At 42.2% G+C, this 57671-nt stretch carries 50 protein-coding genes, 4 tRNA genes and 2 pseudogenes (1 of these 56 only partly in view); 18 read left to right on the top strand and 38 right to left on the bottom strand.

From position 1 onward, the window contains the following. Window positions 1-161: 161 nt before the first annotated feature. A complete protein-coding gene (locus MOC09_RS07995) occupies window positions 162-617 on the top strand; it encodes an RDD family protein (protein ID WP_119914537.1) in 456 nt (151 codons plus the stop codon). Window positions 618-644: 27 nt separating this feature from the next. Here the strand turns inward: MOC09_RS07995 and MOC09_RS07990 are convergent, their stop codons facing one another. The 3 genes from MOC09_RS07990 to yxaF form a co-directional block, all read right to left on the bottom strand. Further along, complete coding sequence (locus MOC09_RS07990) at window positions 645-1853, bottom strand: DUF418 domain-containing protein (protein WP_268370138.1); 1209 nt, start codon at window positions 1851-1853, stop codon at window positions 645-647. 107 nt (window positions 1854-1960) lie between these two features. Then, on the bottom strand, window positions 1961-2974 hold the full coding sequence (locus MOC09_RS07985; protein WP_268360350.1) for a quercetin 2,3-dioxygenase: 1014 nt from the start codon (window positions 2972-2974) through the stop codon (window positions 1961-1963). A 92-nt stretch (window positions 2975-3066) separates the two neighbouring features. Continuing rightward, complete coding sequence (yxaF, locus tag MOC09_RS07980; protein ID WP_268367221.1) at window positions 3067-3642, bottom strand: transcriptional regulator YxaF; 576 nt, start codon at window positions 3640-3642, stop codon at window positions 3067-3069. A gap of 129 nt (window positions 3643-3771) precedes the next feature. Here yxaF and MOC09_RS07975 point away from each other — a divergent pair, with 129 nt between their 5' ends. After that, on the top strand, window positions 3772-4842 hold the full coding sequence (locus tag MOC09_RS07975; RefSeq protein ID WP_268370135.1) for an SDR family oxidoreductase: 1071 nt from the start codon (window positions 3772-3774) through the stop codon (window positions 4840-4842). Window positions 4843-4898: 56 nt separating this feature from the next. On the opposite strand, the gene MOC09_RS07970 is transcribed toward MOC09_RS07975, so the two are convergent. Beyond that, window positions 4899-5330, bottom strand: coding sequence for a MarR family winged helix-turn-helix transcriptional regulator (locus tag MOC09_RS07970; RefSeq protein WP_268361956.1), 432 nt, complete (start codon window positions 5328-5330; stop codon window positions 4899-4901). Between the two features lie 227 nt (window positions 5331-5557). Between MOC09_RS07970 and MOC09_RS07965 the strand changes: the two genes are divergently transcribed. Beyond that, window positions 5558-5962, top strand: a complete 405-nt coding sequence (locus MOC09_RS07965; protein ID WP_268361953.1) for a CidA/LrgA family holin-like protein — start codon at window positions 5558-5560, stop codon at window positions 5960-5962. After that, entirely contained in the window at window positions 5932-6624 is a 693-nt protein-coding gene (locus tag MOC09_RS07960; protein ID WP_268361950.1) for an LrgB family protein, read from the top strand. Before MOC09_RS07965 ends, MOC09_RS07960 begins: the two co-directional genes overlap by 31 nt. Before the next feature lie 42 nt (window positions 6625-6666). Here MOC09_RS07960 and MOC09_RS07955 read toward each other — a convergent pair whose 3' ends face one another. Both MOC09_RS07955 and MOC09_RS07950 read right to left on the bottom strand, forming a co-directional pair. After that, window positions 6667-7698 carry a polysaccharide pyruvyl transferase family protein gene (locus tag MOC09_RS07955; RefSeq protein WP_268370133.1) on the bottom strand — a complete coding sequence of 344 codons (1032 nt, stop codon included), beginning with the start codon at window positions 7696-7698 and terminating at the stop codon, window positions 6667-6669. A gap of 92 nt (window positions 7699-7790) precedes the next feature. Continuing rightward, entirely contained in the window at window positions 7791-8939 is a 1149-nt protein-coding gene (locus tag MOC09_RS07950; protein ID WP_268370132.1) for a glycerate kinase, read from the bottom strand. A 196-nt stretch (window positions 8940-9135) separates the two neighbouring features. Between MOC09_RS07950 and gntR the strand changes: the two genes are divergently transcribed. The 6 genes from gntR (at window position 9136) to ahpF (ending at window position 16757) form a co-directional block, all read left to right on the top strand. Next, the gene (gene gntR / locus MOC09_RS07945; protein WP_128738509.1) at window positions 9136-9867 is read left to right on the top strand and encodes a gluconate operon transcriptional repressor GntR; all 732 of its coding nucleotides are present in this window, start codon (window positions 9136-9138) and stop codon (window positions 9865-9867) included. Continuing rightward, window positions 9860-11401, top strand: a complete 1542-nt coding sequence (gntK, locus tag MOC09_RS07940; protein WP_268370130.1) for a gluconokinase — start codon at window positions 9860-9862, stop codon at window positions 11399-11401. The genes gntR and gntK overlap by 8 nt, the downstream gene beginning before the upstream one ends. Window positions 11402-11429: 28 nt before the next feature. Beyond that, window positions 11430-12776 (top strand): gluconate permease GntP, encoded by a 1347-nt coding sequence (gene gntP, locus MOC09_RS07935; protein ID WP_268370128.1) that lies wholly within the window; start codon window positions 11430-11432, stop codon window positions 12774-12776. A 22-nt stretch (window positions 12777-12798) separates the two neighbouring features. Further along, window positions 12799-14205 (top strand): decarboxylating NADP(+)-dependent phosphogluconate dehydrogenase, encoded by a 1407-nt coding sequence (gene gnd, locus MOC09_RS07930; RefSeq protein ID WP_268361938.1) that lies wholly within the window; start codon window positions 12799-12801, stop codon window positions 14203-14205. 445 nt (window positions 14206-14650) lie between these two features. Beyond that, complete coding sequence (gene ahpC / locus MOC09_RS07925) at window positions 14651-15214, top strand: alkyl hydroperoxide reductase subunit C (RefSeq protein WP_003243686.1); 564 nt, start codon at window positions 14651-14653, stop codon at window positions 15212-15214. 13 nt (window positions 15215-15227) lie between these two features. Further along, complete coding sequence (ahpF, locus tag MOC09_RS07920; RefSeq protein ID WP_268370126.1) at window positions 15228-16757, top strand: alkyl hydroperoxide reductase subunit F; 1530 nt, start codon at window positions 15228-15230, stop codon at window positions 16755-16757. A gap of 111 nt (window positions 16758-16868) precedes the next feature. Here ahpF and MOC09_RS07915 read toward each other — a convergent pair whose 3' ends face one another. The 3 genes from MOC09_RS07915 to MOC09_RS07905 form a co-directional block, all read right to left on the bottom strand. Next, the gene (locus MOC09_RS07915) at window positions 16869-18221 is read right to left on the bottom strand and encodes a polysaccharide pyruvyl transferase family protein (RefSeq protein WP_268370124.1); all 1353 of its coding nucleotides are present in this window, start codon (window positions 18219-18221) and stop codon (window positions 16869-16871) included. Window positions 18222-18512: 291 nt separating this feature from the next. Further along, on the bottom strand, window positions 18513-19952 hold the full coding sequence (gene bglA / locus MOC09_RS07910) for a 6-phospho-beta-glucosidase BglA (protein ID WP_268370123.1): 1440 nt from the start codon (window positions 19950-19952) through the stop codon (window positions 18513-18515). A gap of 13 nt (window positions 19953-19965) precedes the next feature. Continuing rightward, complete coding sequence (locus MOC09_RS07905; protein WP_268370121.1) at window positions 19966-21834, bottom strand: beta-glucoside-specific PTS transporter subunit IIABC; 1869 nt, start codon at window positions 21832-21834, stop codon at window positions 19966-19968. Between the two features lie 156 nt (window positions 21835-21990). Between MOC09_RS07905 and MOC09_RS07900 the strand changes: the two genes are divergently transcribed. Both MOC09_RS07900 and MOC09_RS07895 read left to right on the top strand, forming a co-directional pair. Next, entirely contained in the window at window positions 21991-22701 is a 711-nt protein-coding gene (locus tag MOC09_RS07900) for a GntR family transcriptional regulator (RefSeq protein WP_268370119.1), read from the top strand. A gap of 28 nt (window positions 22702-22729) precedes the next feature. After that, entirely contained in the window at window positions 22730-22891 is a 162-nt protein-coding gene (locus MOC09_RS07895) for a hypothetical protein (protein ID WP_101169711.1), read from the top strand. Between the two features lie 127 nt (window positions 22892-23018). On the opposite strand, the gene MOC09_RS07890 is transcribed toward MOC09_RS07895, so the two are convergent. Together MOC09_RS07890 and MOC09_RS07885 are read right to left on the bottom strand one after the other, a co-directional pair. Beyond that, window positions 23019-23741, bottom strand: coding sequence for a peptide ABC transporter permease (locus tag MOC09_RS07890; RefSeq protein ID WP_268370115.1), 723 nt, complete (start codon window positions 23739-23741; stop codon window positions 23019-23021). 20 nt (window positions 23742-23761) lie between these two features. Next, on the bottom strand, window positions 23762-24391 hold the full coding sequence (locus MOC09_RS07885; protein WP_268370114.1) for an ATP-binding cassette domain-containing protein: 630 nt from the start codon (window positions 24389-24391) through the stop codon (window positions 23762-23764). A gap of 480 nt (window positions 24392-24871) precedes the next feature. Here MOC09_RS07885 and fbp point away from each other — a divergent pair, with 480 nt between their 5' ends. After that, entirely contained in the window at window positions 24872-26797 is a 1926-nt protein-coding gene (gene fbp / locus MOC09_RS07880) for a fructose-1,6-bisphosphatase (protein ID WP_268370108.1), read from the top strand. An 851-nt stretch (window positions 26798-27648) separates the two neighbouring features. On the opposite strand, the gene MOC09_RS07875 is transcribed toward fbp, so the two are convergent. The 7 genes from MOC09_RS07875 to MOC09_RS07845 all read right to left on the bottom strand — a co-directional run bounded on the left by MOC09_RS07875 (window position 27649) and on the right by MOC09_RS07845 (window position 38399). Beyond that, window positions 27649-29115, bottom strand: a complete 1467-nt coding sequence (locus MOC09_RS07875) for a DNA cytosine methyltransferase (RefSeq protein ID WP_268370106.1) — start codon at window positions 29113-29115, stop codon at window positions 27649-27651. Between the two features lie 394 nt (window positions 29116-29509). After that, on the bottom strand, window positions 29510-30154 hold the full coding sequence (locus tag MOC09_RS07870) for a phospholipase D-like domain-containing protein (RefSeq protein WP_158304575.1): 645 nt from the start codon (window positions 30152-30154) through the stop codon (window positions 29510-29512). Between the two features lie 23 nt (window positions 30155-30177). Beyond that, on the bottom strand, window positions 30178-31953 hold the full coding sequence (gene drmB / locus MOC09_RS07865) for a DUF1998 domain-containing protein (RefSeq protein WP_003219114.1): 1776 nt from the start codon (window positions 31951-31953) through the stop codon (window positions 30178-30180). Beyond that, entirely contained in the window at window positions 31943-35284 is a 3342-nt protein-coding gene (drmA, locus tag MOC09_RS07860) for a DISARM system helicase DrmA (RefSeq protein ID WP_268370099.1), read from the bottom strand. The genes drmB and drmA overlap by 11 nt, the downstream gene beginning before the upstream one ends. A 15-nt stretch (window positions 35285-35299) precedes the next feature. Continuing rightward, the gene (gene drmE, locus MOC09_RS07855) at window positions 35300-37639 is read right to left on the bottom strand and encodes a DISARM system-associated protein DrmE (RefSeq protein ID WP_003219116.1); all 2340 of its coding nucleotides are present in this window, start codon (window positions 37637-37639) and stop codon (window positions 35300-35302) included. Window positions 37640-37668: 29 nt separating this feature from the next. Then, window positions 37669-38148, bottom strand: a complete 480-nt coding sequence (gene rlmH / locus MOC09_RS07850) for a 23S rRNA (pseudouridine(1915)-N(3))-methyltransferase RlmH (protein ID WP_003226975.1) — start codon at window positions 38146-38148, stop codon at window positions 37669-37671. An 80-nt stretch (window positions 38149-38228) separates the two neighbouring features. After that, window positions 38229-38399, bottom strand: a complete 171-nt coding sequence (locus MOC09_RS07845) for a CxxH/CxxC protein (protein ID WP_003219122.1) — start codon at window positions 38397-38399, stop codon at window positions 38229-38231. Window positions 38400-38583: 184 nt separating this feature from the next. On the opposite strand from MOC09_RS07845, the gene MOC09_RS07840 reads away from it, so the two are divergent. Beyond that, on the top strand, window positions 38584-38997 hold the full coding sequence (locus tag MOC09_RS07840) for a hypothetical protein (RefSeq protein ID WP_268370097.1): 414 nt from the start codon (window positions 38584-38586) through the stop codon (window positions 38995-38997). Between the two features lie 82 nt (window positions 38998-39079). Here the strand turns inward: MOC09_RS07840 and MOC09_RS07835 are convergent, their stop codons facing one another. Beyond that, on the bottom strand, window positions 39080-39250 hold the full coding sequence (locus MOC09_RS07835; RefSeq protein WP_268370095.1) for a hypothetical protein: 171 nt from the start codon (window positions 39248-39250) through the stop codon (window positions 39080-39082). Between the two features lie 147 nt (window positions 39251-39397). Between MOC09_RS07835 and MOC09_RS07830 the strand changes: the two genes are divergently transcribed. After that, a complete protein-coding gene (locus MOC09_RS07830; RefSeq protein WP_003219128.1) occupies window positions 39398-39694 on the top strand; it encodes a hypothetical protein in 297 nt (98 codons plus the stop codon). Window positions 39695-39765: 71 nt separating this feature from the next. Here MOC09_RS07830 and MOC09_RS07825 read toward each other — a convergent pair whose 3' ends face one another. The 3 genes from MOC09_RS07825 to MOC09_RS07815 form a co-directional block, all read right to left on the bottom strand. Beyond that, complete coding sequence (locus tag MOC09_RS07825) at window positions 39766-40929, bottom strand: hypothetical protein (RefSeq protein WP_268370094.1); 1164 nt, start codon at window positions 40927-40929, stop codon at window positions 39766-39768. 10 nt (window positions 40930-40939) lie between these two features. Then, window positions 40940-41677, bottom strand: a complete 738-nt coding sequence (locus tag MOC09_RS07820) for a YiiX/YebB-like N1pC/P60 family cysteine hydrolase (RefSeq protein WP_268370092.1) — start codon at window positions 41675-41677, stop codon at window positions 40940-40942. Between the two features lie 141 nt (window positions 41678-41818). Next, the gene (locus tag MOC09_RS07815; protein WP_268370091.1) at window positions 41819-42289 is read right to left on the bottom strand and encodes a GNAT family N-acetyltransferase; all 471 of its coding nucleotides are present in this window, start codon (window positions 42287-42289) and stop codon (window positions 41819-41821) included. 110 nt (window positions 42290-42399) lie between these two features. Between MOC09_RS07815 and rapG the strand changes: the two genes are divergently transcribed. Both rapG and MOC09_RS07805 read left to right on the top strand, forming a co-directional pair. Further along, entirely contained in the window at window positions 42400-43497 is a 1098-nt protein-coding gene (gene rapG / locus MOC09_RS07810; RefSeq protein ID WP_268370090.1) for a response regulator aspartate phosphatase RapG, read from the top strand. Beyond that, window positions 43498-43614: a Phr family secreted Rap phosphatase inhibitor gene (locus MOC09_RS07805; protein ID WP_003219133.1), complete on the top strand. Its 117-nt coding sequence runs from the start codon at window positions 43498-43500 to the stop codon at window positions 43612-43614. Between the two features lie 35 nt (window positions 43615-43649). Here the strand turns inward: MOC09_RS07805 and rocF are convergent, their stop codons facing one another. From rocF to rocD, 3 genes are all read right to left on the bottom strand, one after another. Next, window positions 43650-44540, bottom strand: a complete 891-nt coding sequence (gene rocF, locus MOC09_RS07800) for an arginase (protein ID WP_268358583.1) — start codon at window positions 44538-44540, stop codon at window positions 43650-43652. A gap of 72 nt (window positions 44541-44612) precedes the next feature. After that, window positions 44613-46016, bottom strand: a complete 1404-nt coding sequence (locus MOC09_RS07795; protein ID WP_268358585.1) for an amino acid permease — start codon at window positions 46014-46016, stop codon at window positions 44613-44615. Between the two features lie 223 nt (window positions 46017-46239). Further along, complete coding sequence (gene rocD, locus MOC09_RS07790) at window positions 46240-47445, bottom strand: ornithine aminotransferase (protein ID WP_268358587.1); 1206 nt, start codon at window positions 47443-47445, stop codon at window positions 46240-46242. Between the two features lie 240 nt (window positions 47446-47685). On the opposite strand from rocD, the gene rocR reads away from it, so the two are divergent. Beyond that, complete coding sequence (gene rocR, locus MOC09_RS07785; protein ID WP_268358589.1) at window positions 47686-49071, top strand: arginine utilization regulatory protein RocR; 1386 nt, start codon at window positions 47686-47688, stop codon at window positions 49069-49071. Here the strand turns inward: rocR and MOC09_RS07780 are convergent. From MOC09_RS07780 to purA, 13 genes and pseudogenes are all read right to left on the bottom strand, one after another. Then, a pseudogene (locus tag MOC09_RS07780) lies at window positions 49053-49204 on the bottom strand (ATP-binding protein); the annotation flags it as partial. The gene rocR and the pseudogene MOC09_RS07780 overlap by 19 nt on opposite strands. 41 nt (window positions 49205-49245) lie before the next feature. After that, window positions 49246-49343: pseudogene (locus tag MOC09_RS07775) on the bottom strand (hypothetical protein); the annotation flags it as partial. 36 nt (window positions 49344-49379) lie between these two features. Continuing rightward, complete coding sequence (htrC, locus tag MOC09_RS07770; protein ID WP_268358591.1) at window positions 49380-50582, bottom strand: serine protease HtrC; 1203 nt, start codon at window positions 50580-50582, stop codon at window positions 49380-49382. A gap of 81 nt (window positions 50583-50663) precedes the next feature. Continuing rightward, window positions 50664-51458, bottom strand: coding sequence for an MBL fold metallo-hydrolase (locus MOC09_RS07765; RefSeq protein ID WP_268358594.1), 795 nt, complete (start codon window positions 51456-51458; stop codon window positions 50664-50666). 21 nt (window positions 51459-51479) lie between these two features. Continuing rightward, the gene (gene walI, locus MOC09_RS07760) at window positions 51480-52322 is read right to left on the bottom strand and encodes a WalRK two-component regulatory system regulator WalI (protein WP_268358596.1); all 843 of its coding nucleotides are present in this window, start codon (window positions 52320-52322) and stop codon (window positions 51480-51482) included. After that, the gene (walH, locus tag MOC09_RS07755; protein WP_268358597.1) at window positions 52309-53676 is read right to left on the bottom strand and encodes a WalRK two-component regulatory system regulator WalH; all 1368 of its coding nucleotides are present in this window, start codon (window positions 53674-53676) and stop codon (window positions 52309-52311) included. Before walH ends, walI begins: the two co-directional genes overlap by 14 nt. Beyond that, complete coding sequence (walK, locus tag MOC09_RS07750; protein ID WP_064815423.1) at window positions 53666-55501, bottom strand: cell wall metabolism sensor histidine kinase WalK; 1836 nt, start codon at window positions 55499-55501, stop codon at window positions 53666-53668. Before walK ends, walH begins: the two co-directional genes overlap by 11 nt. 7 nt (window positions 55502-55508) lie before the next feature. Continuing rightward, window positions 55509-56216, bottom strand: coding sequence for a cell wall metabolism DNA-binding response regulator WalR (walR, locus tag MOC09_RS07745; protein WP_032731843.1), 708 nt, complete (start codon window positions 56214-56216; stop codon window positions 55509-55511). Window positions 56217-56600: 384 nt separating this feature from the next. After that, window positions 56601-56673, bottom strand: a tRNA-Phe gene (locus MOC09_RS07740). A gap of 35 nt (window positions 56674-56708) precedes the next feature. Then, window positions 56709-56785, bottom strand: a tRNA-Asp gene (locus MOC09_RS07735). A gap of 80 nt (window positions 56786-56865) precedes the next feature. Next, a tRNA-Glu gene (locus MOC09_RS07730) sits at window positions 56866-56937 on the bottom strand. A 9-nt stretch (window positions 56938-56946) separates the two neighbouring features. Continuing rightward, a tRNA-Lys gene (locus MOC09_RS07725) sits at window positions 56947-57022 on the bottom strand. Window positions 57023-57245: 223 nt separating this feature from the next. Continuing rightward, window positions 57246-57671: the 3' portion of an adenylosuccinate synthase gene (gene purA, locus MOC09_RS07720; RefSeq protein ID WP_268358598.1), read on the bottom strand. It continues 867 nt past the right edge of the window; the window shows 426 of its 1293 coding nt (coding positions 868-1293); its start codon lies beyond the right edge, outside the window; its stop codon occupies window positions 57246-57248.

Genomic DNA, 57671 nt, shown 5'->3' with positions numbered 1-57671 from the left:
GCAAATGCTATGATACTTCCTAGTATATTTATATAGTAAAAAACAAAGGATAAAAGACTCATTTTTCAGGCATATCAGGATTTTATCACCATATCATATTGCATGTGCTTTTTTTTCAAAGTATACTATTCCAGATTAATTCAAAGGAGAGAGAAAAATACATGGAAAAACCGGCAGGATTTTGGATTCGTTTTTTAGCTTATTTGATCGATGGCATTATTGTATCTGTTCCTAGTTATATTATTCTATTTATTATTAATACTGTGTTTGTAGCTGGGGCTGTGGCAGCAAACCCTTACATGACCCAAGAGGAGTATATGGTGACATACATGACGATTGCATTTTTGCCTACTATGCTGATCATGATCGTCATCAGTGTGTTATATTACGGACTGCTCACAGCTTCTAAAATGCAAGGCACACTCGGCAAAAAAATTCTGGGCTTAAAAGTGGTCAATGAACAAGGCGGACGGGTTTCTGTCGGACAGGCAATTGGCCGTTACTTTGCCTATATCTTATCTGGCATCATCTTTTATATCGGGTTTATCATGATCGCCTTTGGAGAGAAAAAAGGCCTGCATGACATCATTTGCAAAACACGTGTCGTGTATAAATAATAGAAAAAGTCTAGAGCCAATAGGCATCTAGACTTTTGTTTTCTTTACAATAGGCTGCCATACCATATACGTAGCGCTTCTCCACAGCCACTCAAACGGCCCCATCCGAAAGACACGAAGCCAAAGGTGGCTGAAGACCATTTGAATGGCACAAACGGCAATCGTAATAAGCACGCCGGCGGCAGGGTACACTTTCCCATACAGTCCCAAGCCGTAATGATAGAAAATCCACGTACACACGATAGACTGCATTAGATAATTGGTAAATGCCATCCGCCCAACAGCGGAGAAGGATTCCAGCACTGTTCTCACTCTTGTTTTATGATAAAGATAGACAACCGTTGTGACATAGAAAAACATCAGGAAAGGCGCGCCAATCAGCAAGAATATTTGCTTATCTGTTACAGTGTACAGCACCTGGGCGGAGATGCCGATGATAAGCCCGGCCATACACACTCGTTTCAATCCTTTGCGATGCTTTTCCGGTTCATGCAAGTACCGAGATTTCGCCGCAGCAGCTCCCAGCAAAAACATGCTGAAATAAGGAATGGATGCAAAGAAGAAGTTGAGCGGGTTATACGTAAGCATGCCATTCGAGGACATGTAAACAAGACGATCATGGATCCGCTGTTCCGCAATATCCTTCAAGCTGCCGCTTCCGTACACATGGAGCGCTTGCTTTGCTTGTTGTGTTACCGCTTGTGCCCATTCCTGCCCGTTTGATTGATCAAAGCTTGTCAACATGAACGGAATGGAAAACAGAAGATACAAAGAGACCGCCCATATCAGCAGTGTTTTCGGCTTTGCTTTTTGAAACAAGAGCAGGGCGAATCCGAGCAGGGCATATTCCGTTAAAATATCCCCGTCCCAAATCAAAAAAGCATGAACCGTTCCAAACAAGAGAAGCGCCGCTAACCTTCTCGCATACAGCGGGACAAACCGCTTCCCTTTGCTTACGGCTCTCTCCATCATGACAACCATGCCGAATCCAAATAAAAAGGAAAATAATAATATACATTTTGTTTGGATGAAGAATGTCAGAATGTTTGCTGCTGCAAAGTCTGCTTTAGACCACTTTTCTGTAAAAAAGTTCTCTTTTCCAAGCATAGACAAATACATATCCGGATAACTGAAATGTGCCAGATTGACAAATAAGATGCCGAAAATCGCCATTCCCCTGAGCACATCAAGCACACCGATCCGCTCATTTGCCAAAGTTGGCTGTAATGAAGCCATAGCCATCACGCTCCTTTCTTCTGTACCTTCAGGGTATGAAAAAAAGGAGCGAAGAAACATCGATTTAGGTGTCAGGCAGGCATGGAAACCTTACAATCTTGTCATCTTTATGGCTTCATCACTTTTAAATCTAATGCATCAATATTCTGGAGGACGCGGTCAAAGCGCAGAGCCTGAGGCTCACTTGGGAAGATGTGGCCTTCATACGGATCACCTAACGTCCGGAAAAACGGTTCAAATAAGCCTGGAACCAAGACGCCTACCATCTTTGTATAATGAGAATCCAGACGATAAGAGTGAACGGTATTGGCAGGGACATGCAGGAAATCTCCCGGGTTCAGCTGGATTTCCTGCCCATCTGCCCACATCGTCATTTGCCCTTCCAGGCAATAAAATGTTTCTGTATGGTGTTCATGATAGTGATCAACGATCCGATCGCCTTTAGGGCCGTCCGATACTACGACGATAAACTGGCCGTCTGTATTTTTTTGTGCTGCCACAATGCGGTGAAGCTGATCTCCCGTCAATAGGCGGTCTCCTTCTCCAGATTCAAGCACGTATGGAACGGCTCCATCCGGAAGCTCTGCAAGCTCCGCTAATGCTGCCGCACCGGCAGGCTTTTCTTCATCCAAAAATGCGACGTCTGCCACAGCGGCAGCTTCTGCAAATCGCTCGTTTGACAACTCTTCACACGCGTACGGCGGATGTTCTGCGTAATCATACGGATTCCCAATAACGGAGTACATATGCGCCACATTTCCCTTCATCGTATAAGACACCAATCGTGTTCTGTGGCTCTGCATTCGGTAGCTGTGCGGTGTTCCGGCCGGAATGTTCGCATAATCCCCTGATACTAATAAATAGCGTTCTCCATCAAGCGTCAGCTCAAGCTTGCCGTCCAGCACGAGAATCCCTTCATGTGTGTTCTTGTGGACGTGAAGCGGAAAGGCATCTCCTTTTCCCCCGGTAAGCAGCACGATCTCAAACAGATCGCCCGTACTCTTGCCGTTCGCCATCACCGTGGCAACCTGTCTGCCGAACAAATAGTGCTCACCTTCTCCGCTGCGAAGCAAATAAGGCATTTTTTCTTTAGGCAATGAATGTGTACATAATGTTTTCATATCGTTTCCTCCAATTTAGACCAGTCTATATAGTGTGTTTCGAAACTGACTAGACCGTTCTATATAATTGTAGGAGAAAGGATAACAAAATGCTACCCTTTTTTTCTCACCAGCACTGGAATTTGTTCGGCAATAAGAAGAAGGGGCGTTTTGTCTTTATTCGTTAACGAAAGCATGATCCCGCCCTCAATCATCGAATTGATCAGCATACCAAGCTGATTTGCTTCTTCTTCCGCAAATCCGTTTTCCATTAATTTTCTGGCAAACACCGCTTCCCAGCTTTTAAATACCTTCATGCAAACGGTTCGCAGCGGCTCACTGATTAATGCTGTCTCACTCGCCAGCAAACCGACTGGAATGCCTTTTATGCTTTCTGTATTGTCAAACTGGCTGGCTGTTTTTTTAATAAAGCCCTGAATCGCTTCAACAGGATTAGAGGATTCATCCATGCTTTTCTGTATCACATGTTCAACGATCTTACCTGTATATGTAACCGCTTCAATTGCTAGTTCTTCTTTGCCCTTCGGAAAAAAGTGATATAGCGATCCTTTTGGAGCACCGCTTTCTTTTACAATCTGGTTCAAACCTGTCGCGTGATATCCTTGCAGCTGGAACAGACGTGACGCCGTGTGAAGGATTTTTTCACGTGAATCTCCTCTGCTAGTCATTAAAACATTCCCTCCTAGGTATGGTAGAGCGACTTATATAATATAAAAAAGAACCCTGTGAATGTCAAAAGGGGTAAGACCCTCCCGGATGGGGTAAATGTACAAAAACAGCGTCTAGGAGGGATCTCAATGACAATCGATCATTCAGTCACGAATACAGAGCAGCTTGAACAGCAAAACTCCTGCATGAAAACGAAGCTTACACTGAAGAAGCTCGAGGATCAAGTGATCGTCATTACCGGCGCTTCAAGCGGGATTGGGCTGGTCACTGCACGAATGGCAGCCGAAAAAGGCGCAAAGGTGGTAGCAGCAGCACGAAATGAAGACGCGCTGAAGGAGCTCGTTGATGAACTAAAGGAAAAAGGGCACGACGCCATATGGGTGAAAGCGGATGTTGGAAAAGAAGAGGATGTCAACCGCATCGCCGAAACCGCGATCAGCACATTCGGCCGCTTTGACACATGGGTCAACAATGCCGCCGTCTCGATTTTCGGACACGCCATGGACGTCACTGTCGAAGACATGAAGCGCATGTTTGACACAAATTTCTGGGGACCGGTCTACGGAACGAGAGCAGCCGTCAAACACTACACCAATAGAGGCGTGCCGGGCGCTCTCATTAATGTAGGAAGCCTGTTCGGCGACAGAGGGACAGTCATTCAATCCACATATGCATCAGCCAAATTCGCGCTTCACGGATGGACGGAAAGCATCCGAATGGAGCTTGAAAAAGAACAGGCGCCTGTCTCGGTTACGCTCATCCACCCGGGCAGAATTGACACGCCTTACAACGAGCATGCGCGCAGCTACCTCGACAAACAGCCGGCTCATTACCGCTCGATGATCTACCCGCCGGAAGCGGCCGCCGAAGCCATCCTGTTTGCGGCCGAACACCCGAAGCGCGACATGTACATCGGCTCACAGGCCAAAGCCATCGCCATGCTGGGCGCGCTTTTCCCTCGTCTGACCGACAGACTGATGGAAAAAATCATGTACCACAGCCAGCATGCTGATAGACCGTCCAAGCCGCGAGAAGAAAGCGCGCTTTATGAAGCGGGCTATGGCATGCATGACAGGGGCACCAATAAAGGATGGCTGCGGTCAAGAAGCTACTACACGAAAGCCACGAAGCGCCCGATTGTATCAGCGGCTGTTATTGCCGGGCTAGTGGCTTGGGCTGCCGCCAAACGATGCAGATAATCTCTGACCATGAGAAAAACCCATGCTGTTCCAGCGAACCATGGGTTTTTCAGCTGTTAATCGATAAAAGCCTTGTTCATACGCTGCAGCAGCTCGCCGAACATCTCTTTTTCCTGTGTTGACCACTCTTTCAGCATCTGTTCATATCGTTCAAGCCGCTTTTGCTGATCGGCTTTTAATGTTTGTTTTCCAAGCTTTGTAATGGTAAACAGGCTGACTCTGCCATCGGAGGGGTCTGAGAAACGATAGATAAGCTCTTTGGCCTCTAATGCAGCCGCTTGTCTTGAAAGAGTAGAGATATCGAGCTTGAACGATTCTGCCAATTCCTTTACCCGAGCAGGCCCAAACTCATCCAATTGCCTCAGCAATAAGTACGAAGCTCTCTCCAAACTCCCTGTTCTTTTCTCTGATTGATCCAGATAAACAGCTCTTCTGATAAAAGTCGTCAGCTCATATTCTATTAATTCAACTGGATTTTGTTTTTGCAATCGCTCTCGCTCCCCATTCCAATCTCCGGCATTGACAACACCATATATACTTGTATAATACAAATGTATATTAACTGAATGAATACAAGTCGTTATATGACTAAATCAATTATTATACTTGTATAGTACAATCATATAAAAAGAAAGTAAAGCGATTCCTCAGAACCATCCCAGAAAGCAAGTCACCGAAAGGAGGAAGCTGTTCTAATTGGAGAGCAGCATTTGATGTGAAAGTCATACGAATTATTCTGCAAGTGTTGATTTTATATGTATTTTTTATGATCGGGGAAGCCATTCAGCATCTGTTTCAATTACCGGTGTCAGGAAGTATTGTCGGATTGGTACTACTGCTGATCTGCTTAGGCCTCCGAATTGTTCCCGTCTCCATCATTGAAGACGGAGCGAGTTTTTTATTGTCCTTTCTTCCATTGTTGTTCATCCCGGCAATGACAGGAGTGATGAAATATCCGTCTCTCATTTCATTAAATGGTTTGATGCTGCTGATTACAGTCGTTCTGAGCACCATCGTCACGATCATTGCGGCCGGATTCGCCAGCCAGCTATTAGAGAAAAAAGCAAAAAAACGTGAGGAGAAAGAGAAATGCAGCAAGCATGTATCGCAATCATTATAATTCTTTTAACAGTTGCCGCTTATTTAGTGATGGTCAAACTCTATAAGCGGTTTCCGCTTCCATTTCTAATCCCCGTCCTGACAACGACCATTTTGATTGTAGCGGTTTTGATAATGTTTCATGTTTCCTATGAAGGCTATATGATCGGGGGGAAATGGATCAATTCTTTGCTTGGGCCGGCTGTCGTGGCACTGGCCTATCCGCTTTATAAACAATGGCACATCATTGTCAAACATTGTGTTCCCATTATCGGCGGCGTGCTGGTCGGATTATGCATGGGAATGATCAGCGGGCTGATCTTCGCAGAAGCATTCGGGATTGATCATGATCTCTTATTATCCATTCTGCCAAAGTCGATCACAACCCCTGTCGCTATTCAGATTGCCGCGGGACTTGGCGGTGTCCCTTCCATGACTGTCGTATTTGTCATGATTGCGGGCTTTTCAGGCGTCATCCTCGGGCCACTGGTCCTAAAATGGCTTCGCATACGCAGTTCATTGGGCCAAGGCATCGCATTAGGCAGCGCCTCCCATGCACTGGGCACCTCAAAAGCCTTTGAATACGGGGAGCTGGCCGTCTCCATGAGTTCCGTTTCCATGACACTTTGTGCGGTGCTTGGCTCATTCTTTGGCCCGCTCGTCGTCTGGCTGTTTCATATTTAACAAAGAAAGACTGCCCCGGGGGAGGGCAGTCTTTCTCTCTTTTTACGATGCGAAAAAATCAACCAACGGCTGAAAATCCTTAGACAAATCAACGTCATTCGGCTCTGCTTGAAGCAGGCGGTCGATCATGCGCTCCAGCTCCTCAACATCATTCTTATCTGTATATTCAATGAAGTTTAAGCTTTCGAGCCAATCCCGGTACGAATGTTTCGCCTTGCCGTAGCTGTTTCCAAAGACGAGACAAGGTGTTTTGGTGATAATCGAGAAGATCATCGCGTGAAGGCGGTCGGTAATCACCAACTTACTGGAGCCGATGCGGTCAAGCATCTCCATAAAATGCTTCTCACGATCGGCGTAATCAATGGTGTCGACCGTATCCAGCACCGTATCCGTACGCTCCGCATAGGTTGTTTTTTCTGCCCATTTCATCATCTGTGAAATAAAATCTTCGTCGGTCACTTTCTCCTTATCCGCTCTTAAAATAAAGAGAACGCCGTCCCGCTCGATTTCTTTTGGCACAATATCCAAGGAGAGCACCATATCCGGTGTAAAGATCACATTGGAATCGAAGGTCTCTTTTACAATATCCAACGTCTGCGTCTCACGCGCCGCAATCGTTAAGTTGGGATTTTGATGGTACGCATCCTGTGTTTTTTTCTTTTCTTTATTTCCTTCCTCTGTATCTTCAAAATACACAGATTGCGGAAGTGAAATCGATTTGTAGTCCTTAAACGCCGAGAAGACCTTTCGTCTGTCTTCCTCAATATCGAGATAAAGGTTTCCTAAGTTCCCTCCGCCCGTAAAGCAGACAATATCGTCTTCACGGATAATCTCCTTCACTAATTCAATGCCCTCATCCGTCGCATAATCCATAATCTCAATGTATTCATAATATGGAAAACGATTTTTGATAAATTTCTCTTCCGCATATGCAATCGCTTGGTCGCCAATGTTTGTGTAACTCGGGGATCCAAACAAAAATACTTTTCGTTTATCATTTAACAGGGCTTCTGGTTCAACATTCGGCGCAATGCCTTTTACTAGTTTTTTGCCTTTGATTTCTTGTACAGTCATGTCTGCGTCCTCCTTCTGGGATGAATGCTTCTTTGTGTGGTTAACTGTCTTTACCCCAAAGGGAGGACGGCTATGCATTGGCGTGTGCGCGGCTATATCAGAAACATCGTTTTCGCCAATTTGATGGATGCAGCAACGTCCCGAGCCGTTCTTTCCATATATTCCGCAGCATGCTCAAACGCGTCTTCAAGAGGAACAGCTCCAGGAACGATGCTGAAAAGCGCGTCGATTCCGTGTTTGTAGACAACATCACTATCTCGTGACACTGAACCTGCAATTCCAATAACGGGTACATCGTATGATTTAGCTGCTTTGGCTACGCCGATCGGCGTTTTTCCGTAAATCGTCTGGCTGTCAATTCGCCCCTCACCGGTAATCACAAGGTCTGCATCCTGAACTTCATTTTCAAAATCAACCGCTTCAAGGACAATATCAATACCTCTTTTCAGATCAGCATGAAGAAAAGCCATCAGACTCCACCCGAGACCGCCCGCTGCTCCGGCGCCCTCTGTTTCTCTGCAGGCTGTTCCGAGCGATTCTTCTGCCACATCCGCAAAATGGGCCAGGTGCTGATCCAGTGCCCTCACCATGTCGTCTGTCGCGCCTTTTTGCGGCCCGAAAACAGCTGAAGCTCCTCTTGGCCCTGTTAACGGATTGTCCACGTCGCAGGCGACTTCGATTTTTATAGTCCGCAACCTGGAATCAAGCCCGCTTATATCTATTGATGCGAGCTGAGATAACGAGCCGCCCCCGGGCCCGATCTCACGGCCCGAGCCATCAAGAAGCCTTCCGCCTAATGCTTGAATCATCCCGGCTCCCCCGTCATTCGTGGCGCTTCCGCCGATCCCAATGATCAAACGCTCTGCGCCCGCATCAATTGCCGCTGCGATTAATTCTCCTGTTCCCCTTGTTGTAGTGACGAGCGGATTGCGTTTTTCAACAGGCACGAGGTGAAGCCCTGAGGCGGCAGCCATTTCAATCACAGCTGTTGTCCCATCTCCCATCATGCCAAAAAACGCTTTTACAGGATCCCCCAGCGGCCCCGTGACAACCTGCTCTTTGATCCATCCCTTTGTGGCATCCACCAGAGACTGAACGGTGCCCTCACCGCCATCTGCCATCGGAAGCTTTCTGTAATCGGCGCCAGGAAATACCGATTTGAACCCTCTTTCTATCGCGTCAGCGGCCTCCAGAGCTGACAAGCTTTCCTTAAAAGAATCAGGTGCAATGATGATTTTCAACCAAATCGCCTCTTTCAAAACGTGATTCACTTACGCTAGTTATCTCCAATGTACCATATTCCATTTAGAAATAAATACCATGATGACTGGGAAAAATTTTATTAAAAATTAGAAATGAAAGTGTTTGCATAAATGAAATATTCACGTTATCATACTTGTATACAAGTATACTCCTTTAGTGAGGAAGGTGAGTTGTATGCTAGACTCCAAGGACCTGTTGTATCCCGCAAAATGGCTCTCAAAAGCGTCAACCGGGGTTCGTGTCGCATGCGAGCTGAGAATGCGGATCATTTCAGGCATGATTGAAAGCGGTACCATTTTATCAGAAAATACCATTGCTGCTGAGTTTTCAGTAAGCCGTTCGCCGGTTCGCGAAGCGTTAAAAATACTCGCATCCGAAAAAATCATCCGCTTAGAACGAATGGGAGCGGTCGTGATTGGGTTAACTGAAAAGGAAATCGCGGAAATTTATGATGTGCGATTATTATTAGAAACATTTGTCTTTGAACGGCTTGTCAAAATAGACATTGAGCCTTTAGTTAAAGATCTCAGCAAAATCCTTGAAATGATGAAAGTCTCTATCAAATATGAGGACGCAGATGAATTTTCATTTCAAGACGTACTGTTCCATGAAACGATTATCAGAGCTATCGACCATTCATACCTTCAGATGATCTGGAACAATCTAAAACCTGTCATGGAAAGCTTTATTCTGTTGTCCATGCGGGTACGGTTAAAGGAAAAATATGATGACTTCACAAGGATTTTAGATAACCATGAGCTTTATATTCAGGCCATCAAAACAAAGGACAGGGCGCTGATGATTCAGTCTCTTCACCAAAACTTTGATGATGTGCAAGAAAAGGTAGAAGACCTGTGGCTCTCACAACAAATGCTGGCAAAAGGAGCTGAATGCAGCAATGACTAGTTATATGTTAGGAATTGATATCGGCACGACAAGCACAAAAGCTGTGCTGTTCAGTGAAAAAGGAGACGTGGTACAGAAAGAAAGCATCGGCTACCCGCTCTATACACCGGACATCTCAACAGCTGAACAAAATCCGGAAGAGATTTTTCAGGCAGTCATCCAAACAACAGCGAGAATTACAAAACAGCATCCGGACAAACAGATCTCATTCATTTCATTCAGCAGCGCCATGCACAGTGTCATCGCAATCGATGAAGCTGACCGGCCGCTGACGCCATGCATCACATGGGCCGACAACCGGAGCGAAGGCTGGGCGCATAAGATCAAAGAGGAATTGAACGGGCATGAGGTGTACAAACGGACAGGAACACCGATCCATCCGATGGCTCCGCTAAGCAAAATTGCATGGATCACAAATGAACGAAAAGAAATCGCTTCCAAAGCCAAAAAATATATCGGTATCAAGGAGTACATCTTTAAACAGCTGTTCAATGAGTATGTCATCGATTACTCCTTGGCCTCAGCGACAGGCATGATGAACCTGAAAAGCTTGGATTGGGACGAAGAGGCACTGCGCATCGCAGGCATCACGCCTGATCACTTATCAAAACTAGTGCCGACGACTCAAATCTTTCAGCACTGCAGCCCGGAATTAGCGATCCAGATGGGCATCGATCCGGAAACGCCTTTTGTCATCGGCGCCAGCGACGGCGTGCTGTCCAATCTCGGTGTCAACGCCATTAAAAAGGGCGAAATTGCCGTCACCATCGGAACAAGCGGTGCCATCCGGACGATTATTGACAAGCCGCAAACCGATGAAAAAGGGAGAATTTTCTGCTACGCCTTAACGGACAAGCATTGGGTCATTGGCGGGCCGGTGAACAATGGAGGCATCGTCCTTCGCTGGATCAGAGACGAGTTTGCCTCTTCTGAAATCGAGACAGCGACACGATTGGGCATTGACCCATATGACGTGCTGACGAAGATCGCCGAACGTGTCAGACCTGGTTCCGATGGTCTGCTGTTCCACCCATATCTCGCCGGAGAGCGCGCCCCGTTGTGGAATCCGGATGTCCGCGGCTCCTTTTTCGGCCTGACCATGTCGCATAAGAAAGAGCATATGATACGCGCGGCATTAGAGGGCGTCATTTACAACCTGTATACGGTGTTCCTGGCGTTAACCGAATGCATGGACGGCCCTGTAACCCGCATTCAGGCGACAGGAGGCTTTGCAAGGTCGGAGGTTTGGCGCCAAATGATGTCGGATATCTTCGAATCAGAGGTTGTCGTTCCGGAAAGCTACGAAAGCTCATGTCTCGGCGCCTGCATTTTAGGCCTGTATGCAACAGGAAAAATCGATTCTTTCGACGCCGTGTCCGACATGATCGGCAGCACATACAGACATACGCCGATCGAAGACTCAGCCAAAGAATACAGAAAACTAATGCCGATTTTCATCAATCTATCAAGATCATTAGAAAATCAATATACACAAATTGCAGATTATCAGAGGGGCTTAATCACACACAAATAGTACATGACATGAAGGGGAGGGCATTACCATGCCGTTAATCATCGTTGCACTTGGGATCTTAGCATTACTATTTTTGATTATGGGCTTAAAATTAAACACATTTATTTCCCTGCTGGTCGTATCGTTCGGCGTGGCATTGGCACTCGGGATGCCGTTCGATAAGGTTGTCAGCTCCATTGAAGAAGGAATAGGGGGAACTCTTGGCCACATCGCACTCATCTTCGGACTCGGTGCGATGCTGGGCAGGCTGATCGCCGATTCAGGAGGCGCACAGCGCATTGCGATGACGCTCGTCAACAAATTCGGCGAGAAAAACATTCAATGGGCCGTTGTCATTGCCTCATTCATTATCGGGATTGCGTTATTTTTTGAAGTAGGATTGGTTCTATTAATTCCAATTGTCTTTGCGATTTCAAGAGAATTGAAGATTTCTATTTTATATCTCGGAATTCCGATGGTCGCAGCGCTGTCTGTCACGCACGGTTTCCTGCCGCCTCACCCGGGGCCTACGGCAATTGCCGGTGAGTACGGCGCCAACATTGGAGAAGTGCTGCTGTACGGCTTTATTGTTGCAGTTCCGACAGTGCTCATCGCAGGGCCTTTATTTACAAAGTTCGCGAAAAAAATCGTTCCCGCATCCTTTGCGAAAAACGGCAATATTGCATCACTCGGCACGCAAAAAACGTTCAAGCTTGAGGAAACACCCGGCTTTGGAATCAGCGTCTTTACGGCAATGCTTCCGATTATCATCATGTCGGTCGCAACCATTATCGACCTGCTTCAAGAAACAATCGGGTTTGCAGATAACGGAGTTTTAGCTTTTATCAGATTGATTGGAAACGCATCGACTGCTATGATTATTTCGTTATTGGTCGCAGTCTATACAATGGGCATCAAACGCAACATTCCAATCAAAACCGTGATGGACTCTTGTTCAACAGCCATTTCACAAATCGGCATGATGCTTCTGATCATCGGGGGTGGCGGCGCCTTCAAACAAGTGCTGATCAATGGCGGTGTCGGTGATTACGTGGCAGACTTATTCAAAGGAACGGCATTATCGCCAATCATCCTGGCATGGCTCATCGCGGCGATCCTGCGCATTTCTCTAGGATCAGCAACTGTTGCCGCACTAAGCACAACAGGTCTGGTCATTCCGTTATTGGGCCATTCTGATGTGAACTTGGCGTTAGTCGTGCTCGCAACAGGCGCCGGAAGTGTCATCGCTTCACACGTCAATGACGCCGGCTTCTGGATGTTCAAGGAATACTTCGGATTAAGCATGAAAGAAACATTTGCCACATGGACCTTGCTGGAAACCATTATTTCCGTTGCTGGACTGGGATTCATTTTATTGTTAAGTTTAGTTGTATGAAATTAAGAAGGAGCTGTAACACATGTTCAATACGATTGGTGTCATAGGCTTAGGCGTAATGGGAAGCAACATCGCCTTAAACATGGCAAACAAAGGTGAAAACGTCGCTGTCTATAATTACACCAGAGATTTAACGGACCAGCTTGTCCAAAAGCTGGATGGACAATCTCTCAGCCCGTACTACGAGCTTCAGGATTTTGTTCAATCGTTAGAGAAACCAAGAAAAATCTTTCTGATGGTCACAGCGGGAAAACCCGTAGATTCCGTCATCCAATCATTAATGCCTTTGCTTGAAGAAGGCGACGTCATCATGGACGGAGGTAACTCCCACTATGAAGACACAGAAAGAAGATATGACGAGCTGAAGGAAAAAGGCATCGGCTATCTGGGAGTCGGCATTTCTGGCGGCGAAGTCGGCGCATTAACAGGGCCTTCCATCATGCCGGGCGGAGATCGCGACGTCTATGAGAAAGCTGCTCCTATCCTGACGAAAATCGCAGCTCAAGTTGGGGATGACCCTTGCTGTGTCTATATCGGGCCAAAAGGGGCAGGGCACTTTACCAAAATGGTGCACAACGGCATTGAGTATGCCGACATGCAGCTGATTGCAGAAGCCTATACGTTTCTGAGAGAAACGCTGCGTCTGCCGCTTGATGAAATTGCATCTATTTTTGAAACATGGAATCAAGGTGAGCTGAAAAGCTATTTAATAGAGATTACAGCTGAGATTTTACGTAAAAAAGACGAAAAAACAGGACAGCCTCTGATCGATGTCATCCTTGATAAAACCGGACAAAAAGGCACCGGAAAATGGACGAGCATGCAGGCGATTGATAACGGCATCCCGTCCACGATCATCACAGAGTCCTTGTTCGCCCGCTACTTGTCATCCTTAAAAGAAGAACGGATGGCAGCTCAAGACGTGTTAGCAGGCCCAGAAGCCGAAGAAAAACACTTTGATAAAGACACCTGGATTGAATACGTCAGACAGGCTCTTTACATGGGGAAAGTATGCGCCTATGCACAAGGCTTTGCCCAATATAAAATGTCATCTGAGCTTTACGGATGGAACCTGCCGCTCAAAGACATCGCGTTGATTTTCCGAGGCGGCTGCATCATCCGCGCTGATTTCCTAAATGTGATCAGCGAAGCATTCAGCGAGCAGCCAAATCTGGCAAACCTGCTGATCGCGCCTTATTTCACAGATAAGCTCCAAGCCTATCAAACAGGCCTGCGAAAAGTGGTTTGCGAGGGCATCAGCACAGGAATCTCATTCCCATGCTTGACCACAGCGCTCTCTTATTACGACGGCTACCGCACAGGCCGTTCCAATGCGAACCTTTTGCAGGCGCAGCGCGATTACTTTGGCGCCCATACGTACGAGCGGACAGATATGGACGGCGTTTTCCATACGAATTGGTCTGAATAATAACCATAAAAAAACACGGTCAGTTTTAACTGAACCGTGTTTTTTTCATCTATTCTAAAACATAAGGAATGTTTTAAATCTCATAAACAGTGATACAATAATAGCTAGAAACAAATCCAAAGAATCTGTCTTAAGTTAACTTCACCCGCCTCTGCCTATGGTGTCATAAAATGTTCAAATGCTTCAACAAGACTGACACTCTGATTCACAAAAGGCTCGAAAAACCTTGTCTAATTGAGAATCAACCCATTTTCATTTTCTCATTTGCTAGAAAAGAAATGCCTAAATCTTTCCTGTCACACCCTAAACAAAACGAAAAAAAGAATGATATTCATGGGGTTATGGCTTGACAAAAAATATATATTAATTAATAATTCATATATAATTAGAATTATTATTGAAAGCACATATGCTTTCTAATACATTTTTAGGAGGAATATACATTATGTCTTTAATCGGTAAAGAAGTACTTCCATTCGAAGCAAAAGCATTCAAAAACGGTGAATTCATCGATGTAACAAACGAAGATTTGAAAGGCCAATGGAGCGTATTCTGCTTCTACCCAGCAGATTTCTCTTTCGTATGCCCAACTGAGCTTGAAGATCTTCAAGAACAATACGCTGCACTTAAAGAATTAGGCGTTGAAGTATACTCTGTTTCTACAGATACTCACTTCGTACACAAAGGCTGGCATGACAGCTCTGAAAAAATCAGCAAAATCACTTACGCAATGATCGGTGACCCATCTCAAACAATTTCTCGCAACTTCGATGTTCTTGACGAAGAAACTGGTCTTGCTGACCGCGGAACATTCATCATCGATCCAGACGGCGTCATCCAAACTGTTGAAATCAATGCAGGCGGTATCGGCCGTGACGCAAGCAACCTTGTAAACAAAGTAAAAGCAGCTCAATACGTTCGTCAAAACCCAGGTGAAGTTTGCCCAGCGAAATGGGAAGAAGGCGGCGAAACTCTTACACCTAGCCTTGATCTAGTAGGTAAAATCTAAGGAGTGCATTCAATTGGTACTTGATGCAAATATCAAAGCACAATTAAATCAATATATGCAGCTAATTGAGAATGACATTGTTCTCAAAGTTAGCGCAGGCGAAGATGACATTTCAAAGGACATGCTGGCTCTCGTTGATGAGCTGGCTTCCATGTCATCTAAAATTTCAGTTGAAAAAGCTGAATTAAACAGAACGCCAAGCTTCAGTGTCAATCGTGTCGGAGAAGACACTGGCGTTACATTCGCTGGTATCCCTCTGGGCCACGAATTCACATCATTAGTGTTGGCGCTGCTCCAAGTGAGCGGCAGACCGCCTAAGGTGGACCAAAAAGTCATTGATCAGGTGAAGAAGATCAGCGGTGAATATCACTTTGAATCTTATATCAGCCTGACATGCCACAACTGTCCTGACGTTGTACAAGCCTTAAACATGATGAGCGTGCTGAACCCGAACATTACGCACACGATGATCGACGGTGCAGCATACAAATCAGAAGTTGAAAGCAAAAACATCATGGCAGTGCCGACCGTTTACCTGAATGGCGAGTCCTTCGGAAGCGGCCGTATGACGCTTGAAGAAATTCTTGCGAAAATGGGCAGCGGCGCAGATGCATCTGAGTTCGCTGACAAAGAGCCGTTTGATGTTCTTGTTGTCGGAGGCGGACCTGCCGGTGCAAGTGCAGCGATCTACACTGCACGTAAAGGCATCCGCACTGGTGTTGTTGCTGAGCGCTTCGGCGGACAGGTTCTTGACACTATGAGCATCGAAAACTTCATCAGCGTCAAAGCGACTGAAGGGCCGAAGCTTGCGGCAAGTCTTGAAGAGCACGTGAAGGAATATGATATTGATGTCATGAACCTTCAGCGTGCGAAACGCCTTGAGAAGAAAGATCTGTTCGAACTTGAACTCGAAAACGGCGCTGTCCTGAAAAGTAAAACAGTGATCCTTTCAACAGGTGCCCGCTGGCGCAATGTCAACGTACCTGGTGAACAAGAGTTCAAAAACAAAGGTGTCGCATACTGCCCGCACTGTGATGGGCCATTGTTTGAAGGCAAAGACGTAGCAGTGATCGGCGGCGGAAACTCTGGTATCGAAGCAGCGATTGACCTTGCAGGTATTGTCAATCATGTTACTGTGCTAGAGTTCGCACCGGAACTGAAAGCAGACGAAGTCCTGCAAAAACGTCTCTACAGCCTGCCTAACGTTACTGTTGTAAAAAACGCACAAACAAAAGAAATCACAGGCGATCAGAGCGTTAACGGCATCACATACGTAGACCGCGAAACAGGCGAAGAAAAACACGTTGAACTTCAAGGTGTATTCGTCCAAATCGGTCTCGTGCCAAACACTGAATGGTTAGAAGGAACGGTTGAACGCAACCGCATGAGCGAAATCATCGTCGACAAACACGGCGCAACAAGCGTGCCAGGCTTATTCGCTGCCGGCGACTGCACAGACAGTGCATACAATCAAATCATTATTTCGATGGGATCAGGTGCAACGGCCGCTCTCGGCGCGTTTGATTACCTTATCCGAAACTAGTATAAGAAAGCCGCAATATTGCCAGATTGGCAGCATTGCGGCTTTCTTTTTTATTCCAAAAATATTGCATGTTTTATACAATTGTAATATAGTTGTAATGTTAGTGAAGGGTCACTTCACACTCAGCATATTTGCTGTTTTTAAAGCGATACGCACTGATTTTCTATTTAACGTGCCCTGATACTTTTTGACCTTGTTTTTCAGATCTTTAATGGTTTTTTCCTTTTTGGCATTTTCTAATGCCATAAGCGCTTCCCAGCGTTTCGCTGTTTCTGTGGAACTGCAGCCGCTAACTGTAGTCACAGGCGGAAGAAGCTTCGTATTAGATAGCTTCTCGTCAAAAGGAACGGTATCAGGAATCGCTTTCTCTTTATAAATATGATCCAATTCATTTTGATTCAGGAAGCTGATGAAATGGTCAAAGTTTTGCGCTTGCCGTTTCTCAGGCTGATGAAAATCAAGTGTTTCAATTAATTCTGACAGTTTTGTCTGATCGGTTATCTCATTTGCCATGACATGCGTTAACTGATGGTACTCTGCTAATTCACGCATTCTGGCATCTTTCGGAAGCAACAGGCTCGGTGTACCGGCAATCGTCGCCGCGATATTTCCATGCAGCCTTGCGCCAAAGCTCAAATCAGCTTGTCTCAGGAAATCCAGCCATGTCGGCACATTTAAAAAGAACCGGACTCTATCATTCTGATAAGCTGGGTCTTCCATGCTGACCGGATAATTATCGGCAGGCTTTGCTATTGCAGGCGCACCCGCATACGTCAGAATCATTTCTTTTCGCCATTGCGGGATAAAGTAATGGTTCGGGAACTCTTTCATGCTTCTCGTGATGAAGTCCAGCACATGCTTAGGAGACAGTCTTGATGAGTTAACCGTCACCATTGATTCTGGTGTGATATTGGTTTCTCTTATCTTCAATTCTCTGCCAAACGCATACATAGAAGGACAGCCAATCACCGTATGGTCAATGCCTTCACGGAATCCTAATCTTGTAAGGTATTTCGCTGTAATTTCACCGCGGACACCGATCATATTTGATCTCTCCAGCACGGCACTCACAAACGCCTTTACATCCTCATCAAAAGGAAAACCTTCATTTAATTTGGGTTCAAACGGAGCCCGCAAACCAACACCAATCACAACAACCGGAATGGTTAGTTTCTTAATTAATTGGGTATATTTCCGTAAAGAAGGCACGAAATCCTCGCGGAAAGCATCTGCCAGCGGAATAATATACATATCATATGTTTTATTAATTTTTTCAGCGTCTGCCGGATGAATCCGATAATAATCAGGAGTAATCGTCGTTTCTTCAGTCATCAGCGTACGAAACACACTGTAGGCATATACTAAGTTTCCTACGTTGCCGCCAATGGAGTTGCGAACAATCATTTCAGCTGCAGGAAATGTATCAAATGGTGATATGCCAGCTCTTATTAAAATGTTTTTCAATGTGATGTTGCCCCTTCCTCGCCAAATTTTTGTCAGGAGATTTGCTTAGGGAAACTCTATCATGTCTTGAAATTTTCTGCCAAACACCAGCTTTCATCCCTTTTTACTCACAAACTCTCTCCCTTTCTTCCGTTCTAATATTAAATTATACAAAAAAGAATCTTACAGGTGAAATCATAACCTAGCAATCAACGCTGGTAATCTATTCCCATTACTGGATATAGGGTCGGATCACACCCAAAAAACCCGAACCAGGCACTCCGGTAAAAGTGCTCGATTCGGGCCAGCTGCTTATAGTTCCTCGCCATTCGTTTGAATGACGTTTTTGTACCATTCAAATGAATCTTTCTTATATCGCTTCATGGATCCGTTTCCTTCATTGTCACGATCAACATAGATCATGCCATAGCGTTTCTTCATTTCGCCTGTAGTGAAGGAGACGATATCAATAATGCCCCACGGCGTGTAGCCGATTAAATCCACACCGTCGTACGTGACCGCTTTTTCCAACGCTTCAATATGTGATCTCAAATATTGAATGCGCTCCGGATCATGAATCTTGCCGTCCTCCTCCAGCGTATCCACCGCGCCAAAGCCGTTTTCCACGATGAATAATGGGATTTGGTACCGGTCATAAAAACGGTTTAACGTATATCTCAGCCCGGTTGGATCAATCGCCCATCCCCAGTCACTGGAGGTGATATACGGATTTTCGACACCATTCGGCAATCCGCCGTTGACGATATCGCCCGTATTATCATGTTCCACATCACTTTTCACGGTTGTTGACATGTAATAGCTGAAGCCTAAGTAATCGACGGTACCCTTTCTTAAAATCTCATCATCGCCGTCTTCGAATGTAATGTTGTAGCCTTCTCGTTCAAATTCCTTCAACGCGTAGCTTGGATAGTACCCGCGAACCTGCACATCCGGGAAGAAATAACGCTGTCTCATCTCTTCTTCAGCCAGCATCACATCTTCAGGGTTGGAGGAGAAAGGATAAATCGGCACGTGTGACACCATGGCCCCAATCTGGAAGTCTGGATTGATGTCTTTTCCTTTCGCCACTGCTAAAGCGCTCGCCACCAATTCATGGTGTGCCGTTTGGTACATCACTTCCTTGGCGTTTTCGTTTTCGCCAACCGTAACACCTGAATTCGTCCATAGGAACAGCGGATTGTTCACATCCATTTGGTTGTTGATCTCGTTAAATGTCATCCAGTACTTCACTTTATCTTTGTAACGGGTAAAGCAAGCCTCTGCAAAGTTGATGAAGAAGTCCACAACTTTCCGGTTTCTGAAGCCGCCATATTCTCTAGCCAAATGCAGCGGCATTTCAAAGTGAGAAAGCGTAATGACCGGTTCGATCCCATGCTTCAGCAACTCATCAAACACATCATCATAGAACTGCAAACCCGCTTCGTTCGGTTCAGTCTCATCGCCTTTCGGAAAAATCCGGCTCCAGCCGATGGACGTCCGCAGGCATTTTAATCCCATTTCCGCAAACAAAGCGATATCTTCCTTGTATCGGTGATAGAAATCAATGGCTTCATGGTTCGGATAAAATTCGTTTTCTTCAATCGTATCCGTGATTTTTCTCGGCACACCGTGCGCACCCGCTGTCATTACATCGACGACACTTGGCCCTTTACCGCCTTCATTCCATCCGCCTTCAAATTGGTGGGCAGCTAAAGCGCCGCCCCATAAAAAATCCTTCGGCATGTTTCCCATGTGTTATTCCTCCTCAGCTTACAACTGTAAATAATTTTTGATCCAGCGTACTTTCTTCAAGTTCCTCGATGAGAATTTCCTGATATGCATGTGAATTCGTGATGATGACGGGGGTAATCGTTGTTAACCCTTTCTCTTCAATGAAAGCTTTATCAAACTCAGCAAGCACCTCGCCTTTTTTGACGGTATCGCCCTCTTTGACCTTCAAGGCAAAAGGAGTGCCGGCTAATGTCACCGTATCCAGCCCAATGTGCACAAGCAATTCGACGCCAGACGCTGAACGCAGGCCAATCGCATGCTTTGTAGGCGCGACCATGACAACGGTTCCGTCAAACGGAGCATAGAGCTTATTATCGGAAGGCTCAATCGCCAATCCTTGTCCCATTGCGCCTGAGCTGAATACTTCGTCAGGCACGTTAGAAAGCGGTATCACCTTGCCGTTAAACGGAGCATATACGGTTTCTTCATTCGCCTGTGCCGTCTGAGGCTGTTCCTTTTCCGGCTGTGCAGCTTTATCTTCTCCGTAGCCAAAGATCTGAATCAGCACAACTGGAAGAATGACCGCAATCGCAGCACCGATTAAAATGCCCCAAATGGATGCCGGGAATCGCTCATTGATGCCATTCACGATCGTAAGCGGTCCCGGAAGACCGGCATACGCAAAGTAATACGGATGAAAGAAGCTTGCCACGACTGCGCCAACCGCGCCAGAAATACAGCCAAAGATAAATGGCTTCTTAAATCGTAAGGTCACACCGTAGATTGCCGGCTCTGTGATGCCGAACAGTCCTGTGATACCAGCCGAAACGCTGACTTTTCTCGTTTCCTTGTTTCGCGCTTTCAGGATGATGCCAAGCACAGCCCCCACCTGCGCAATGACCGCAATCGTTTGATACGCCTGGAATGAATCCCGACCATATAAATCAAAGTTTGCCAATACCATCGGCGTGATGCCCCAATGTACACCGAAGATGACGATGACCTGCCAGAATGCCCCGATGATTGCTCCTGCCAAAGCCGGCACGTTTTCCGCCAAGAAGTTGTAACCGTTTGCAATTCCGTTTGCGCCTAATGTTGTCACAGGGCCTATGAGGACAATCGTTAACGGCACCATGAAGACCATGCATAGAAACGGAACAAATAACGGTCTGACTACTTCGTTCATTCTCTTATTCAAGAATCGTTCAAGATAAGACAGCATCCACACTAAAAATAATGGCGGCAGCACGGAAGACGTGTATGTCGTTTGCGATAAAGCAATCCCTAAGAAAGTAATGCTTTTCCCATCTGCGATCTGAGCTGCCATCTCCGCCCACGTCGGGCTGACCAATGCAGCACAGCACGCCACGGCGATATACGTGTTGGTTTTAAAATGCTTTGATGCCGTAATCGCGATGAAAATAGGCAAAAACGTAAACGGTGCCCAAGAGATGAAACTGAAAACCTCATAAGTCCCTGTTTTCTCAAAGCTATCAAACAATAAGTTAATGATAATTAATGCCCCTTGCAAAATACCAGCAGCGGCCAGAATGTAGATAAACGGCGCAAACACCGCTGACATCGTCGCGATGATCCGGTTCAGCATCGTCCCTTTATTCTCACTCTGTTCCCCAGACTGGTCAATATGGACCAGCTTAGAAAACTCCTCGTACACTTCCCCTACGTGCTGTCCAATGACAACCTGGAATTGACCGCTGTTCTCTACAACTGTAATGACCCCGGGCATCGACTTCACGATATCCTTCGCTTTAGGGTTAGACCGCTTCAGCACCAACCGAAGCCTGGTAGCACAGCGAGAAGCTCCAATTACATTCTCTTCCCCGCCAACGGCCTCCAAAATGTCTTTCGCTAGTCTGCTATCATCTCTCACTTTCCCCGACATTTTCACCCACCCCTTTGTTTTGGTTGCGCTTTCATTATAATTGTACCGGTATAATTTATCAATACCCAAATAAAATATTTTGACATGAACTATCATTGTAAGCGGTTTATGCTATAATTTTGGCAGTGAAACTAAACGAATAAATGAGGAATGCGTATGTTAAAGTACCAGCAAATCGCAGAAGAAATCGAAAAGTATATAGAAGAAAATGAGCTTCAGCAGGGTGACAAACTGCCAGTGCTAGAAACCCTCATGGCCCAGTTTGAAGTCAGCAAAAGCACCATCACAAAGTCCCTGGATCTTCTAGAGCAAAAAGGCGCGATCTTTCAGCTCAGAGGAAGCGGCATTTTCGTCAGAAAGCATAAACGAAAAGGCTACCTCAGCCTCCTGTCGAATCAAGGCTTTAAAAAAGACCTTGAGGATTTCAATGTCACCTCAAAGGTCATCGAACTGGACGTGAAAAAGCCCACACCGGAAGCGGCAGAAAATCTGAACATCGAAATGGACGAGGACATCTACTATGTCAAAAGGGTCCGCTACATCAACGGCCAGACCCTTTGCTACGAAGAATCCTACTACAATAAATCCATCGTGACGTATTTAAACAACGAAATCGTCTCCCACTCCATCTTCCATTACATCCGGGAAGGATTGGGACTGAAGATTGGTTTTTCTGATTTGTTTCTGCACGTGGGACAGCTTAATGAGGAGGAAGCGGTATATTTGGGATTAGAGGCTGGACTGCCGAAGCTGTATATAGAAAGTATTTTTCACCTGACAAATGGGCAGCCGTTTGATTACTCGAAGATTTCCTATAATTATCAGCAGTCGCAGTTTGTGGTACAGGCTAATAGTTTTTTATTATAGGGATGCTTCACTATGGAAGGTGGTCGACATGTACAAAATCATCATTCCTGCAATACTAGCCATCTTTGCGCTCTGGATACTCTTACAAATTTCACTAGAGATGAGTATCGTTAAAAATCCAATGAACTACTTTATCGTATTTATTATCTTTTTCCTTTTTATAAAGATGGTGAAAGAAAAACAACAATAGTTTGGGCGATGCAAACAGAAAAACATCCTTCCCTTAACAAACTCAGCCAGTCACATGCATTAATCTTGATGTTAATGATATATAGGTGCACATAAAAAGCTACTTCATTGTGAAGTAGCTTCCTTTATTAAATGCCCATTTTGATCCATCTAGTTTTAGAAAAGCGAAGGATAATCGTATTTATGATAATAATTGAAACTAAATACAAAATAATAAATAAAACATCATTACTCCCAAGTGTCATGTTATCAGATTGCAGCACTCTTTCTATTCGGGGATACATAGTGTTACCTGCCTCAAAAGGAGCAATGAAACCAAACGTTTTATTGCTTATAGCTACTAAGATAACAGAAGTCAACCAATAAACGATACTGACACCTATACTAATTAATATATTAGGACATAACATGCTTATAGTTCCGATAATTAGAATATACTGCAGTATAACTGCAGAAAATAAAAAAAGTAATAATGCAAAATGCGAAAAATCATGGTACATCAACGATATGATTAGCAGGCCTAGCGTTATAAATGCAAAACATTCTAAAAATAAAACAGCTATCTTTTTATAAAAGAAAGTATAGATATTCTCTCCAATTAACTTGTAAAAGAGAATATTTTTGTTTGAATACTCTCTATTAATAAAGAAAGCTATAACAAATGAAAATAACATCAAACCAAACTGGGTCGCAACAGTATAGGAGCTAAAGAAAAACATTTCAGGTGTAACATGGCTGACTTTATCAATTCCAACAAGTAAAAAATAACCCAGCAAAAATAAAAATACAAACATTGCTCCTAAAATAATGATAACTTTGTTGCTAATACTCTTTTTAAACTCTAATTTCATCTCAAGCCCCCACTGTTTTATTACTCATTTATATACACTTCAATTAATTTATCCACTGAATGATATTGTTGAATTTCTTGGTGATTAAATATATAATAATCCCCTTCTATCGCCTTTAAATCAGACAAATCATGTGTAATGTTGATGATAATCTTCTCGGGGTTCTCCTGAATATACTTGTTTAAGAAGCCATGAATCTCTATAACCGTTTTTTTGTCTAATGAATTCGTTATTTCATCTAAAACAATAATATTTTTATCCTCTAATAAGAAACTGAGCAATTTTAATTTTTGCTTTTGTCCATCACTCAAATTTTTGATCAGAACTTTTCCATCAATATTATCCAGATTAAGTAAATGTGTGATTTTATCTATCATTTCTGCATCAAATTTTTTCCTCAAAAAGTGTAATAAAAAGTCCTTAGAAACATCATTAGGTATATTCGAAGAGCTGGATATTAAAGAAACATTTTGACGAATATCTCTGCCGATTCTTTTGCTATTATTCAACAAAAAGTCTTTAGCAAGCTGTGATTTACCGACTCCATTTTTTCCGACAACGTGATTAATTTTCCCGCTCGAAAAATGCAAGTCGGTGTCCTGAAGTAACGTTTTGCCTTTCACTTTTAAAGTGTAATTCGCTATATTCATATACATACTCCTAGGAAATATTTGTATTCTCGAGGTACCTCTTTCGTTTCCGGTTTGGAAATGTAAGAAATGTTTTTCGATGATTAATCTGGATATCTTTTACTCTAGTTTACAATATATAACACTCAATGTACAACAACGGCAGTTTCCTCAAGGCAATTCCTTACAAGATAACTGACAACAAGCTAAATAAATGGATCGTCAATACCATATCAATGCATATTGATAACAACAATAAGGAGGATACTGAACCTTTTAGCCTAAGCCCTTGACTAAATAACCTCCTCCGTAGATTCTGCTGAAAGGTTTTTCAGCTCTAGCTGCCTTAATCTTTCACTCGTTTCAATTGTCTATAAAAGCAGTTATGCGGTACTATCATATAAAGGTCCAATGATGAAAAACAATGTCATACTTTTAAATTCACCTTATCATGCACATGCTCATAAATAGGGGTTTATTCTAAAAAGGGGATGGACGATTTTGGAAAGCAAGTACTTAGATCTACTCGCACAAAAATACGATTGTGAAGAAAAAGTGGTAACGGAAATCATTAATTTGAAAGCGATACTGAACCTGCCAAAAGGCACCGAGCATTTTGTCAGTGATTTGCACGGGGAGTATCAGGCCTTCCAGCACGTGCTGCGTAATGGTTCAGGACGAGTCAAAGAGAAGATACGCGACATTTTCAGCGGTGTCATTTACGATAGAGAAATTGATGAATTAGCAGCGTTGGTGTATTACCCGGAAGACAAGCTGAAGTTAATCAAACATGAATTTGATGCGAAAGATGCGTTAAACGAGTGGTATAAAGAAACGATTAACCGAATGATTAGGCTTGTTTCTTATTGCTCCTCGAAGTATACCCGCTCCAAACTGCGTAAAGCACTGCCTGCCCAGTTTGCTTATATTACGGAGGAGCTGCTATACAAAACAGAACAAGCTGGCAACAAGGAGCAATATTACTCCGAAATCATAGACCAGATCATTGAACTTGGCCAAGCCGATAAGCTGATCACCGGCCTTGCTTACAGCGTTCAGCGATTGGTGGTCGACCATCTGCATGTGGTCGGCGATATTTACGACCGCGGACCGCAGCCGGATCGGATTATGGAGGAGCTAATCAATTATCATTCTGTCGATATTCAGTGGGGAAATCACGATGTCCTTTGGATCGGTGCCTACTCCGGTTCCAAAGTGTGCCTGGCCAATATTATCCGCATCTGTGCCCGCTATGACAACCTGGACATTATTGAAGACGTGTACGGCATCAATTTAAGACCGCTGATGAACTTGGCCGAAAAATACTATGACGATAATCCAGCGTTCCGTCCAAAAGCAGACGACAACAGGCCAGAGGATGAGATTAAGCAAATCACAAAAATCCATCAAGCGATTGCCATGATCCAATTCAAGCTTGAGAGCCCGATTATCAAGAGACGGCCGAACTTTAATATGGAAGAACGCTTGTTACTAGAGAAAATTGATTACGATAAAAATGAAATCACGCTGCACGGAAAAACATATCAGCTGGAAAACACCTGCTTTGCGACAATTAATCCCGAACAGCCAGATCAGCTATTAGAAGAAGAAGCAGAAGTCATAGACAAGCTGCTATTCTCTGTCCAGCATTCCGAAAAGCTGGGCCGTCATATGAATTTTATGATGAAAAAAGGCAGCCTTTATTTAAAATATAACGGCAACCTGTTAATCCATGGCTGTATTCCTGTCGATGAAAACGGCAATATGGAAACGATGATGATTGAGGATAAACCGTATGCGGGCCGTGAGCTGCTCGATGTATTTGAGCGGTTCTTACGGGAAGCGTTTGCCCACCCGGAAGAAACCGATGACCTGGCGACAGATATGGCTTGGTATTTATGGACAGGCGAGTACTCCTCCCTCTTCGGAAAACGCGCCATGACGACATTTGAGCGGTATTTCATCAAAGAAAAGGAAACGCATAAAGAAAAGAAAAACCCGTATTACTATTTACGTGAGGACGAGGCAACCTGCCGAAACATCCTGGCAGAATTCGGCCTCAATCCAGATCATGGCCATATCATCAACGGCCATACACCAGTAAAAGAAATCGAAGGAGAAGACCCAATCAAAGCAAACGGAAAAATGATCGTCATCGACGGCGGCTTCTCCAAAGCCTACCAATCCACAACAGGCATCGCCGGCTACACGCTGTTATACAACTCCTACGGCATGCAGCTCGTCGCCCATAAACACTTTAACTCAAAGGCAGAAGTCCTAAGCACTGGAACCGACGTCTTAACGGTGAAACGATTAGTGGACAAAGAGCTTGAGCGGAAGAAAGTGAAGGAAACGAATGTGGGTGAGGAATTGTTGCAGGAAGTTGCGATTTTGGAGAGTTTGCGGGAGTATCGGTATATGAAGTGAGGGATGAAGATATGCTCATCTAAAGGTAGACAGAGATGAAATAAAAAATCTGTATGCCCTAGAGGAGTTTTTTCATGTTTGGAAAATAGTACTCAAGATAAAAACTATGCATACTTTCAGGATGTGATTAGGGAAATGCTTAAGCTAATGGGGTTGCAGATAAAGTTGAAAAAGATCAATAGTAGGCGGTTCTCAGTCAGATTCGGTCCGAAGATTGATATCTTGCAATTTCAGAACTAAATCAAGAGGAAAGCTTCTCTGTCCAGATTTTATATGAAATTGACAAGTTCTCACGTCAAGGGTATTACTAATGGAAGAAGCAAATGCCTTCCGCGAGAAAAACGTAATGAACAAATTATAGCCGAGATGACATTTCCTCATGAACTTTAGTATCTGGTTTTTGTTTTTGTCTTTGCTTTTGTCACTATATAATTATCTTTGAATTAAACCGACGATTGAATCCGGAGAAAACCAAACGAGGGTGAATTTTGTCAAAATCGGCCTGCCACATTAACTGCCGAACCTGTGCTATGAAGACCCCTATTCCAACAAAGTAATCGTTACTTATTTGAACAAAGATATTGTTTCTAATCTTCCATTCATCCGGAAGTGAGATGCTAAAACGTAAGCAATAAATTGTTTATTTACGCCATGACATTGTATCAGATGTAAAATAGGAGTTACGATTAATGAGTTTTGGGGGCTTCGGCAATGAAATGGATTCTAACTAAAACGACCAAGATACTTACTCTTGGTCGTCTATTTTAATTGTAGATTATTTATTTATGTTTCTTCTTAGATCTGTAAGTAAGTATGAATACTATAATCTATAATGGTGTTGAGGCAAAAAGTTATTTTAAGTTATTATACAACTCACCTGAATTCAATGTAACAATACTTGTAGTAATTTTACTCTTATCATATGAACAAAGTATTGATTCACCGATGACTTTTGCAAGTTTTGGTGGTACGGCGTTACCTATTTGGCGATATTGGTCATTTCTTCTCCCACAGAAAGTGTAATCTGATGGAAATGATTGCAATAATTGAGCCTCATAGGGAGTTAAAGTTCTTGGCTGCTCAGGATGAATGAATTTAAGTCCATCCTTCTCCATATGTGCCAAAATTGTATTTGATGGCTTATTCCAACTCTGCTTTACATATGTGTCTCTATGTTTACTCCGATTATAAGGATATAGAGTATCCAAAAATTCATTATAGTCTTCAGAATCTCTGTTCATAAAACGTGATGAGTTACTTCCCTGCTTAGTTCCGACGAAAATAACAATATCACGAAAATTATGTTCCCTCGATTGATGATTTGCCAAAAATTTATTGTCTCCAAAAGTGTTGATTCCGCACTCATTAACGAGATCATTATATTTTTCTAAAAAGCTTAAGAGGTTATTGAATTTGTGCGTTTTTTTATCTTTTATTAATTTGTACTCTTTATTTAATTTATGATAGAGCTTCTTTAGTCCTTGCCGACTACCAAAGTGATTATCCATATCTGCCAATTCTTTGATATTCTTTATAAACAAACTTAAACTCTTTTTATAATTATCAGTAATAACATCGATATTCTTAAGTTTCTCTGATATCGAAATTTTAGGCAACCTGACTGGAAGATGCTGAATTTCTCCAACTGTCTTATAAGGAAACCCTTCAGGTCCATGAGTAGGCTTCAACCTAGGCGAGTCAATTCCGAGTCTATTTGCAATGATAAAAATTCTTCTTCTGTGTTGCGGAACCCCAAAATCAGCTGCATTTAATACCTGAAACCGTTCAGATAAACTATTTTCGACTTTTGTAGAATAGCCTTTTGATTCTAGCTCATCACAAATTAATTCAATTACTTGTACTTGTTTATTTTCTACACCTTCGTGATCTACTTTTTTTGATAACATTCCTTCTACATTCTCAAACACTACAAAAATAGGTTTAAGATAATTTACTATTTCAATGAAATGTTTATATAAAGTATTTCTCGGATCATTCTTTAATTTTTCTCTCATTTCTTTTGTACCGGATCTAGCAGGACCAGCAAGTGAAAACGTTTGACAAGGAGGACCACCAATCACCACATCGATGTCTCCACACGACTGAAAAATTTCTTTTTTTACATCAGAATTTGTGATGTCTCCTTGAATAACTTTTTCCGATCCCAAATGACCACGTAAAGTATCAGAGGCAGCTTGGTTTATTTCAACCGCTCTAATAATTTCAAATTTTAGATTTGGATGATTAGCCTGTAAAAAACCAGTTGAAAATCCTCCTCCTCCAGCAAATAGATCAAGCACTCTCAATGTTTTTTTCATTCTTTTCTTCCTTTTAAAAAACTAAAAATACGTCCTTAACAATGCAGTAATCTAGATTGCATTATGTGAACCAATATTTACGAACATTCTTTATGAATCAGTTTAGCACAATTGTCAACTGATCGTTAATTTTAATAAATGATGGTCATACTTATATCATAAAGTATGACCATCATAAAGATATCCGAAGCTGATTACACCTAAAACTTTTTGTTTTATAATAACATAGAACGCTCAACAGAAAACCGACCAAAATAACGACCTTAAACGTTGCTTGATTGAAGGCTAGATCTTTGTCAGTTAGTAATAGTTCAGAATCAATTTTATATTTTTATTAATAACGCAAAAGCCGTTTATTGAAATATCTAATAATCTATAACTAATGTTCCTATTATCAATTAAGTTTTTTGAAAAATTTCCTTTCTAGCATTACCTCAAATAATGTCTCTAATTCTCTAACCCCCTCACCATGCAAAATACTACCAATTTCTATATTGTTTATTATTCCATTATAAGATAAATTTGATGATGAAATTAAGGCATGTTTATTATCAAACACAGCAATTTTAGCATGCAAATTTGAATAAACTTTAGAGTTGACTAATTTGTAGATTTTAAAGTTTTTATTTATTTCAACAATAGATTTAATAAAATTTTCATCTACATGCTTATCTAAAAAAAACTTAATTATTACGCCTTCAGAAGCTTTTTTGTTCAAAAGTTGAATCAAATCTTTTACAAATTCTGAAATAGTGTACCCCGTAATTAATATAGTGTGTTTTGAAGCATGAATATACTCTCTCAATACACCTATTGTTCTTCTTGTTTTCTTGCTGTGTATTAAAGCTGGAACTGTAGCTACTAATTCAGCTGAGATTACTTCTTTCGCAAACGTTTTATTTTGCAGCTTAATTAACGCGATAATGTTGTTTAAATCGTTTATGTCTAAATTAGGAAAAGTTTTTTTTAATTCTTTAATAATAGCATCTTCCCCATAGATATCTTCATTTCGAATAAAGCTATTTAATTCCTCAGCCAACACGTATAGTCTTGTCTGCACTTTTAAATCAGCCCTTCAAAAAATGGGGTAATATTACTCTCCATTGTATTAATAAGTAGTGACCGGTCTAATAGCATATTCCCTGTTTCACAAGCAGTCTCTGGTAGCATTGTACAAGCAAAACATGAAGCTCCGTTAATATAATTACCTTGCTCTGGCTCTTGCATTGAACACTTAGGATCATTAGAACAGAATTTTGCTTCCTCTAAAGAGGTTAATAACAATTTTCTAAAATTATTTATTTCCCCCATTTCAACAAGTCCTCCTAGTGACCCTTCTTGATCTGAGCTGCCTGTATAGATAAGAATTCCTGACATTTTCTCATTATAATAAATTCGCTCTTTTAGAGCAGATGAAGAGTACCCACATTGTAAAGACATTTCTTTCATCAATAAATGAGACAGCGTATGCATTAATACAAAAATAACATCTTTCTCACTTTGGTGTTTCCAACCCTTCTCATCTAAATAGGCTTTATACATCTTTTTATAATTTTCGGAACGTGAAAAAACTTCCTTATTCGATTCAGCCCAGTTAATTAATGATACACGATTAAATTCAACAAAAATTCCTTCGCCGAAAATCTCAACTGCTGGAAGCCAATTTGTCTTTGTATCCCCTAACCAAACAATACTGCTCGGATTTTTCACATCTGGTTCTGGAACCTCATTTCTAGTAAATCCGAGTAATACCAATATTTCCTTCAACCGTTGAGCTTTTACAATCTTTTTTATATATTTTGTTAAATCTGAAGGAATACTTTCTTCTTCAGCCTTAAAATCTTTTCCTTTTTGAATAGAACCAGTGAATCCAGTCAGTGCCTCATATTCAATTTCTTTAATCTGCTCATATTTATTTATCTCTTCTGCATCTTTGGCTCTTCTTGATATCTCAATATTGAACTTATTCCAGTTCTCTAGAAAATTTTCAAAAGTATCAAATAAACTGTGAGCTTCCTCTTTCATAGAATATGCCCTTTTTAATCCTCTTTCCCCAAACAACTCTTCGGCATATTTGAAATCTTTTGATTCCCGCATAAAAAATTCATAGTATTTATTAACATTTTCTACTGAGATAGGAATGGATATTGCACTTCTTAGGACTGGGAAATAAACATTAGAAGCCCCTCGCTGTAATGGAATAATCTTGCCACAAGATTGTTTAGGTTCTTTAGAGTTCATCCTATGTGGGTGATTTCCTTCACATTGTAAATTACTAAAATATTTTTTTTGTGTGGCTAGTCGCATGTTATTACTATCTCCACAACTTAAGCATTTTACTATTAATGATGATAAACCAGAATCCTTGCCAGAGCTTGTTAATTGTAGTTCACCTCTACAACTTGTGTGTGATCTTTTATGAGCCCACCAGTGCCATGGAAAATCATCTAAATGGTTTTCATTTTCACAAGAAACAATAAATCTCGAAGGATAAGCTTTCTTATTACATCTAGGGCATATTGGACCCTTTTCAAGATAAGAATTCATATCAAATCTATCCCTTATGTCAAATAATCTCCTACACTTTAAATTTGAACATACATGGTAATTTGGAAATGGAATAGCAGGCAAATCTTTTTTTCCCTTAGTAGGTATTTTTTTGAACAAATCTTTTTTCAAAAACCCAGATAAACGATTATCATAAATTTCTTCTAAATTATCCCCCCAATAATTAATATCTAAAATTACTAATGAATCGTTGATTGAATCCATTATTGCACCAGGGCCATATGTTGTTATTAACTGACCAGGCCTTACTTCACCAACTTCATTTTTCACTTTTATACCACCCATCTTGAATATATATCTTAGAAGTTGCCTCGATTTGTCTCATTGAATCTAAAGTATCTCTTTCCTCTAATATTTTAGGCACACGATCATTAAATCTTGATAGCAATCTAACTTCACTCTTGTTAAGATTCTCTGAAGACGGGAAGAAATAATACTGTAAAGTAGATTCTCTTCGGCTTAAGTTCTGCCAATTATCTAAAAAATGGTCTAGATCATTTAATGTATCTTTTAGGTTTTTGTTATGTGAAATGGACACTCGTTGTCGAAAAATTCCTTTTAATTCTGATAAATTTATAGAACTAATATTAACAGCATCCTTGTTATTGATTAAATTACTGTTTTTTAGTCTTAACATAGCTACTAATGAAGCATGTAATGCTCTATCTCTTGCACGTGCAGCGAAGGGAGTTGCCGTTGTTCCTTCCACATGGTTATATAATCTACTATGGTATCCTTTAAAGTTTTCATAATGTGATAAATCTCGGGGACGATAAGGGTTATACACTGTAACTACAAGACCAGGTTTACTACGTCCTACACGACTCGATGCTTGAATGTACTCTGAAGTTTGTTTTGGTTGTCCGTTTACGACCATAAGACCAAGGCGATCAACATCCATTCCCACTGATATCATATTGGTTGCCAGTGCTACATCAAGTTCTTTATTCCCTGTTGATTTATCTAGTAATTCAAGAATCTGTGGAATTCTATAAGATGGAACTCGAGATGTTAATTCTTCTACGTTGTCAATGTATCTCTCTTTAGGGAACCCATAAATTGTCCTCAATCTTTGGATTCGTTTGCGTACGTCATCATCTAGTAGTCTAACAGCTCCACCTAATTCTCTTATACTATTAAAGTATCCAATTAGTGTTCGATATGGATCAATGTAATCTACATACTCTGCATATTTAGGATCTTGGATAATCGTTTCAGATACTTGTAGTAAAACTGAAAAAACGCGCAAAATTACAGTCTTCATTGATGAACCATTAACACAAACTCCCGTATATAAACGGAATGGAAAATCTTCCAAATTCCTCTCTCTACCAAAAAATGAATCCTCTATATTTAATCCTGGTGGAGGAAATTGACTCGAAGATAAGCGTCCAAAAACTTTTTTTACTTGTTCCTCCGCATTTTTTATTGTAGCTGTAGCTGCAATGTATTTCGGAGGATATATTTTTTCTTCTATTTTAGCAGTACATAAATTTTCTACAGCTGTTTCATAAAGTCCATAAATTGTTCCTAATGGTCCGGTGATTAAATGCAGTTCATCTTGAATAATTAATTCCGGTGGATAGAATTCTTTCACTTGATAAACTTTGGCCGGTGGATTGTAATGTCGAGTTTTATGATTTTCACCATTGGCAATATATCCGCATTTTTGACAATAACGGTCTACCCTTCCAAAAATATTAGCCGTTTTTTCATCCCAAGGCAATCTGGCGAATTTATCAACTGTAGATATTATTATAGATGGTGCTTTGCGATAAATTTCTTCGTCTACTAAATAAACTGGTATATGATTCTGGTGGTAATAGCATTCAGTATTTTTACAAAAAATCTTAATTCCAACTTTTTGAGTGCTAGTATCTCTATTCGGTAAGTATTTGAAATTAGGATTTTTTGATCCACAACACGGACATTCTATAACTTGTTTTTCAATTTTTTCATACTCTTTTCTAACTTGCCATTCTTTTTTATATTTTTCTTGTAAGTCCTCTAATTTATTTGCAGTAACTTGTCCACCGACCCAAAAACCTATCGAAAACTCACTATTACCGAATGATTGGCGGTCTTGAACACGTAGATATTCTGCTGCTGAAATTAATCTTGTAAGACGATCTCTTTGTTGTGTAGTTAAAAGCCTTAGTGTATAGCGTAAAATGACAGTTACTCCACCATCTTTATTGTAGGAACTTACCTCATCTCTAGTAAGACGACGGTACCCAAGCAAGAATGCAATAATTCCTAAATATGCTTCAGTCTTTCCCCCACCTGTTGGAAACCACAATAAATCTACTAACTCCCTATCTTTTGTAGATGGATCAATTATTCCTCTAATGTTTTGAAGGATAAATGCTAACTGGAAAGGTCTCCAGTTAAAATTCTCCTTTGAAAGTTCATTCTCTAACGTTGTTATCTGATTATTTTTTGAATAATTCTTCATACTTATTTGAGTATGCATAACTTCATTCATAAAAATAAAAGCTCTATAGGCTTTAGAATTATTGCGAAGTATATCAATACCCTCTCTAATACGTTTGAGGGAATCTTCACACTTATCCATAGCCATCCTCGCAGATTTTTGATCGTCTACTGAATCAAATGTTAAGTCATTAATCCAGTTGTTATATCGATCTGCTAAATTATTTAATTTATCTAGTAAAGAAAATGGATTTTGATCTATTGCCATCTTTCTAATTGAAAAATAATCGTTTGGCAGATCTCCGTATTTCGAATCATAAGGAAGTTCCGTACTCATTCCTTCAACTTCATGGGTAGGTATAAAAGATGTTTTTATAACACTGGCGTTTTTAGAGTTGAAATTAAACCATTCTACAGCACATCCGAAACCTTTTGCAAAAATTGGTTTGTTTCTATATAAATATTCTTGAAAATCAGATTTATCTTTCCTCGCAAGGTTTTCTGGTATAAAGATAGCTGTATTCTCAACATCAGATATTTCCATACTTACTTGATAAATTGATTTTTTTTTCGTTTTATCAATGTTTTTATTCACCAAAAAAATTGATAAAAGATTATTGGTAGTGCCTTTAATACTCACTTTTTTTAACATTAACTGGATATTTTCTAACATACCCTTCTTGGGAAGATTTATTTTATAAGATTCTTCATCTAGAGGAATTATAATAGTATGATTAATTACTTTTCTAACCCATATTGAAATTTCTTTATTAGACTTTTCATCAAACCTTTTATCTTTTTTGTATTCACCCCATCGAATTATCGCTTTTAATTTTTTCAATTCTTTATCGGTATACATTTTTAAACCTAGTGAATTTTGTCTCTTCTTCGTTTTATCTTTTCCAATTTTTTCGTTTTTCGTTTCTTCTTCATCAGTTTCTGTATTCTCATTTTCAATAGTAGGTCTTACTAATGGTTCTAAATAAGGCTCATCTAATTCTTCTGTTTCTTCGACTTCTGAATCCACAGGACATAACATTCCTGTTAAATAAGCTTGTGAAGGATCTTCTGTTAAAATATCTTCATCATTATATTCTGGTCCAATTAAATCTCTCTTTAATTCTTTAACGAAGATATCACGCACTTCTGAATACTTATGTCTATCCATTTCTCCACCTCATTTTTAGAAAATGCAACCTACCTCGGAAGGCTTGACTTTATAAGTTTCATCTGATATTGAAGCCATTTTTTTAATTTTAATAGCCTCTTGAATTTCTTCTAAAGACAAATTATATTTTTCAAGAAAAACACTATCGCTTGTATCAATACTTCTTTTTGATAAATAAATGATTTTATTAAGCAACCTTGCTGCGGTTCTTCTCTCAATCCTTATATGTTCCATTGACTTATAATAGTGTTCAGCATTAACAATAAAAACATTTATATCTAACGCTTTACCTAAAATCTTAATATCTTCTAAATCTCTTGGGCCGTAAGAATACCCTGATCTCCAGTTTTTTAATACATTTTTTGTAGATTTATCCCAACCCAACGCAATCATTTTCTCATAAAGTTTATTATCATCTAATTTAAGAAAAAAGAATTTATCTTCATATAAATTTCTCCATTCCCGAACATTTTTATAGTGGAGTTTTGACAAATTTTTTTCAGTTACATTATCAATAAAGATTGTATATAAATCTTCTTTAATATCATTATTAATAATTAATATTTCTTCATTACCCTTTAAATTTTTTAAATGATCCTTCCTAATATCTTTTTTACTTTTGATAAGATACCTTACTGCATTTCCAGGTCGTATAAACATTTTAGAGTCATCAGTGAAAGTTACTAATTTGGCTTTGACAGCATTTTCGAATACATATGGCTTACTTAAGCGATTGGATAAATCTAATTTAATTCTGTTGATTGAATCTAAAACATCCTCGATTTTAATATTTAACTCTTTATGTCTATCAGTATCTATACGTTTAATTTTTTTATAGAGTATTTGATATATTGTTTCATTATTTCTTTTGAAATCTGAAAGCGGGAATTCGTTATCAATGTCAGACAACATATTAAATTTAGATTTTAATTCTCTTATTTCGAGCTGATATAGTAATACAATCATTTTTTTACCAAAGGTCCTCAAAATAGGATCCAAATCACTCACTCTGATAGCTGATGTTAAGATTACAGTATCAAAATTTCCACTCTGAATATCTTTTACATCTTGATAGCTTTTTATATATACACCTTTACTTTCGAGATCAGAAATATCTACTTTTAAATTTAAAGAAATTTTCTCTTTTAATCCCAAGCTGTCAATTTTTCCTGATGATACAATTAAAATGATTTCTTTATTCTTTATTGCTTTATTTATTATCAACTCTAAAGTTTCATATTTAGGTGAAACCGTATCCAATTGATATTTATTAAAAATATCCTCTATCAATCTAATAATTCTTTCAAAGTCTAAATTCTCATATCTAAAATCACTATCTTTTAATTCTTTAATCAAATTTTTAATACTATTATATTTGGGATCAAAGGTAGCAATAAAATCATATTCTACACCTTCAATTGTCATTCTAATTGAATTATATAGTAAACTTCTTATAATCTTTAGGTCACTACTATTAAAATTATCTCTTTGTAACTTCTGTAATAGTTCGAACGCTTCCTCTAAAGCGTCTTCAAATGGGGATTCAATATACTTAAAACTAATTTCGTTTATATCAGAGCTAGGTAGTTCCATATTTTCGCCACCATCTATAAATTGTTTTAACTCGAAGTTATCGATTATATAGTTTTTATTCTCTTTTTTAAGTAAATATGGTGCTCTTATATCCAAAGGGTTATCTAAATAAATAAAGTATGGTGTATTTCTCTTTTCTAAAACATTTATATTACCTTTAATACTTTTTCCATCTACAAATATATAATCAAATTCTTGTAAGTCATTTGTTTCTAATGTCTTTATAGTATCTGAAAATGTAAATGTTGGCGGTTGAATATTATCCACTCTTCCCAATGTATTACGTTCTCCTCGGGAGATGGGTTTGAAGTTTTTTCGTCCACTCGCTACTGGCATAACATAATATAATGGTATTAATTCTGGAATTTCATTATTAAAATATCTAGATAAATAAGTCCGCCAATAAACCATTGAATAAGTTTTATCATTCATATCACAAAAAAAACCATTTGCATTTAAAACTTTGTGGTACCTATTACAATGAACAAAAACATCTGAAGTTTTTATATTTACTTCTTTAATTTTTTCTATTAGTTTACGATTTCTAGATATAATTAAAATACTCGATCTTTTGATAAGATTTTTTTTACACTCAAAATTTTTTTCTAAATTATATACACAGCTTATTATCAACTCTAAAACTATTTCATTATTAGGATATATAAAAACTGAATTCTCCTTATTGACCCACTCTTTTTCAAAAGAATGAATAATATAATTATTCAGTTCATTAACAAGTATTGTATTATTAAGTACTTTCAAGATTTAACCTCCTTTCAAGTTATATTTTTTTATTTATGATAAGGCTCCCCACGATTAATCCGAAAAGCCCGATAAATCTGCTCCACCAGAATAAGCCGCATCAACTGATGAGGGAACGTCATTTTCGAGAACGACAGCTTTTCATCCGCTCGCTTCATCACTGCGTCGCTCAATCCGAGTGATCCGCCGATGACGAAGGTGACTTTGCTTTTTCCATATGTAGCCAGCTTATCTATTGTATCGGCTAGCTCTTCGGATGTTTTCATTTTTCCTTCGATGGCGAGGGCGATGACGTGGGCGTCGGGGCTGATTTTGGATAGGATGCGGTCGCCTTCTTTGTCTTTTATGATTTTCATGTCCTGGTCGCTTAGGTTTTCCGGCGCTTTTTCGTCCGGGAGTTCGATGATGTCGATTTTTGCGTAGGCCGAAAGTCGTTTGGTGTATTCTTCAATGCCTTGCTTGAGGTATTTTTCTTTTAGTTTTCCGATTGTCACAATATTGATATTCACAGGTCATCCCCACTTTAAAAACAAGTTATTCATATATGTTGTCCACAATTGTGGATATCTTTTCTGTATTTTGTGTAAGATCATTCGTTCCCCACTATATATACTGCGGGGTCTCCACATAATTCACAGGCTGTGGATAAACTGTTAGTATGTTCGATTTTTCTGATTTCGGGCGGCAGCTCGTGGTCGTCTATGTACATATCCAGCACCGTTTCGATGTGTTCTTCACAGGAATAATACGCTTGTTTCATGTTCATATCCTCCGATGTTTTCTTCCATTTTTACAAATGTTCTCTTCTCAATATAACCTATTTATTCACATGTTAGTAGTGCTTCGGGCTGAGTTTTATCCACAATTCGACAAACAAGCTGTTGATGACTCTATTTCGCTCGTGTGTTAGTTTGGATGTAGCCGATGTGTGGGGAGGTCTGCATTTGTGCTTTAGATGGGTTTGGCTCTTTGTGATTATGTTGCTGCTTGCTGGGTGTCAGCCGTCTTATTGGGTGTTAGAGAAGGATCGAATCGGTGAAGGCAGTCCAGACTTAGAAATATACGCTAATTACCTTCAAATGCATGATGACGTGAAAGGATATCAAGTCTTCACCATATCAGAAGGCAAAAAAATGGTCGTGGTGTCTCTCGGAAGCAACGCGAATGATAAGCAGCTTGAAGTGTCAGACGTCAAATACTCGCCTAAAGAAACAATTGTGACTGTGAAAAGAAAACCTGCTCCTGAGGCAAATGAGAAAAACCCTTATATTTTGATTGGACTGGACAAAATCGAAGGAGAATTCATCGTACAGGATGAAAAGGGAAATCGCTTTGAAGAAACGGATTATCAGCAATAAAGCCGGCGTTCCGAGAACGTCCGGCTTTTCTTTTTAGCCTTCCATTCGGGTCGATGATGAATGTTTTAGCATCCTTCTTTTTTTACGAGTGTTTTTTCTGTATTCTTAGAACAACAAATATGCCAAGAAAGCAGCCGATAATGGTTCCGATGAGGTCAAACCAATCCGCTTTTCCTCCATTCAGCATGAACACAACAGCCGCCGAGATTATGCCGATGACCACTGCCAGAAGAATGACCCGTTTGGTGCGCATGTAATTCCTCCTTTACCCATTCTCCAGTTGATACATTAATTTTACAATAATTCGCATATTTAACACAGAATTAATTTTAAATCGAAAGGAATCTCATGAAATCCGTTGAATTTTTTATTTGATTTCAAAAAAATGGGAGGGAATAAAATGTTTAAAAAAGTTGTGATTGGAACTTTAGCTTTAGGAATTTCACTAGGTATTGGTGGCACTCTCGCTAGTCCGGCTTCTGCGGCTGAATTCTCTACTAAGGAAGTCAAAGCACAGGCTACCAAGTATATCTCCGATTATAAAGTAACTTACTGGGGCTATTCTGACGTTGATGATATTCCTGACTATTACAGCTACTCAAAAGACGGATACACAGGAACATTAAAACTCTCTCATGTTGAACCGCGTTATGATGGAGGCTGGACAGCGTTCTATTATGGATATGTATCAAATTAAGCACCAGAAAAAGAGACTTCCTGCAAGTCTCTTTTTCGTATTTCCTGAGAAATAATGTGACAATACTTGCCTTAAAACCTCTTCATCACCTCAACATCATACAGCTTCAAATGACTCTTCGGCGTCACGACATCCTTTACCTTCCTAATCTCTTTTTCTTTCATTTTCTTTCCGGTTTTCAGACTGTACTGTTCAATGTAGGCAGGCTTGTTATACGTGTATGTGAAGAAATAGAGGCTGCTGCCTTTTTGGGTGATTTCTTTGAAATCGGCTTTCATTTTGTCCTGGGAAAAGGTGAAGACGATGCTTGTTTTTCCTGTCTTGGCATCGATTTTGTGTACCTTTCCGAAGCCGTCAATGAAATACAGGTTCCCGTCATAAGGGAAAAAGCTGTTTTTAAAGCTGAAGGGCATGGAGCTGTATATCGTTTGCTCGTCGTTTTTGTATTCGGCGATGTCGTGCAGCTCGACTTTGCCGCTTTTCTTGTTGATCTTGACCATTTGATAGAGATTGTGGGCTTTTAGGCCGCGAACCATAACATAAACAGCTTGGTCGTCCACAGCAAGCTGGGATTCGACTGAGGCTCCTTCCCGGTACTGCCATTCCGTTATCTTGTGATAAATGAGCTTCCTTTGATCTGCTTGAATCTGGAGGAGCTGATAGCCTTTTTCGTCAGCTGTCGGGACGAGTGCATAAATGGCGCCGTCATGAAAACCGGAGGCTCGGATGTAGTAGGGGATGACGTCTTTTTTCCACTCTCCGTCTATTTGGCGGTACAGCTCTGAGCGGTATCCGTCTCCCTTTTTGTCGTAGCCGGAGTTGTATAAGGTATAAAAGCCGTCCGTGTTTTGCAGAAAGCCCGCGCTGTCTCCTGTGTGCTGATAGGCTCTTTTATGAGAACTCAGGCCGTTTTTAATCGTATAAATCGTGTTTTTGTCCTCGAGCATCACACTGTCGCCGTGAACCTTGGCTGAGCCCAGCTCAAGGCCCTTCATCTGAAATGAAGACAGCGTCCCGTCCTGGCTGATAAACAGGGCGTAGCTTTTCCCGCCGCCAAATGCATCTTGATCCGCAGAGGATGAGAAATACAGCAGGACTTCTTTGTCATCCAGGAAATCGGGGTTTCTGAGATCCTGCTGACTAACGGTTTTATGGTTTTTGAGAGGAGAAAGGAAGACAAATAGTGCAATTCCTGCGAAAATCAGGATGGCGATGGTGATCATCCACTTTTTCATATCCTTCTCCTTAGTAAATGGTCATGATGGTTGTCGTATACGAAGAACTTGTGATGTCGCGCGGATACACGCCTAAGCCTCCGTTGCTGTCTATATCAATGCCTGCTTTCAGCAAAAAGGCAGACCATAGGAGCTTTGAACAGTTTTTGGCGCCGTCATGGCCGGTATTTCTGTTATTGACGAAGTTAAATGAGTATGGGTCACCGACTTTTGATACCGCCCAGTCGGCAGCAGCTGTTTTTTGAGATGAGGATACGCTGACGGTTTGCACAATGGAGTTGTCTTCCACGTCTCTGGCATTATACGCGATCTGCCTGACGCCGTCGCTCGGGACAGATTCAACAATTTTGTCAGCAGCGGAGTACATGCCGACGTGGCCGTGATTGTAGTAGGCTGTGTAGGAGTTCGTGTAATAGATATTGCCTTTCGCGCTTGTCGGGAGTTTTTTCGTGCCGGACGACCCGCCCATGATAGACATGCCGCTTTCCTTGGCGAGCCGGTCTCCCTCTGTTTTATCAGCCGTGATTTCCTTATAGAACTGTTTTAGGATAATGTCCTGCTTTACGTGCTGCTGTTTGGCAATCTGGCTGGCAGATTTCATGATTTCTTCCGGTGTCGTGCCTGGCTGCAGTGCGGCGATTTCTTCAGCATAGTTTGTGGCCTTTACGGCTTTCGCGGGAGAAACAAACAGGCTGCCGCATACTGTAAGCGCTACCAAAAACATTGACACCCGATTCCTCAACTTCATTACATCTCCTCTTTTCTTGTGAGTGTAGGAAAGGTAATTTCCTCACCCACATTATATTAGGAAAATAAGGAAAGTAACTAGGTTATTTACAGAATTTTTAGAAATCATTTACAGAAATAGGCCTTTATCAGGCCCTTTTCGTTAAATCTTCTTGCTCATCACTACGTCTGTTTCTTGAAATCCGGTTTGCTCATATAGCTTTCGCGCCGTCTGATTATGGGCAAAGACATGAAGGGACAGCTTGCGGATTCCCATACTGCGTGCCGTTTGATCTAATGCCGCCAATGCTTGCTTTGCGTAGCCCTTTCCCCGATACGGTTCATATAACCCGAAATCATAAATAAACGCTTCCTGCTGCGGATGTTCCGGTTCAGCATGTATCCAGAGCCAGCCAACAATTTCCTTTTCATTCAGCTTGAGGCTCCACAAATGGTGATGGGGTGTTTCCAGCCCTCTCGGAAGCAGAGCAGAAAAAGCCTGCTTTGACAAAAGCTGTGCATCTTCAGGCAGCCATGTTCCCGCTATTACCTTCTCTTCCGCGTAATGCTTTGTTGTGTACGTGAGATAAGACCGAAATTCTTCTGTCTGCATAGGGGTCAGCATGATTGTCATATCATCTCTCCTTCATATATTGACTAGAGGATTTTACATAAAATAGAAAGAGGTGTTACTATCAGAATAAGCAACTGAGATTGATAAGTCACTAGAGAAAGGAGTTTCACATGAATAAGATCGCACCCGCAGAAATCGCTAGCATGCTCAACGATTGGTACCTTGCCATCAAGAAACATGAAGTTGAAGAATCCTCCCGTTTATTTGAAGAAGTGAAGCCTTTATTGGATGACATGGAAGAGGATCAGGAGGTGCTTGCCTACTTCTCCTTATTGGAACTGCGCCACAAGGTTTTGCTTCACGAGGCGAGAGGACAGGGATTTCAGCATGAGGAGCCTTCTCATATGAATGCTACGTCTGACATGCTGAAATATTACTTTTTTCTGTTTGAAGGCATGTATGAGGCCTATAAAAATAATTATGACATTGCCATTGGGCTGTATAAAGATGCCGAACAGTATCTCGACAACATTCCCGACCCAATTGAAAAAGCCGAATTTCACCTGAAGGTCGGAAAGCTCTATTATAAACTGGGACAAAATATTGTGTCTCTCAATCATACACGGCAAGCGGTCAAAACCTTCAGAGAGGAGGCCGATTATAAAAAGAAACTGGCCTCAGCGCTGATCACCATGTCAGGCAATTTTACCGAATTGAGCCAATTTGAAGAAGCCGAAACGTATTTGGACGAAGCAATCCAAATCACGAGAGAACTAGAGGATCATTTTTTTGAAGCCCAGCTTTTGCATAACTTTGGCCTTCTTCACGCGCAGAGCGGCAAATCAGAAGAAGCGGTCTCCAAATTAGAACAGGCCCTGCAGAATGAAGAGTATGCCCGCTCCTCCTATTATTATCATTCTGTCTACCTAGTGATACGAGAGCTGTTTAAGATCAACAAGAAAGATCAGGCCTTATGTTATTACCAAGAAGTGAAGGAAAAATTGGCTGCTGAGCCGAATAGAGTATGTGAGGCAAAAATAGAGATTTTAAATGCCATTTATGCAGAAGGAGGTCATGCGGAAACGTTTCACTTATGCAAACAACATATGGATGATTTGGTGTCCGAGAAAGAGTATGACAGTGTAAGAGAACTTTCCATTTTGGCTGGCGAACGGTATAGGGAACTTGAGCTTTACAAAGAAGCTGCCCACTTTTTTTATGAAGCATTACAAATTGAAGAACTGATTAAACGAACGGAGGTTATATAAATGAAAAAGTTTCTGATTGGTGCAGGTGTCGCAGCGGTGATTTTATCAGGATGGTTTATTGCGGATCATCAAACCCATTCACAGGAAATGAAAGTCGCTGAGAAAATGATTGGCTAAAGGAAAGACCCCCGCGGAATGCGGGGGTTTTCTTATTACAGCAATTTCTTCCCTAGCAGGGATTCCACGAGCTCCACTGCTGTTTGGCCAGTTTTGTTTTCGTGATCAAGAATCGGGTTGACCTCAACGAATTCAGCTGAGGTGATGATGCCTGCGTCATACAGCATTTCCATAGCCAGATGGCTTTCCCGGTAGCTGATGCCGCCGACGACAGGGGTTCCGACACCCGGTGCGTCGTTCGGATCAAGTCCGTCCAGATCAAGACTGAGATGGACGCCGTCACATGCTGATAAATAATCAAGGGTTTCTTCAATCACCTTTGTCATGCCGAGACGGTCGATTTCGTGCATCGTGTACACCTTCATGCCGCTTTCCTTAATATACTTGCGCTCTCCTTCATCAAGTGACCGGGCGCCGATAATGACGACATTTTCCGGTTTGATTTTAGGCGCGTAGCCTTCAAGGTTAACCAATGACTCGTGGCCGATGCCAAGGCTGACGGCAAGCGGCATGCCGTGAATATTTCCGGATGGTGATGTTTCCAGTGTATTCAGGTCGCCATGCGCGTCATACCAGATGACGCCGAGATTATCGTAATGCTTCGCTGTGCCTGCCAGCGTGCCGATCGCAATACTGTGGTCGCCGCCCAGGACAAGCGGGAATTTTTTCTCTTCGATGACTTGGTTGACCTTCTGAGCGAGTTTTTCATTTCCCGCTAAAACGGAATTCAGGTTTTTCAGTTCCTCGTCATTTTTGATCTTTTCGCGGTTGATCGGAATGTCCCCGAGATCTTCAACCGTATACCCCATGTCTGACAGCCTCTCGATCAGATGGGCGTACCGGATGGCACTCGGGCCCATGTCCACTCCGCGTCGTGCTTGTCCTAAATCCATTGGCATTCCAATAACCGAAATCGTTTTCTCCATCTGTGATTCCACCTCAACATTTAAGATAATGTCCTATGCGGGTTACAACAAAGATGACTTGCGGACAACGTTTTAAAGCTCTAGCTGACGATTTGCCTGCTGGCGTTTTTTAATGACAACATGATAAATGATGTAGCAAATGACCATAAACGGTATGCCGCAATACAGCGCGATACGCTGCTCCGGATCAAATGCAAGGCTGATGAGAACGACCGTATTTAACGTCAGGCCGATCAGCGGAAGCACCGGATACAGCGGTGTTTTGAATTTCAGATCTTCTATCTTGCCTCCTTCGCGGATATATTTGCGTCTGAACTTGATTTGGGAAAGCGAAATCGCGATCCATCCGACCTGCGCACTCATGCCCGCCAATGATAACAGCACCATATATACAGTTTCAGCCGCCGCAACCTTTGACAGAAGCGACAGGCAGGCCACAGCCATCGTTACAATTAACGCATTCAGCGGCACACCTCTTTTATTTGTTTTGCCCAGCGCTTTGAAGGCCTGTCCTTCATTTGCCATCGCGTACAGGATACGTGTTGATGCGTATAAACCTGAATTCGCAACGGATAGCAGCGCGATTAAAATCACAAAGTTCATAATATCAGCGGCATATGGAATTCCGATTTGCTCAAATACGGCAACAAATGGACTTTCCACGACACCCGCCTGTTTCCACGGAATCATGCCGGCAATGACAATGATGGAAAGCACAAAGAAGACAAGCGTTCTCCATACTGTCTGTTTGATGGACCGCGGAATCGTTTTTTCAGGGTTTTCACTTTCTCCGGCTGCAACCCCGATCAGCTCAGTTCCCTGGAAGGCGAAGTTCACGGTAATCATCGTTATCAATATGGCCTTTATGCCGTTCGGAAATAACCCGTCTTCGTAAAAATGTGTCAAAAACGGCGCCTGCTCTCCGCCCTTCAGATCAATCAGGCCAAACATGGCAGCTCCGCCGAGAATAATAAATAAAAGGATAATCAAAATTTTAATGCCTGAGAACCAGAATTCAGATTCCGCAAAGGCTTTTGTGGTGATCGCATTTAAAATAAACATCAGTGCCGCAAAGACCAGACACCAGATCCACACGTCTATATGCGGAAACCAGCGCTGCATCAGCTGCCCCGCTGATAAGAATTCAATGGCGCATGTAACTGCCCAGCCGAGCCAGTACAGCCAGCCGAACGCAAACCCGAAGGCTGGGCTGATAAATTTCGTGGCATAGGTCTGGAAGGACCCCGACACAGGAAAGGCGACTGCCAGCTCTCCTAAGCAGAGCATGGTCAAAAACATGATAAAGCCGCCCACTAAATAGGACAGAACCGCGCCGAGCGGTCCCGCTTGGTTAATGGTAAACCCGGTTCCAAGGAAGAAACCGGTTCCGATCACTCCGCCCAATGAAATCATGAACAAATGGCGTGATTTCATTGTCCGCTGGAGCTGATTTCCGTTATCTTGGTTTGTATTCACTTTCTGCACCCCTTCAGCAACTTGTATTGGATCTAAGCTGGAACATCTACATGGTGCGTATCCCAGTTTGCTGTCCAAAGAGTCTCTATCTATTTAATATAAAATTCACTTCTTCTCATAAAGATACATTATACTAAAATACTGTAGCTGAGCAAATAGGGAGTGCTGATTTTTCTGTTGTAAATTTATACAAACGAAGTGAATATCCCGCTATGGTGCAGATTTATGCGTTTTGCAGCACGTGCTTAATTTTCTCTATTGCCCAATCCAAATCCTTTTTGGAAATGATTAATGGCGGTGCAAAACGAATAACTGTATCATGCGTTTCCTTGCATAAAAGCCCTTCTTCCTTCAAACGCTCACAATACGGACGTGCCGCTTCCGTCAATTCTACACCGATAAACAGCCCTCTGCCGCGGACTTCTTTAATAACAGGGTTATCAATGCTCTCAAGCTCGCTTTTAAAGTATTCGCCAAGCTCAAGAGAACGATCCGCCAGCTTTTCATCCTCCAGCACTTCCAATGAGGCAATAGACACTGCACATGCAAGCGGGTTCCCGCCAAATGTAGAGCCGTGTGAGCCAGGGTTAAACACGCCTAAGATCTCGCGGTCCGCCGCAATGCATGAGATCGGGAACACACCCCCGCCAAGCGCTTTGCCCAAGATATACATATCCGGAACAATGCCGTCCCAGTCACAGGCAAACGTCTTGCCTGTACGTCCGAGACCCGTTTGAATTTCATCCGCAATAAACAAGACATTCTCTTCCTTGCAAATCGCCGCCGCTTCCTGCAAAAACCCTTCAGGCGGAATGACAATGCCCGCTTCGCCTTGAATCGGTTCAAACAAGAATGCCGCTGTATTCGGCGTAATGGCCTGTCGAAGCGCTTCCGCATCGCCGTAAGGAATGAGTTTGATTCCCGGAAGCATCGGGCCGAATCCTCGTTTATATTCCTCTTCAGAAGAAAGAGATACCGCCAGCATCGTGCGGCCGTGGAAGTTCCCGACACATGCGATAATTTCCGCTTGGTTGTCTGCAACGCCTTTCACTTCATAAGCCCAGCGTCTCGCCGCTTTCACCGCAGATTCAACCGCTTCAGCTCCTGTATTCATCGGCAGAATCATCTCTTTGCCTGTCAGTTGAGCAGTTTTTTCGTAAAACGGCCCAAGCTGATCGTTGTGAAATGCGCGTGACGTGAGGGTGATTTTATCGGCCTGATCCTTTAATGCCTGAATGATTTTCGGATGTCTGTGTCCTTGGTTTACCGCAGAGTAAGCACTTAGCATATCCATATATTCATTGCCTTCCGGGTCCTTTACCCAAGCACCCAGCGCTTCAGAAATAACAATCGGGAGCGGATGATAATTGTTGGCTCCGTAATGAGACGTCTGATCAATAATTTCCTTGGATTTAGATAAAGCTGGCATATTTGAATTCCCCCTTGTTTTCTGTTTCCACATGTTATCCTGCTTTCCCTTTTTATAAATGCAAGTTCTGTGCCAAATCAAGATTTCGTGTGTTTTCTACAATTTTCGAGGACAAGGTGCAAAAAAATTCTGATATTTCGAGCAAAAATTTCAGCAAGTGCAAAATTCTTTTGCATATCCTCTCCATTTTTTTATAAAATAGAAGCAATATTAAGAAAATAATTGAGGGAGGTTCATACAGTGGTCAAAGACAGCGAATTCCTCACATTGGTTTTTCAGAGCATTTTAGATGAAATCGATGTTGGCCTGCACGTGGTAGACGAGCATGGAAACACAATCGTTTATAACAATAAAATGATGCAGATTGAAGATATGGAGAAGCATGACGTCCTGAATAAAAACCTGATGGATGTGTTTATGTTTTCAAAGCAGCAGGACAGCACGCTGGTACAGGCTCTTCAGGAAGGCAAAACAATTAAAAATGTGAAGCAGAGCTACTTCAATAATAAAGGCCAGGAAATCACGACGATCAATCATACCTATCCCATCGTCCAAGACGGCAAAATCAGGGGTGCAGTCGAAATTGCCAAGGATGTGACAAAGCTTGAACGGCTGATCAGGGAGAATATGAACAAAAAAGGCAGCACAACCTATACGTTTGACAGTATCCTCGGCACCAGTCCGGCCATTCGAGACGTCATCGAAAACGCCAAGCGGGCAACCCGTACGTCATCATCTGTCCTTCTCGCAGGCGAAACCGGCACGGGAAAAGAGCTGTTCGCGCAAAGTATTCACAACGGCAGCGACCGTTCAGGCGGCCCGTTTATTTCGCAAAACTGCGCGGCACTGCCAGACAGCCTTGTGGAAAGCATTTTGTTTGGGACGAAAAAAGGCGCGTTTACCGGCGCTGTCGACCAGCCCGGCCTGTTTGAACAAGCCCATGGCGGAACGCTGCTGTTAGATGAGATCAACTCGCTGAATCTTAGTCTTCAGGCAAAACTGCTGCGCGCCCTTCAGGAACGGAAAATCAGGCGCATCGGGTCAACAAAGGATACGCCGATTGACGTACGTATTATCGCTACGATGAACGAAGACCCGATTGACGCGATTGCGGGTGAACGGATGCGGAAGGACCTGTATTACAGGCTGAGCGTCGTGACGCTGATCATCCCGCCGCTTCGAGAACGAAAAGAAGACATTTTGCTTCTCGCATCGGAATTCATCCAGAAAAACAACCATCTGTTCCAAATGAATGTTGAACACATCAGCGAAGACGTGAAGCAATTTTTCCTATCCTACGACTGGCCGGGAAATATTCGTGAGCTTGAGCATATGATTGAAGGCGCAATGAATTTCATGACGGACGAGCAAACCATTACAGCTTCCCATCTGCCCTACCAATATCGGATGAAAATCAAGCCGACTGACAACCCGGAGCCTGAAGCACCAAGACATCAGCCGGCCGCGGACTTAAAAGAAAAAATGGAAAGCTTCGAAAAATATGTGATAGAGAACGTGTTAAGAAAACACGGCCATAACATCTCGAAAGCTGCTCAGGAACTTGGCATCAGCCGACAAAGCCTCCAATACCGCCTGAAGAAATTTTCTCACTCATCTGACGAATAAGCTGGTGCAGGAAGCCTGATCAGAAAAACAGTACTCTGCCGATTTCACTTTTCACGTCAATTGGCCCATTGTGGCTGTCGATAATCGATTTCGTTATGGCAAGACCCAATCCCGAACCTCCATATTTCCGGGAGAATGCTGAGAATGGAGGTATTTGAAGTTAGCAGCATTTGCTGCTGTTTCACGTGTAACATCCATCTTGTATTTTTCTTCATATTCGATATATCCTTTTTCAACTGAACGGACGTGACCCTCGTTCAGTTTTTTTGCATAAAAAAACAGCCTGGCGTGGTGCCAGACTGTGTCAGCTAACTTCCTAATCGGTCTGCGGAGGAGAGCTTAATGTCAGCGGATTTTTCTTTTCCGCCGCGGTAAAACTTCACCGTCACCCGGTCACCGACTTTTTTCTGATAAAGCCGTTTCCGCAGATCAACAATATCGTTTACTTTGTGTCCGTCAAATTCCGTAATAACATCCAGTTCCCTAAGCCCCGCTTTTCCGGCTGGAGAAAAGGCATCTACACCCATCACAACCGCTCCATTGGTGACACCCTTAGGAAGCTTCAATGTTTCATCCCAATGGTAGCTTGCAATATCGCTTAGCGATTTCATTTCAATGCCAAGGAACGGACGTTTGACTTCACCGTATTTCTCGAGATCCTCTATCACCGGAATCACAAGCTTTGACGGAATTGAGAGGCCAATGCCTTCAACCGCCGACTCGGCAATTTTCATTGAATTGATTCCAATGACCTTTCCATCCATATTTAACAGCGCGCCGCCGCTGTTCCCAGGGTTAATGGCCGCATCTGTTTGCAGGACTTCTGCGTTCCAGTCAGGCTGTCCGTCACCGTTTGAATCCACTGGGATCGCCCTCTCCGTACCTGAGATGACGCCTTGTGTAACAGAGCCGGCAAATTCAAGGCCTAACGGATTGCCAATCGCAATAACGGGCTCTCCAGATTTCACTTGATCTGAATTTCCGAAGTCGGCGACAGCCTTTATTTTATCGCTTTTCACCCGTAACACGGCCAGGTCCATCAGCTGGTCGCTGCCGACTAGGTCAGCGGATACACGCGTTCCGTCTTTCAAGCTGATTTCAATTTGGGAAGCGCCCTCGATAACATGATGGTTGGTCACGACATAAGCGGAGTTGTCATTTTTCTTATAGATGACACCAGAGCCACTCCCAGCCTCGCCGCTCTCTCCCCAAATATCTGATTTTTGGATGTTCACAACACCGACAACGGCGGGCGACACATTGCTGACAATCTTGGTGACTGCGTTGTTGACACTGACATTCACCGTCCGGATTGGTTCCCGGCCATTGTTGTTTTGCTGCTGTTCCAAGGCGCCCGTATCTAACCCTTCATTTGAAAGGTATGGCATGATAAACGCCATTAATACGGCACCGACAATCACGCCAATCAGACTAGAAAGAAAATATCCTTTTTTGCTTCTCTTTGGCTGTTCAGGAGTAGTATGTTCTTCCTCACGATCGTAATCCACCATATTCCATCCTTTCCAAGAACGTTAATATGGTTATATTGTGGGTTAGAACCTCCTATAATAGTCATGATTTACATAGAAAAATTATACAGCGCAAAGCGGCGTGGCCTTCTTCGGATCGGTGTCATATAAATCAAATGTCTCACCCGTCACAAAGCCTTTAGAAGCCAGTGTCTGCTGCACCGACATTCTCGCCAGCTCCTTCATGTTGTTGTCCTGGCTCAAATGCGCCAAGTAAATACGAGACGTCTCGTCGCCAATGACATCAGTCATCGCCAAGGCAGCATCTTCATTTGAAACGTGCCCGACGTCACTTAAAATCCTCCGCTTAATGCTCCATGGGTATCTTCCCATTTGCAGCATGCCGACATCGTGGTTGCTTTCAAACACAAACACATTCGCTTGGCGGATGATCCCTTTCATCCGGTCGCTGACGTACCCCGTATCTGTCATTAATGCAAGCTTTCGGCCGTTATAGTGGAACACATAAAACATGGGTTCCGCCGCATCGTGAGAGACGCCAAACGATTCCACGTCAAGTCCGCCAAACGACTTCACCGTCTCCATCGGAAACACAAATTTTTGATCGGTGTCTATTTTGCCGATCTGGTTCTCCATCGCTTTCCACGTCTTCTCATTGGCATAGATCGGAAGCTTGTACTTTCTGGCGACCACACCAAGGCCCTTAATATGGTCACTATGCTCATGCGTCACAAAAATGCCGTCTACATCATCCAGCTTACGCCCGATCTGTGCCATCAGCCCATCCATGGCTTTCCCGCTCAAACCGGCGTCCACTAAAAATGCGTGATCCTCTGTTTCGAGGTAAAACGCATTTCCCGTACTCCCGCTCGCAAGTACGCTAAATTGCAAGCTCATGTCTGTCTCACTCCATTATTTTCATTGATCTGTATCTAAAATCGTACTCTCCAAAGCATTCACAGTAAAATACTCTTGCACTGTCTTTTTCTCACCGTTCACTTTTTTATCGTACTCGACCGTAATTCTCCATACCGGTGCCAGCACCTGCGTACTTGTCAGCGGATATTGTGCTACGTAGCCGAATTTGCAGCTCTTTACAGTGCTGTATTCTTTTAATTGATTTTGATAGTACAATAGCTCAACCGCATCCATTTCAGTGATTAAGCTTTCTTTCTGGATTTGCTTAAAGGTTTCGAGCGTTGTTTGGTCGTACGACACAACCTCGTTTTTACCGTTTAAGTGCAAGACCACTTGCCCGATCATGTTCGAGGAATTGTCGGTCTTCTGATAAATATAATGGCCTTCATATGTTTGGAAGAAAATAATTTCTTTCTTTGATTTATCAACCTTCCAAAGCTTATATTTTTCGCCATCTTGGATTTTCGAAGAAACAAGCGCCTGGGCATCGTCCTCGATATTTTTCTTGGATAGGGCGATCGGATTCGTGAACTTCATTTTCAGGCTCGTTACTTTATGATTATCACTAGGCATGTCCATCAAAGGCTTTTGATCCTTCAGCCCCTCAATTTCCTCCTTGGTGAAGGCCTTTTGATTTGCTGTGATCCGATAGCCTTCTGTTGCTTCCTTATTCAGGCCCTCATACGTGATATGGTCGGCCTTCATATCATGCTCGACATCATTTTTAATGACCTCATATTCCTTGCTGGTCGCCTGCCATTTTTGAAAAAACTGATAGCCTAAGAAAATATCTAAGATGAGGAAGGCAACGATGAAGATTGATTTTGTCTTATTCCACTCCACTGTTTGCCCCCTCCTTCATCAATAAATCCTTTGTGATCGGCACAATTTTTCCATTTACTTTCATCGCCCAGACCGGTTCCAGTTCAACAAGAGGATCATCGTTGGTTGATGTTGATACCAATTGGTAAGCAAGGAAGATCTGATCAATTTTATCCGTATCATAAGCGGTTTGTTTAGAAAGCAGCATCTTCACTTCGCTGCCGCTCATCAGCTCTGTCTCACTTGTTTTAATCGGGTTTGTCCCGAGACTGTAATTCGGCCGCTTATAGCTGAGAATATCATCATTCGCCCATTGCAACGTAATCGCTGATGTTGCTCCGAACGGCTTGGCCGTGCTGTTAATGACCGGCATCTGATCCATATAGATATAGAAGCTCAGCTGCTGGCTGTCATTGATATTGAAAAATTGATAATGATCCGTCCAGCTTCCCGTATCCTCAAGGTATTTTTGGCTCTTTTTGATTAATTCACCTGTTTGATAGGATGTGCTCTGGACTAAATTGCGCTGCTGAAATTGCACCTGGCGCTGGCTTAAATTCACATCTAAACGGCTAATCCCATCTGTCAGCACATTTCTGTTGTTGTAATTCGAATCTTCTCTTACAATGCTCGGATCACTGAACAAAGCCTGCTTAAAGGTGTTCGTTTTAATCGATTCTGTGACAAACTCTTTTTTATCCATCGTAAGCGGTTTGTTCGGCAGCAGGAACTCTTTCTTTGAACCGATGGAGAACAAGCTGTACGCCGGCAAGTTTGATTGCCTGTTTTTCATGTCGTTCATAATGTTCCGGTAGTTTGCCGACTCAACGGTCACTTCCAGAATGAGCTGTTTGCTATAAGACACCAGATAAATTTTCTTGTTCGCTTTGGTTTCATTAAACGGAATCAGAATATGATCAAACGAACTATATTCGAATGACTGATTCGACCATTTAAACAGCGTTTGAAAAATATCAATAGGAATCGTATCACTGAATTGCAAGTCAAGCTTAGCTTCAGAACCGCCCATGCCATAAAACCAGCTCTTGAATCCAGCCTTGTCATACTGATCAGAAATATCTTTAATTCCTTTTACATCCCAATGCGGCAAGTCAGACCAGACTTCTTCATAGAGGGCTTCATTATCCACTTTATAATGAGCGCCGTCATCATGGATAAACATTTCCCTCGGCCTCACCGTTTCAGACAGCTTTTGGGTGTTTTTTTCGATTTTATGCTTCTCACGCACAGTAGACTCTGTTGTTGATGAGCCTTCAGAAAAGTTTGGCTGGAACGTCCATATCCCCCACGTAAAAACAAGACTGATGACGACGAGTACCGTAAGTAATATCGTTTTTATATTTTCACGCTTCATCCCAATCATCCTCTTGTTCCTCTTTATATGGAAGAGTAAATGTAATCGTCGTGCCTTTTCCTTCTATGCTGTCTGCCCAAATATCTCCGCCGTGCGCTTGAACCATTTCTCTGGCAATCGCCAGCCCCAGGCCGGTGCCGCCAAGCTTTCTCGTTCTCGCTTTATCAACCCTGTAGAAGCGGTCAAAGACTTTTTCGACATCCTTTTTCGGAATTCCGATCCCTTCATCCTTGACGCTGATATAGAGAAGCTCTTCTTCTTCATTTACATCAATGGAGAACGTGACATGTCCGCCCTCCGGTGAGTATTTTAAAGCGTTGGAAATAATGTTATCGAGCACCTGCGTAATTTTATCCTGATCAATCTCGACGTACAGATTTCTGTCCGGCAGATTGCGGATAAATTCCACATGCTGTTCTTTTGTCATTTCAAAACGGTCAATAATAAGCGACATAAATCGGACGATTTGAATCCATTCCCGGTTGAATTGATAGTCCTTGCTGTCAAATTTCGATAGCTGAAGCAGGTCATTCACAAGCCGGATCATTCGCTCTGTTTCATTTTGCGTCACCATTAAGAAACGCGGGGCAATGTCTTTATTTTCCCACGCGCCTTCAGCTAACGCCTCCAAATAACTCCGCATTGTCGTAAGCGGCGTCCGCAGCTCGTGTGATACATTCGCAACGAATTCCCTGCGTTCCTGATCCATTTTCTCTTGCTCGGTTACATCATAAATGACAGCGATTAAACCATCAATTTTGCCATGCTCCCTTTGAATCACAGAGAAATTCACGCGAAGCACCGTTAATTGATCATCGCGCTCAATTTCAAGCAACATAGAATCCTGCTGCTCCACTAAATCTTCAAAAGTATAATTCTCTTGAATCCCCAGCAAGCTCGTAATCGGCATTTCTAAGGCTGTTTCACGTGAAACGTTCAACAGCTCCAGCGCCGGGCTGTTTAAGAGGATAATAGCTCCGTTTCGATTTGTGGCGATAACGCCGTCTGTCATATAGGCAATGACAGAGGCGAGCTTTCGACGCTCTCCTTCAGTCATCGCCTGGGCATCCTCAAGCTCTCTCGTTAAGTGATTAAACGTCGTGGCGAGCTGCCCAATTTCATCATGCCCGTACTTTTTAACCTTCCTCGAGAAATTCCCTTTGGCGAGCTCCATCGCCTGTTTCCTCATATCTGAAAGCGGGTGGGTAATGGTTCTTGCAAGAAAAATACCGAGAAGGGCCGTCAAAACGAGTGCCAAACCTGTGCCGGACGCCAGAATCGTGTTAATCGTCTTCATTTGATTAAAGACATCTTCCATGCTCGCGACAACATAGATCGCGCCGACAACCTCTTGGTTTTCTGTCATGACGGGCTTCGCGGAAATGAGAACTCTGATTTTGCTTTTCGGGTCATAATATTTTCTTAAATACGATTGTTTGGTAGAAAAAATTCTTTTAAAGATCAGATCGGTTGTTTGTTTGCCTGCCACTTCCTCACCATACGGCTTAGAAGAACCGACGACTTCATAGCTTTTATCTACAAAACTAATTTCCCGGACCTCATCACTTTTTGTGAAGTCATTCAAAATACGGCTGACGTCATCCTTGATGACGGTGCTGTCGTTATCGCTTTTATATTCTTGTTCGATATAGTAAGAAAGGTTGTCGATTCGCTGATTCAGCGATTGTTCATAAGAATTGATCAGCGACTTCTCTACCTGATTGACAAAATACACACCAATGATTTGCATGGCAATAATAATCAAAAGCACATAAATCAAGGTAATCTTAAATTGGATCGACCGAAAAAAACCAACCTTATTCATATGGGCATTAGTCCTGTTCTGGGTTTCTCAAGTAATAACCTACGCCGCGGCGTGTGACGATCCAATTTGGATGGCTTGGGTTGTCCTCGATTTTTTCACGAAGCCGGCGGACTGTTACGTCAACCGTTCTGACATCACCAAAGTAATCATAGCCCCAAACGGTTTGAAGCAAATGTTCACGTGTCATTACTTGTCCAATATGTTTCGCTAAATAATGAAGCAACTCGAACTCACGATGAGTCAATTCAATTGTTTCATCCCGTTTAGATACGACGTACGCGTCAGGGAAGATGACGAGAGAGCCGATATGAATCTCGTTAGAAGACGACTCTTCCTCCGCAGGCGCTGTTGTCAGCTGGCGGCGCAGGTTTGCTTTTACACGTGCCAGAAGCTCGCGTGTGCTAAATGGTTTGGTGACATAGTCATCAGCACCGATTTCAAGCCCGATGACCTTGTCAATTTCTGAATCCTTAGCCGTCAGCATAATGATCGGCATATCGTATTTCTTTCTGACTTCACGGCACACTTCAACGCCGTCCTTATTAGGAAGCATAATATCTAAAAGAATTAAATCAGGCTGAAGCTCTTCTACCATTTCAACGGCTTCATTTCCGTCGTGGGCACAGTGTACTTCATAGCCCTCTTTTCTTAAGTTAAATTCCAATATATCTGCAATCGGTTTTTCATCATCTACTACAAGGATCTTTTTATCCATCATTTTGATTTTCCTCCTGCCGAATAACTTCATTTCATCTATATAACATTCGTTTCATCACTTATGGCCCATGTAAACAATGGGTCCTTGTCTATTATAACGGTTTAAGGTCAAAAGATAAAAAAAATAAAGGTTTAGAAAAAAAACACATGTTTCACCTTTATCCGCCAATTGTTTATCTTTTGTCATGCTGGTCAACTTTTTTTAAAAAAGATAACTTTATTGAAACCTCCCCCCACCGGAGTGCGTCTTTATCAATGACGTCTTCTTCTTTGAGCCGGCCGCAGGGCCGGTTCTCCCTTTTTCTTCTATTATAACACTCCTCATGTTTGCCTTTTTCCTAAAAGAAAAAACGCACCTACGATTGCAGATGCGTTTGGTAAGTGGCTCGGGACGGAATCGAACCGCCGACACACGGATTTTCAGTCCGTTGCTCTACCAACTGAGCTACCGAGCCAAATGTTTTATTTTTCTCTACTAAGTAAAGTAAAATGGCGGTCCGGACGGGACTCGAACCCGCGACCTCCTGCGTGACAGGCAGGCATTCTAACCAACTGAACTACCGGACCTTACAGTAATTGCCCGGAGAGCTGTCGTGTCAGCCCTCGCAGACAAATAAGGAATTAGCAATAACGCTAAAGTAAATCAATGACCCGTACGGGATTCGAACCCGTGTTACCGCCGTGAAAGGGCGGTGTCTTAACCGCTTGACCAACGGGCCTACACGAAATGGTGAGCCATGAAGGACTCGAACCTTCGACCCTCTGATTAAAAGTCAGATGCTCTACCAACTGAGCTAATGGCTCTTAAGATGTCGGAGTTTCCATAGAGCAAACGACTTAGATTAAGTTCTCATCTTGTACTCTATTGAAGCAGTTTCCGTAACAACGAGATTTATAATATCACGAACAAATAGAAGTGGCAATAACTTTTTTGGTTTTTTTTCATATTTTTTTCTCAGACCAACTTATCTGCGGTTTTCAAACAAAAAACAAGCCCCTGCATCAGGGGCTTGTAAGCAAGTTTTATTTAGTTCGCACGGTACACGCTGCGAAGGACATTTGTTTGTGAACGGTCTGGACCGACAGAGAAAATAGAAAGCGGAATGCCTGTCAGCTGAGACACACGCTCAAGATAGTGGCGCGCATTTTCCGGGAGCTCGCTTAAGCTCTTCGCACCTGTGATATCCTCAGTCCAGCCTGGCATTTCTTCATATACCGGCTCACATTCAGCAAGTGCTTTAAGGCTTGCTGGGAATTCTTCAATGATTTCCCCTTTGTAGCGGTATGCCACACAGATTTTCAATGTTTCAATTCCTGTTAACACGTCAATTGAGTTCAAAGAAAGATCTGTAATTCCGCTCACACGGCGGGCGTGACGGACAACGACACTGTCAAACCAGCCTACACGGCGCGGACGGCCTGTTGTTGTTCCATACTCGCGTCCAACTTCACG

The sequence above is a fragment of the Bacillus sp. N12A5 genome (genome assembly GCF_026790125.1).
Classification (GTDB): domain Bacteria; phylum Bacillota; class Bacilli; order Bacillales; family Bacillaceae; genus Bacillus.
Note: the sequence above shows the minus strand (reverse complement) of the source record. Positions and strands in the feature narration are given on the sequence as shown.

Coding starts and splice junctions, on each gene's coding strand:
- MOC09_RS07995 (WP_119914537.1), top strand. CDS start 162: ATGGAAAAACCGGCAGGATTTTGGATTCGTTTTTTAGCTTATTTGATC.
- MOC09_RS07990 (WP_268370138.1), bottom strand. CDS start 1,853: ATGGCTTCATTACAGCCAACTTTGGCAAATGAGCGGATCGGTGTGCTT.
- MOC09_RS07985 (WP_268360350.1), bottom strand. CDS start 2,974: ATGAAAACATTATGTACACATTCATTGCCTAAAGAAAAAATGCCTTAT.
- yxaF (WP_268367221.1), bottom strand. CDS start 3,642: ATGACTAGCAGAGGAGATTCACGTGAAAAAATCCTTCACACGGCGTCA.
- MOC09_RS07975 (WP_268370135.1), top strand. CDS start 3,772: ATGACAATCGATCATTCAGTCACGAATACAGAGCAGCTTGAACAGCAA.
- MOC09_RS07960 (WP_268361950.1), top strand. CDS start 5,932: ATGCAGCAAGCATGTATCGCAATCATTATAATTCTTTTAACAGTTGCC.
- MOC09_RS07955 (WP_268370133.1), bottom strand. CDS start 7,698: ATGACTGTACAAGAAATCAAAGGCAAAAAACTAGTAAAAGGCATTGCG.
- gntR (WP_128738509.1), top strand. CDS start 9,136: ATGCTAGACTCCAAGGACCTGTTGTATCCCGCAAAATGGCTCTCAAAA.
- gntK (WP_268370130.1), top strand. CDS start 9,860: ATGACTAGTTATATGTTAGGAATTGATATCGGCACGACAAGCACAAAA.
- gntP (WP_268370128.1), top strand. CDS start 11,430: ATGCCGTTAATCATCGTTGCACTTGGGATCTTAGCATTACTATTTTTG.
- gnd (WP_268361938.1), top strand. CDS start 12,799: ATGTTCAATACGATTGGTGTCATAGGCTTAGGCGTAATGGGAAGCAAC.
- ahpC (WP_003243686.1), top strand. CDS start 14,651: ATGTCTTTAATCGGTAAAGAAGTACTTCCATTCGAAGCAAAAGCATTC.
- bglA (WP_268370123.1), bottom strand. CDS start 19,952: ATGGGAAACATGCCGAAGGATTTTTTATGGGGCGGCGCTTTAGCTGCC.
- MOC09_RS07905 (WP_268370121.1), bottom strand. CDS start 21,834: ATGTCGGGGAAAGTGAGAGATGATAGCAGACTAGCGAAAGACATTTTG.
- MOC09_RS07900 (WP_268370119.1), top strand. CDS start 21,991: ATGTTAAAGTACCAGCAAATCGCAGAAGAAATCGAAAAGTATATAGAA.
- MOC09_RS07895 (WP_101169711.1), top strand. CDS start 22,730: ATGTACAAAATCATCATTCCTGCAATACTAGCCATCTTTGCGCTCTGG.
- MOC09_RS07890 (WP_268370115.1), bottom strand. CDS start 23,741: ATGAAATTAGAGTTTAAAAAGAGTATTAGCAACAAAGTTATCATTATT.
- MOC09_RS07885 (WP_268370114.1), bottom strand. CDS start 24,391: ATGAATATAGCGAATTACACTTTAAAAGTGAAAGGCAAAACGTTACTT.
- MOC09_RS07875 (WP_268370106.1), bottom strand. CDS start 29,115: ATGAAAAAAACATTGAGAGTGCTTGATCTATTTGCTGGAGGAGGAGGA.
- drmA (WP_268370099.1), bottom strand. CDS start 35,284: ATGGATAGACATAAGTATTCAGAAGTGCGTGATATCTTCGTTAAAGAA.
- MOC09_RS07845 (WP_003219122.1), bottom strand. CDS start 38,399: ATGAAACAAGCGTATTATTCCTGTGAAGAACACATCGAAACGGTGCTG.
- MOC09_RS07835 (WP_268370095.1), bottom strand. CDS start 39,250: ATGCGCACCAAACGGGTCATTCTTCTGGCAGTGGTCATCGGCATAATC.
- MOC09_RS07830 (WP_003219128.1), top strand. CDS start 39,398: ATGTTTAAAAAAGTTGTGATTGGAACTTTAGCTTTAGGAATTTCACTA.
- MOC09_RS07825 (WP_268370094.1), bottom strand. CDS start 40,929: ATGAAAAAGTGGATGATCACCATCGCCATCCTGATTTTCGCAGGAATT.
- MOC09_RS07820 (WP_268370092.1), bottom strand. CDS start 41,677: ATGAAGTTGAGGAATCGGGTGTCAATGTTTTTGGTAGCGCTTACAGTA.
- MOC09_RS07815 (WP_268370091.1), bottom strand. CDS start 42,289: ATGACAATCATGCTGACCCCTATGCAGACAGAAGAATTTCGGTCTTAT.
- rapG (WP_268370090.1), top strand. CDS start 42,400: ATGAATAAGATCGCACCCGCAGAAATCGCTAGCATGCTCAACGATTGG.
- MOC09_RS07805 (WP_003219133.1), top strand. CDS start 43,498: ATGAAAAAGTTTCTGATTGGTGCAGGTGTCGCAGCGGTGATTTTATCA.
- rocF (WP_268358583.1), bottom strand. CDS start 44,540: ATGGAGAAAACGATTTCGGTTATTGGAATGCCAATGGATTTAGGACAA.
- rocD (WP_268358587.1), bottom strand. CDS start 47,445: ATGCCAGCTTTATCTAAATCCAAGGAAATTATTGATCAGACGTCTCAT.
- htrC (WP_268358591.1), bottom strand. CDS start 50,582: ATGGTGGATTACGATCGTGAGGAAGAACATACTACTCCTGAACAGCCA.
- MOC09_RS07765 (WP_268358594.1), bottom strand. CDS start 51,458: ATGAGCTTGCAATTTAGCGTACTTGCGAGCGGGAGTACGGGAAATGCG.
- walH (WP_268358597.1), bottom strand. CDS start 53,676: ATGAAGCGTGAAAATATAAAAACGATATTACTTACGGTACTCGTCGTC.
- walK (WP_064815423.1), bottom strand. CDS start 55,501: ATGAATAAGGTTGGTTTTTTTCGGTCGATCCAATTTAAGATTACCTTG.
- walR (WP_032731843.1), bottom strand. CDS start 56,216: ATGGATAAAAAGATCCTTGTAGTAGATGATGAAAAACCGATTGCAGAT.